53 protein-coding genes and 2 pseudogenes (2 of these 55 only partly in view) are annotated in these 57,671 nt (G+C 72.6%); 33 read left to right on the top strand and 22 right to left on the bottom strand.

Annotation, left to right across the window (positions count from 1 at the left end):
- The 4 genes in view from IEY20_RS02185 to IEY20_RS02170 are tightly spaced (at most 21 nt apart) and all read left to right on the top strand, a layout consistent with a single transcriptional unit that may run on beyond the window.
- Positions 1-928: the 3' portion of a dipeptide ABC transporter ATP-binding protein gene (locus tag IEY20_RS02185; RefSeq protein WP_175329284.1), read on the top strand. It extends 932 nt beyond the left edge of the window; only the last 928 of its 1,860 coding nucleotides appear in the window; its start codon lies beyond the left edge, outside the window; its stop codon occupies positions 926-928.
- A complete protein-coding gene (locus IEY20_RS02180) occupies positions 925-2,967 on the top strand; it encodes a CocE/NonD family hydrolase (protein ID WP_022904063.1) in 2,043 nt (680 codons plus the stop codon). Before IEY20_RS02185 ends, IEY20_RS02180 begins: the two co-directional genes overlap by 4 nt.
- Complete coding sequence (locus tag IEY20_RS02175; protein ID WP_229727814.1) at positions 2,964-3,689, top strand: TetR/AcrR family transcriptional regulator; 726 nt, start codon at positions 2,964-2,966, stop codon at positions 3,687-3,689. The genes IEY20_RS02180 and IEY20_RS02175 overlap by 4 nt, the downstream gene beginning before the upstream one ends.
- 21 nt (positions 3,690-3,710) lie before the next feature.
- Entirely contained in the window at positions 3,711-4,127 is a 417-nt protein-coding gene (locus tag IEY20_RS02170; protein ID WP_175329283.1) for an SIP domain-containing protein, read from the top strand.
- Between the two features lie 43 nt (positions 4,128-4,170).
- Here IEY20_RS02170 and IEY20_RS02165 read toward each other — a convergent pair whose 3' ends face one another.
- From IEY20_RS02165 to IEY20_RS02155, 3 genes are read right to left on the bottom strand one after another with little or no spacing between them, the layout of a single operon-like run.
- Positions 4,171-5,028: a glycosyltransferase family 2 protein gene (locus IEY20_RS02165; RefSeq protein WP_175329282.1), complete on the bottom strand. Its 858-nt coding sequence runs from the start codon at positions 5,026-5,028 to the stop codon at positions 4,171-4,173.
- On the bottom strand, positions 5,025-6,530 hold the full coding sequence (gene rfaE2 / locus IEY20_RS02160) for a D-glycero-beta-D-manno-heptose 1-phosphate adenylyltransferase (RefSeq protein WP_175329281.1): 1,506 nt from the start codon (positions 6,528-6,530) through the stop codon (positions 5,025-5,027). Before rfaE2 ends, IEY20_RS02165 begins: the two co-directional genes overlap by 4 nt.
- Positions 6,527-7,921 carry an aldehyde dehydrogenase family protein gene (locus IEY20_RS02155; RefSeq protein WP_175329280.1) on the bottom strand — a complete coding sequence of 465 codons (1,395 nt, stop codon included), beginning with the start codon at positions 7,919-7,921 and terminating at the stop codon, positions 6,527-6,529. The genes rfaE2 and IEY20_RS02155 overlap by 4 nt, the downstream gene beginning before the upstream one ends.
- Before the next feature lie 118 nt (positions 7,922-8,039).
- Between IEY20_RS02155 and IEY20_RS02150 the strand changes: the two genes are divergently transcribed.
- Positions 8,040-9,131 (top strand): glycosyltransferase family 9 protein, encoded by a 1,092-nt coding sequence (locus tag IEY20_RS02150; protein WP_229727813.1) that lies wholly within the window; start codon positions 8,040-8,042, stop codon positions 9,129-9,131.
- A gap of 440 nt (positions 9,132-9,571) precedes the next feature.
- Here IEY20_RS02150 and IEY20_RS02145 read toward each other — a convergent pair whose 3' ends face one another.
- The 7 genes from IEY20_RS02145 to IEY20_RS02115 form a co-directional block, all read right to left on the bottom strand.
- Positions 9,572-10,276 carry an SDR family oxidoreductase gene (locus IEY20_RS02145; RefSeq protein ID WP_175329278.1) on the bottom strand — a complete coding sequence of 235 codons (705 nt, stop codon included), beginning with the start codon at positions 10,274-10,276 and terminating at the stop codon, positions 9,572-9,574.
- A gap of 60 nt (positions 10,277-10,336) precedes the next feature.
- Positions 10,337-11,743 carry a PfkB family carbohydrate kinase gene (locus tag IEY20_RS02140; RefSeq protein ID WP_175329277.1) on the bottom strand — a complete coding sequence of 469 codons (1,407 nt, stop codon included), beginning with the start codon at positions 11,741-11,743 and terminating at the stop codon, positions 10,337-10,339.
- Entirely contained in the window at positions 11,740-12,381 is a 642-nt protein-coding gene (locus IEY20_RS02135) for a D-sedoheptulose-7-phosphate isomerase (RefSeq protein WP_217504422.1), read from the bottom strand. Before IEY20_RS02135 ends, IEY20_RS02140 begins: the two co-directional genes overlap by 4 nt.
- Positions 12,378-13,679 carry a glycosyltransferase gene (locus IEY20_RS02130; protein ID WP_175329276.1) on the bottom strand — a complete coding sequence of 434 codons (1,302 nt, stop codon included), beginning with the start codon at positions 13,677-13,679 and terminating at the stop codon, positions 12,378-12,380. The genes IEY20_RS02135 and IEY20_RS02130 overlap by 4 nt, the downstream gene beginning before the upstream one ends.
- A complete protein-coding gene (locus tag IEY20_RS02125) occupies positions 13,676-14,695 on the bottom strand; it encodes a glycosyltransferase (protein ID WP_175329275.1) in 1,020 nt (339 codons plus the stop codon). The genes IEY20_RS02130 and IEY20_RS02125 overlap by 4 nt, the downstream gene beginning before the upstream one ends.
- Positions 14,696-14,766: 71 nt before the next feature.
- Positions 14,767-15,897, bottom strand: coding sequence for a glycosyltransferase family 9 protein (locus IEY20_RS02120; RefSeq protein ID WP_175329274.1), 1,131 nt, complete (start codon positions 15,895-15,897; stop codon positions 14,767-14,769).
- Positions 15,894-16,445 carry a D-glycero-alpha-D-manno-heptose-1,7-bisphosphate 7-phosphatase gene (locus IEY20_RS02115; protein ID WP_175329273.1) on the bottom strand — a complete coding sequence of 184 codons (552 nt, stop codon included), beginning with the start codon at positions 16,443-16,445 and terminating at the stop codon, positions 15,894-15,896. The genes IEY20_RS02120 and IEY20_RS02115 overlap by 4 nt, the downstream gene beginning before the upstream one ends.
- A gap of 120 nt (positions 16,446-16,565) precedes the next feature.
- Here IEY20_RS02115 and IEY20_RS02110 point away from each other — a divergent pair.
- The 3 genes and pseudogenes from IEY20_RS02110 to IEY20_RS02100 form a co-directional block, all read left to right on the top strand.
- Positions 16,566-17,510, top strand: a pseudogene (locus IEY20_RS02110) (glycosyltransferase family 9 protein); the annotation flags it as partial.
- A gap of 192 nt (positions 17,511-17,702) precedes the next feature.
- Positions 17,703-18,059, top strand: coding sequence for a PRC-barrel domain-containing protein (locus IEY20_RS02105; protein WP_175329272.1), 357 nt, complete (start codon positions 17,703-17,705; stop codon positions 18,057-18,059).
- A 57-nt stretch (positions 18,060-18,116) separates the two neighbouring features.
- A complete protein-coding gene (locus tag IEY20_RS02100; protein ID WP_175329271.1) occupies positions 18,117-19,277 on the top strand; it encodes an SGNH/GDSL hydrolase family protein in 1,161 nt (386 codons plus the stop codon).
- Between the two features lie 8 nt (positions 19,278-19,285).
- Here the strand turns inward: IEY20_RS02100 and IEY20_RS02095 are convergent, their stop codons facing one another.
- Entirely contained in the window at positions 19,286-20,170 is an 885-nt protein-coding gene (locus IEY20_RS02095; protein ID WP_175329270.1) for a universal stress protein, read from the bottom strand.
- A 151-nt stretch (positions 20,171-20,321) separates the two neighbouring features.
- Between IEY20_RS02095 and IEY20_RS02090 the strand changes: the two genes are divergently transcribed.
- From IEY20_RS02090 to IEY20_RS02080, 3 genes are all read left to right on the top strand, one after another.
- Positions 20,322-20,789 carry an NUDIX hydrolase gene (locus IEY20_RS02090; protein WP_175329269.1) on the top strand — a complete coding sequence of 156 codons (468 nt, stop codon included), beginning with the start codon at positions 20,322-20,324 and terminating at the stop codon, positions 20,787-20,789.
- Positions 20,790-20,903: 114 nt separating this feature from the next.
- On the top strand, positions 20,904-22,943 hold the full coding sequence (locus tag IEY20_RS02085; protein ID WP_175329268.1) for a carboxypeptidase regulatory-like domain-containing protein: 2,040 nt from the start codon (positions 20,904-20,906) through the stop codon (positions 22,941-22,943).
- Positions 22,944-23,210: 267 nt separating this feature from the next.
- Positions 23,211-24,584, top strand: coding sequence for an MFS transporter (locus IEY20_RS02080; RefSeq protein WP_175329267.1), 1,374 nt, complete (start codon positions 23,211-23,213; stop codon positions 24,582-24,584).
- A gap of 61 nt (positions 24,585-24,645) precedes the next feature.
- Here the strand turns inward: IEY20_RS02080 and IEY20_RS02075 are convergent, their stop codons facing one another.
- Positions 24,646-25,344 carry a hypothetical protein gene (locus IEY20_RS02075; RefSeq protein ID WP_175329266.1) on the bottom strand — a complete coding sequence of 233 codons (699 nt, stop codon included), beginning with the start codon at positions 25,342-25,344 and terminating at the stop codon, positions 24,646-24,648.
- Positions 25,345-25,697: 353 nt separating this feature from the next.
- On the opposite strand from IEY20_RS02075, the gene IEY20_RS02070 reads away from it, so the two are divergent.
- Positions 25,698-25,916 carry a hypothetical protein gene (locus IEY20_RS02070; protein ID WP_022903669.1) on the top strand — a complete coding sequence of 73 codons (219 nt, stop codon included), beginning with the start codon at positions 25,698-25,700 and terminating at the stop codon, positions 25,914-25,916.
- An 18-nt stretch (positions 25,917-25,934) separates the two neighbouring features.
- Here IEY20_RS02070 and yidC read toward each other — a convergent pair whose 3' ends face one another.
- A complete protein-coding gene (gene yidC / locus IEY20_RS02065) occupies positions 25,935-26,663 on the bottom strand; it encodes a membrane protein insertase YidC (RefSeq protein WP_175329265.1) in 729 nt (242 codons plus the stop codon).
- A 56-nt stretch (positions 26,664-26,719) separates the two neighbouring features.
- On the bottom strand, positions 26,720-27,019 hold the full coding sequence (locus IEY20_RS02060) for a DUF6412 domain-containing protein (RefSeq protein ID WP_022903671.1): 300 nt from the start codon (positions 27,017-27,019) through the stop codon (positions 26,720-26,722).
- A gap of 66 nt (positions 27,020-27,085) precedes the next feature.
- Between IEY20_RS02060 and ybaK the strand changes: the two genes are divergently transcribed.
- The 17 genes and pseudogenes from ybaK to IEY20_RS01975 all read left to right on the top strand — a co-directional run bounded on the left by ybaK (position 27,086) and on the right by IEY20_RS01975 (position 45,705).
- Complete coding sequence (gene ybaK, locus IEY20_RS02055) at positions 27,086-27,571, top strand: Cys-tRNA(Pro) deacylase (RefSeq protein ID WP_022903672.1); 486 nt, start codon at positions 27,086-27,088, stop codon at positions 27,569-27,571.
- Positions 27,572-27,668: 97 nt separating this feature from the next.
- A pseudogene (locus tag IEY20_RS02050) lies at positions 27,669-30,274 on the top strand (ATP-dependent Clp protease ATP-binding subunit).
- A 606-nt stretch (positions 30,275-30,880) separates the two neighbouring features.
- Positions 30,881-31,111 (top strand): hypothetical protein, encoded by a 231-nt coding sequence (locus IEY20_RS02045; RefSeq protein WP_175329264.1) that lies wholly within the window; start codon positions 30,881-30,883, stop codon positions 31,109-31,111.
- A 222-nt stretch (positions 31,112-31,333) separates the two neighbouring features.
- Positions 31,334-31,876, top strand: coding sequence for an adenine phosphoribosyltransferase (locus IEY20_RS02040; protein ID WP_175329263.1), 543 nt, complete (start codon positions 31,334-31,336; stop codon positions 31,874-31,876).
- 177 nt (positions 31,877-32,053) lie between these two features.
- The gene (gene thrS / locus IEY20_RS02035; RefSeq protein WP_175329262.1) at positions 32,054-34,075 is read left to right on the top strand and encodes a threonine--tRNA ligase; all 2,022 of its coding nucleotides are present in this window, start codon (positions 32,054-32,056) and stop codon (positions 34,073-34,075) included.
- Positions 34,075-34,779, top strand: a complete 705-nt coding sequence (locus IEY20_RS02030) for an HIT family protein (RefSeq protein WP_175329261.1) — start codon at positions 34,075-34,077, stop codon at positions 34,777-34,779. Before thrS ends, IEY20_RS02030 begins: the two co-directional genes overlap by 1 nt.
- A 12-nt stretch (positions 34,780-34,791) precedes the next feature.
- Positions 34,792-35,712, top strand: coding sequence for a pyridoxal 5'-phosphate synthase lyase subunit PdxS (gene pdxS, locus IEY20_RS02025; protein ID WP_175329260.1), 921 nt, complete (start codon positions 34,792-34,794; stop codon positions 35,710-35,712).
- Complete coding sequence (gene pdxT, locus IEY20_RS02020) at positions 35,702-36,307, top strand: pyridoxal 5'-phosphate synthase glutaminase subunit PdxT (RefSeq protein WP_175329259.1); 606 nt, start codon at positions 35,702-35,704, stop codon at positions 36,305-36,307. The genes pdxS and pdxT overlap by 11 nt, the downstream gene beginning before the upstream one ends.
- Before the next feature lie 215 nt (positions 36,308-36,522).
- Positions 36,523-37,287: a YebC/PmpR family DNA-binding transcriptional regulator gene (locus tag IEY20_RS02015; RefSeq protein WP_175329258.1), complete on the top strand. Its 765-nt coding sequence runs from the start codon at positions 36,523-36,525 to the stop codon at positions 37,285-37,287.
- 4 nt (positions 37,288-37,291) lie between these two features.
- The gene (ruvC, locus tag IEY20_RS02010) at positions 37,292-37,957 is read left to right on the top strand and encodes a crossover junction endodeoxyribonuclease RuvC (protein ID WP_022903773.1); all 666 of its coding nucleotides are present in this window, start codon (positions 37,292-37,294) and stop codon (positions 37,955-37,957) included.
- Positions 37,954-38,574, top strand: a complete 621-nt coding sequence (ruvA, locus tag IEY20_RS02005) for a Holliday junction branch migration protein RuvA (protein ID WP_175329257.1) — start codon at positions 37,954-37,956, stop codon at positions 38,572-38,574. Before ruvC ends, ruvA begins: the two co-directional genes overlap by 4 nt.
- Positions 38,571-39,602 (top strand): Holliday junction branch migration DNA helicase RuvB, encoded by a 1,032-nt coding sequence (ruvB, locus tag IEY20_RS02000; protein WP_175329256.1) that lies wholly within the window; start codon positions 38,571-38,573, stop codon positions 39,600-39,602. Before ruvA ends, ruvB begins: the two co-directional genes overlap by 4 nt.
- A 115-nt stretch (positions 39,603-39,717) precedes the next feature.
- The gene (locus IEY20_RS01995) at positions 39,718-40,116 is read left to right on the top strand and encodes a preprotein translocase subunit YajC (protein WP_022903934.1); all 399 of its coding nucleotides are present in this window, start codon (positions 39,718-39,720) and stop codon (positions 40,114-40,116) included.
- A gap of 89 nt (positions 40,117-40,205) precedes the next feature.
- A complete protein-coding gene (gene secD, locus IEY20_RS01990) occupies positions 40,206-41,957 on the top strand; it encodes a protein translocase subunit SecD (protein ID WP_175329255.1) in 1,752 nt (583 codons plus the stop codon).
- Positions 41,957-42,958, top strand: a complete 1,002-nt coding sequence (gene secF / locus IEY20_RS01985; RefSeq protein WP_175329254.1) for a protein translocase subunit SecF — start codon at positions 41,957-41,959, stop codon at positions 42,956-42,958. The genes secD and secF overlap by 1 nt, the downstream gene beginning before the upstream one ends.
- Positions 42,958-43,305, top strand: a complete 348-nt coding sequence (locus IEY20_RS01980) for a rhodanese-like domain-containing protein (protein ID WP_175329253.1) — start codon at positions 42,958-42,960, stop codon at positions 43,303-43,305. Before secF ends, IEY20_RS01980 begins: the two co-directional genes overlap by 1 nt.
- A gap of 72 nt (positions 43,306-43,377) precedes the next feature.
- The gene (locus IEY20_RS01975) at positions 43,378-45,705 is read left to right on the top strand and encodes a RelA/SpoT family protein (RefSeq protein WP_229727804.1); all 2,328 of its coding nucleotides are present in this window, start codon (positions 43,378-43,380) and stop codon (positions 45,703-45,705) included.
- An 18-nt stretch (positions 45,706-45,723) separates the two neighbouring features.
- Here IEY20_RS01975 and IEY20_RS01970 read toward each other — a convergent pair whose 3' ends face one another.
- From IEY20_RS01970 to deoC, 3 genes are all read right to left on the bottom strand, one after another.
- Positions 45,724-46,290: a type IV toxin-antitoxin system AbiEi family antitoxin gene (locus IEY20_RS01970; protein ID WP_175329252.1), complete on the bottom strand. Its 567-nt coding sequence runs from the start codon at positions 46,288-46,290 to the stop codon at positions 45,724-45,726.
- 127 nt (positions 46,291-46,417) lie between these two features.
- Positions 46,418-47,371: an ROK family protein gene (locus IEY20_RS01965; protein WP_175329251.1), complete on the bottom strand. Its 954-nt coding sequence runs from the start codon at positions 47,369-47,371 to the stop codon at positions 46,418-46,420.
- 91 nt (positions 47,372-47,462) lie between these two features.
- Positions 47,463-48,209 (bottom strand): deoxyribose-phosphate aldolase, encoded by a 747-nt coding sequence (gene deoC / locus IEY20_RS01960; protein ID WP_307839800.1) that lies wholly within the window; start codon positions 48,207-48,209, stop codon positions 47,463-47,465.
- A 42-nt stretch (positions 48,210-48,251) separates the two neighbouring features.
- Between deoC and IEY20_RS01955 the strand changes: the two genes are divergently transcribed.
- The 4 genes from IEY20_RS01955 (at position 48,252) to IEY20_RS01940 (ending at position 52,540) form a co-directional block, all read left to right on the top strand.
- Complete coding sequence (locus IEY20_RS01955) at positions 48,252-49,784, top strand: SDR family oxidoreductase (RefSeq protein WP_175329250.1); 1,533 nt, start codon at positions 48,252-48,254, stop codon at positions 49,782-49,784.
- On the top strand, positions 49,781-50,365 hold the full coding sequence (locus IEY20_RS01950; RefSeq protein WP_175329249.1) for a GDSL-type esterase/lipase family protein: 585 nt from the start codon (positions 49,781-49,783) through the stop codon (positions 50,363-50,365). The genes IEY20_RS01955 and IEY20_RS01950 overlap by 4 nt, the downstream gene beginning before the upstream one ends.
- Positions 50,365-50,814, top strand: a complete 450-nt coding sequence (locus IEY20_RS17335; protein ID WP_175329248.1) for a DUF6804 family protein — start codon at positions 50,365-50,367, stop codon at positions 50,812-50,814. The genes IEY20_RS01950 and IEY20_RS17335 overlap by 1 nt, the downstream gene beginning before the upstream one ends.
- Before the next feature lie 172 nt (positions 50,815-50,986).
- Positions 50,987-52,540: a stealth family protein gene (locus IEY20_RS01940; RefSeq protein WP_175329247.1), complete on the top strand. Its 1,554-nt coding sequence runs from the start codon at positions 50,987-50,989 to the stop codon at positions 52,538-52,540.
- 150 nt (positions 52,541-52,690) lie between these two features.
- On the opposite strand, the gene IEY20_RS01935 is transcribed toward IEY20_RS01940, so the two are convergent.
- From IEY20_RS01935 to ctaE, 5 genes are all read right to left on the bottom strand, one after another.
- On the bottom strand, positions 52,691-53,650 hold the full coding sequence (locus IEY20_RS01935) for a phosphodiesterase (protein ID WP_175329246.1): 960 nt from the start codon (positions 53,648-53,650) through the stop codon (positions 52,691-52,693).
- A 171-nt stretch (positions 53,651-53,821) separates the two neighbouring features.
- Positions 53,822-55,510, bottom strand: a complete 1,689-nt coding sequence (qcrB, locus tag IEY20_RS01930; protein WP_175329245.1) for a cytochrome bc1 complex cytochrome b subunit — start codon at positions 55,508-55,510, stop codon at positions 53,822-53,824.
- Complete coding sequence (gene qcrA, locus IEY20_RS01925) at positions 55,510-56,586, bottom strand: cytochrome bc1 complex Rieske iron-sulfur subunit (RefSeq protein ID WP_175329244.1); 1,077 nt, start codon at positions 56,584-56,586, stop codon at positions 55,510-55,512. The genes qcrB and qcrA overlap by 1 nt, the downstream gene beginning before the upstream one ends.
- Positions 56,587-56,619: 33 nt before the next feature.
- Positions 56,620-57,429 (bottom strand): cytochrome bc1 complex diheme cytochrome c subunit, encoded by an 810-nt coding sequence (gene qcrC / locus IEY20_RS01920; protein ID WP_175329243.1) that lies wholly within the window; start codon positions 57,427-57,429, stop codon positions 56,620-56,622.
- Positions 57,430-57,450: 21 nt separating this feature from the next.
- On the bottom strand, positions 57,451-57,671 hold the 3' end of the coding sequence (gene ctaE / locus IEY20_RS01915; protein WP_175329242.1) for an aa3-type cytochrome oxidase subunit III. 418 nt of this gene lie beyond the right edge of the window; the window shows 221 of its 639 coding nt (coding positions 419-639); the start codon falls outside the window, past its right edge — the gene reads right to left on this strand; it ends in the stop codon at positions 57,451-57,453.

The raw sequence follows: 57,671 nt of genomic DNA, 5'->3' as shown, positions 1-57,671 counted from the left end.
GACGGTCCCGGTCGACGGCACGCACACCGGGCCTCCCGACGGCGTCCGTCCGATCGTGGCGGCCGACGACCTGGTGATCCGCCACGGACGTGGCCTGCCGGCCGCCGTGGACGGCGTCTCGTTCACGATCGCACCGCGGGAGACCCTCGCGGTCGTGGGCGAGTCCGGGAGCGGGAAGTCGACCCTCGCGACCGCGCTGGCGGGGCTCGTGCCCGCGGAGTCCGGCGTGTTCTCCTTCGATGACGGCACCGTCTCGGGCGACCTCGCGGCGCCGGTGGCCGAGCGCTCGCCCGAGCTCCGCCGCGCGGTGCAGCTCGTGTTCCAGAACGCGGACACGTCGCTCAACCCGCGACGCACGGTCGGCGCGGCGATCGGCCGGCCACTCCGGCTGTTCACCGGGGCGTCGTCGCGGGAGCGGGTCGGGGAGCTCCTCACCCTGGTCGGCCTCGGACCGGAGTTCGCCGACCGCCTGCCCGCGCAGCTGTCCGGCGGGCAACGGCAGCGTGTCGGGATCGCCCGGGCCCTCGCCGCCGAGCCGCGTCTGGTGATCGCCGACGAGATCACCACGGCACTCGACGTCCAGGTGCAGGCGGGCATCCTCGCGCTCCTGACGGACCTGCAGCGGGAGCGGGGTCTGAGCTGCCTCTTCATCAGTCACGACCTCGCGGTCGTCCGCGGGGTGTCGGACCGGGTCGCGGTGATGACCGGCGGCCGGATCGTCGAGGTCGGTCCGACCGAGGCGGTGTTCCGCGGCCCGAACCGCCCCTACACGGCGACGCTGCTGGCGGCGACGCTCGAGCCGGGCAGCACCGAGCTGCCCGACGTCGACGACGGCGTGCAGCGGTGGCGGCACGCCGACGGCTGGACCGGCCACGGCGACGGCCACCAGGTCCGGAACTGGACCACCACGGAAGGGGACGACGCGTGAGCGCGTGGTTCACGGCGATCGGCGACCCGTCGTCGCTGCCGGACGGGGTGACCGTCCGCGACGAGTGGATCCCGATGCCCGACGGGGTGCGACTGCACGCCCGGATCTGGTCGCCCACCGCGTCCTCGGGACCGCTGCCGGTGCTGCTCGAGTACCTGCCGTACCGGCTCGACGACTGGACGGCGCCACGGGACTCGGAGCGGCACCCCTGGTACGCCCAGCACGGGTACGTCTCGGTGCGGGTCGACATCCGCGGGACGGGGTCCTCGGACGGGTTCTTCGACGACGAGTACAGCGAGCAGGAGCTCCGTGACGGCGAGGCCGTGATCGCGTGGCTCGCCGGGCAGCCGTGGTCGACGGGCGCCGTCGGAATGTTCGGCATCTCGTGGGGCGGCTTCAACGCGCTGCAGCTCGCGGCCCGGGCACCGGCTGCCCTCAAGGCCATCGTGACCGTCTGCTCGACCGACGACCGGTACGACAACGACGTGCACTACGCCGGCGGGGCGGTGCTCGGCATCGACATGGCCGCGTGGGGCGCGACGATGTTCGCGTTCAACTCGCGTCCGCCGCGGCCGGAGGTGGTCGGCGCCGACTGGGTCGCGCGCTGGGCGGAACGGCTCGAGCGGAACCGTCCGATGACGCCCGTGTGGCTGTCCCACCAGGAGCGCGATGACTACTGGCGCCACGGCAGCGCCGCCGAGGAGTACGGGGACATCCGGGCCGCCGTCCTCGCGGTGGGCGGCTGGGCGGACCCGTACCGCGACGCCGTGCTGCGGCTCGTCGAGCACGTCGACGCGCCGGTCAAGGGGATCGTCGGCCCGTGGTCGCACCAGTACCCGGACCGTGGGCTCGCGCCGGGACCGTCGATCGGCTTCCTGCAGGAGACCCTGCGCTGGTGGGACCGCTGGCTCCGGGGCGTCGACACCGGGGTGGAGCAGGACCCGGCGCTGCGGGCGTGGATCAACGAGGGCGAAGCGCCCGCCACGTACTACGCGGAGCGGCGCGGCCGCTGGGTCGGCGCCGAGGCGTGGCCGTCGGCGGCGACCACCCCGCGGACGGTCGCACTGTCCTCGACCCGGGGCGGTGGCGACGGTCCGCTCGTCGCCCGCTCGCCCGAGCACACCGGCGTCGACGCGGGTCGGTTCTTCCCGTTCGGGAACGCCACCGACCTGCCGCCGGACCAGCGCGCCGAGGACGGCCGCTCGATGTGCTTCGACCTCCCCGTGGAGGAGGCCTTCGACCTGCTCGGCACGGTGACGGTCGACCTGGCCGTGACGAGCGACGCCACCCGGGCGAACGTCGTGGTGCGCCTGTGCGACGTCGCCCCGGACGGCGCCTCGACGCTCGTGACGCGCGGGGTGCTCAACGCCGCGCGTCGGCGCGGGATGGACCGCGCGGACGCGCTCGTCCCGGGGGAACCGACCGTGCTGCCGGTCCGGCTCGTCTCGACCGGACACCGGTTCGCCGTCGGGCACCGGGTCCGGATCGCGGTGTCGACGTCGTACTGGCCGTGGGTGTGGCCGCACGGGACCTCGCCGACGCTCACGATCGACCCGGCGTCCTCGGTCGTCCGCCTGCCGGTCTGGACGCGTGCGACCGACGACGACGTGCGGTTCGGGGAGCCGGAACGGTCGACCCCGCTCGCGATCGCACGGGTCGCCCCGGCGGAGGCCCTGCCGCAGCGGACCGTCACCCACGACGTCGAGACGGGGGAGTGGACGCTCGACGTCGACCCCGGGTACGGCGGCGGACGGGTCTACCCCGACGGGCTGGTGTTCACCGAGGATGCCCGGGAGACCTACCGCATCCGAACCGGGGACCCGACGAGCGCCCGGGCGTCGTCGCGGTGGTCGATCGGCCTCGCGACCACGACGTGGGGCGCACGGCTCGAGACCGCCTCGGAACTGACCGCCACGGCGGATGCGTTCCGGGTGGAGAACACGGTGCGGGCGTGGGCACGCGACGGTGACGAGGACACGCCGGAGGTGCTCGTCGCCGAGCACACGTTCGTGGACGACGTCCCGAGGACGTCCGCGTGAGCGGGGGGTCCGCCGCGCGGTCGTCCGGGTCGACCGGGGGCCCCGGGGGGTCCGACGCGCGGCCGCCCGCCGGGGTGTCCGGCTCCGTCCGTGCGCGGCAGCGCCCCGAGGTCCGACGGGCGATGATCGTGGCCGCCGCCCGCGAGGTGATCGTGCGCCGCGGCGTCGGGTCGACCGGGCTGCGGGACATCGCCGCCGAGGCCGGAGTCTCGGTCGGCACGGTCACGTACCACTTCGGCAGCGTCGCGGAGATCCTCAACGAGGTCGTCGTGCTCGAGACCGAGCGCTTCTACGGCGCGATCGTCGACGCCGTCGACGCCGAACCCGACCCCGTCAAGGCCGTGCGGATGCTCGTCGAACCCCTCTTCGCCGAACGCGAGGAGGTCCGGCAGCACTGGCGGATCTGGTCCGACTACTGGACCGCCGTCGTTCGTCGCCCCGAGGTCGCGGCCGAGTACGCCGAGCGGATCCGGGTGTGGGAGGCCTGCCTGGTCCGGGCGGTCCGCCGGGGCGTCGACGCCGGCGTGTTCACGCCGTCCGCGGAACCCGAGGTCGTCGCGCTCAAGCTCGCCGCGTACAGCGACGGCGTCGCGACGCAGATCCAGCAGGGCGTCCCCGGACTCACGAACGCGGTCGCCCTGGAGTGGATGTGGGGCTTCCTCGAGCACGAACTCGGGGAACCCCTGGCGGGTTCCGAGCCCGCTCCCCTTGTCCGGCGGTGATCGGTGCCCTACCGTTGCGCCATGGCACGGACCCGGCGGCAGCCCAGTGAGCGCGTCCTCGTCGCCGGCAGCGCCCGGGACCTCCCCGAGATCCGCCGGCAGCTCCTCGAGCTGCCGGACGACGCGTACGGCCAGGTGTTCGTCGAGGTCGCCGTCGACGAGGAGGTCCGCATCCTCCCCGCGCCGCCCGGCGTCGCCGTCACGTGGCTGGTCCGGAGCACCAGGGCGTCCCGCGTGGCGACGCTGGCGTTCGCCGACCACGGCGAGGTGCTCGCCGAGGCCGTGACCGCGTGGGCGGGCGAGTGGTGCGTCGTCGGGTGCGAGCCCTGCACGTCGGTGTGGATCGGCTGCGCCGAGAGCGCGTGGGTGGAGCGTGCCCGGTCGGTGGTGCAGCTCGAGCTCGACGACGCCGGGCAGCACGTCGAGATCGGCGGCTGACCACCCCACCCCGCCCCTCGAGCAGCGGGCCGACACGCCCGGCTCAGTGGAACACGACGTCCGGCGCGTCGACCCGGCGGTCCGTCACCGTGGTCGGCGACTCCAGGTGCACCGCGCCCGACGGGACGATGCCCGCGCCGCCGAAGCGTTCCATGACCCGCCACTGGGCGACGACGTCCTCGCCGGCGTGCTGCGGCGGGAGCTCGGGCCAGAAGCAGAACGCGCCCGCCGAGTCGAGTCGCTCCCGGTCGTAGAGCACGCAGGCGCCGACCCAGGCGACCCGGTAGGGCACCCAGCCGCCCTGCTCCACACCGAGGTCGGAGGCGACGTGCGCCAGGTTCGCGGCGTTGTGGAGCGACCACCGGTCGTGGGCCGGGGTCCCGCGACGCACGACCTCCGGTTCGACACCGTCCGCCCACGGCTCGAACACCGCTGTCTCGGCCGGACGTCGGTCGGCCAGGTACGACAGCCCCTGCACGGCCGACCCCACGAACCCGCAGTCGAGCGAGCGCAGGGCGTCGAGCATCCGGCGGACCGTGCCCGGCTCGAGCCAGACGTCGTCGTCGAGGAACAGCACCGCGGGTGCGGTGGCGTGGTCGAGCAGGAACTGCCGGTGCTCCGCGAGTCCCAGCCGACCCGGGTGCGTGAGGAGCGTGACGGGCCGGCCCTGCGCCTCCAGGACGCGGACCATCGCGGCGACCGCCGGCCGGGCGGCGGCGTCCCCGTCCACCGACTGGTCGCTCAGCACGAGGCGCAGGTCGACGTCCACCTGGGCCGCGAGCCCGGCGAGCGTCGTGGCGAGCTCGGCGGACCGACCGACGGTCGGCACGAGGACGTCGACCTCGGGCGCTGCCCCGTCGACCCGGGGCCGCGCCCAGTCGCCGGACCAGCGCGCGGTCACGACGACTCGCGGATGCGGCGCACCACGGCGGTGGTGGAGTGCTCCGCGACGTAGTCGACCATGACGACCTCACCGCCGTACTCGCGGACCACCGCGGTCTCGCTGAGCATCTCGGGGGAGTAGTCGCCGCCCTTGACGTAGACGTCCGGCCGGATGCGGCGGAGGAGCGGGATCGGGGTGTCGGTCGCGAAGACCGTGACGAGGTCGACGCAGGCGAGGGCGGCCAGCACCCCGGCGCGGTCCTCGGCGGTGTTGATCGGCCGCTCCGGTCCCTTCAGCCGCCGCACCGAGTCGTCGTCGTTCAGCGCGACGACGAGCAGGTCGCCGAGCTCGCTCGCCTGCCGCAGGTACGTGGTGTGCCCGCGGTGCACGACGTCGAAGCAGCCGTTGGTGAACACGATCCGACGTCCGACGGCGCGGGCGGCGGCCACTGCGTCGGCGAGTTCGTCGTGGTCGACGACGGTCTCGGCGGGTGCGGTGACCGACGCGACGAGGGCACTGGCGGAGCACACCGAGGTGCCGGCCTCGCGGACCACGACGTCGGCCGCCGCCTGGGCGAACGCGACCGCCTGACGACGGGGCGCACCGACGGCCAGCGCGACGGTCGCACCGGCGCAGAAGGTGTCACCGGCGCCGGACGCCTGCTGTTCGGCGGCCGGGGTCGCGCGGGTGCGGAACCCCTGGTCGCTGCCGGCCTCCAGCAGGACCGTCCCGTCGCGGTCCAGGGTGACCACGGCGGCGTGCGCCCCGGTCACGGCGAGGATCGCCTCCCGGGAGCCCACCACGGCGGCGACCCGGGCCGATCCCTGCCCGAGGTCGTGCGGCACGTGGCCCGCGGCGAGACCGTCCCGGTGGGCGCGGGCCAGCAGCGCCGCCGCCTCGCCGGCGTTCGGCGTCACGAGGTCCGGGTGCAGCGCCGCCCAGCGGGCGAGGTCGTGCGCGTCCACCACGACGGCGGCGGGCCGGTCGCGGTCGAGCATCGGGACGACGTTCTCCGGGTCGACGCCGAGGCCGTAGTCGCACACCACGGCGGCGTCCGCGCACCGGACGGCCCGGGCGACGGCCTCCGAGAACCGCGAGCGCGCGGCGGCGTCCGGGGGAGCGGCGATGTCGTCGACCCGCACCACCATCCGGTCGCCGCCGACGACGCGGTCCTTCGTGGTGGTCCGGGCGCCGGGCACCTCGACGAGGAAGGTCGTGTCGACACCTGCCGCGGCCAGGCGGTCGCGGAGCACCCGCCCGGACTCGTCGTCGCCGACGTAGCCGACCATGCGGACACGGGCGCCGAGCGCTCGGGCGTTCACGGCGGTGTTCGCGGCGCCGCCGGGCACCGCGATGCTCTCCGTGACGCGGACGACTGGCGCCGGGGACTCGCGCGAGACCCGTTCGGCCTCGCCGACCGTCCACCGGTCGAGGATGCCGTCGCCGATCACGACGACGAGGGGCTCGCGGTCGTCGATGCGCCCCACGAGCTCGCGGACGAGCCGCACGTCGGCGGTCACCGTGCACCGCCGGCGGGCTCGAGGTGGACGACCGTGGTGGTGGTCAGCTCGTCGAGGAGGTGCGGGCCGTAGCCGAACCCGGACCCGGAGGCACCACGGGGTTCGGCGCTGCCGCCCGGTGCGCCGCCGAAGACGGCGTTCACCTTGACGGTCCCGACGGGGAGCTCGGCCGCGGCACGGAGGGCGTTGCCGGTGTCCGCCGTCAGGACCGTCGCGGCGAGGCCGTACCGGTCCGCCGCCGCCAGTCGGAGACCCTCGTCGAACGAGTCCACGACCCGGACCGGTGCGACCGGACCGAACGTCTCCTCGGTCATCACGAGCATGTCGTCGGCCACGCCGGTGAGGACGGTCGCGGGGTACGCCGAGCCGGGGCCGTCCGGCACGACGCCCCCGGTGCGGAGGACGGCTCCGCGCTCGACGGCGTCGCGGACCTGGTGGTGCACGGCGTCCCGCATCCGCTCGTCGACCAGCGGGCCGTACTGGGCCGCGGGAGCGGCGGTCCGGGCGTCGGCCTCGACCACGAGTGCGGCGACGAAGGCGACGGCGACCGCACGGTGCACGTAGACGCGTTCGACGCTCGTGCAGATCTGGCCGGTGTTCGCGAAGGCACCGAGGGCGACCTGGGACGCGGCCCAGACCGGGTCGACGTCGGCGTCCACCACGACGGCGTCGTTGCCGCCGTTCTCCCGCACCACGTGCGCGCGGGTCCGGGCGGCGACCTCGCTCAGCCGGTCGCCGGTGGCGGTCGAGCCGACGTGCGCGTAGACGTCGATGCCGTCCTGCGCCAGCAGGGCCTCGCCGGTGGCCGCGTCGCCGTCGACGCCGACGAGGACGCCCTCCGGCAGCACCTCGGCGAGGAGCTCGTTGAGTCGGGCGATGGTCGCGGGGCAGCGCTCGGACCCCTTGTGCACGACGGTGTTGCCGGTGACGATCGCGGCCCCGAGGATCCCGCACGCCACCGCGACCGGGTCGTTCCACGGCGTCAGCGCGAGCACGACCCCGCGGGGGTGCGGCACCGTCCAGTCCGCGGCACCGTGCTGGCCGCGGAGGGCTTCGCCGCGGTGCACCGGCCCGAGCTCGGCGTACTGCAGCAGCGTCCCGACGCCCGCCTCGACACCGCCGAGCGCGTCACCGGGCACCTTGCCCGTCTCACGGGTGTTCAGCGTGGCGAGTTCGTCCGCGTGCTCCCGGAGGTGCTCGGCGGCGGCGCGGAGCAGGGCACCACGCTCGGCCGGAGCGGTCCGTCGCCAGCCCGGCGCGGCGGCACGGGCACGGGCGACTGCCTGCCGCACGTCCTCGTCGGACGAGCGCGGCGTCGTCGAGGCCACCGTGCCGTCGACGGGGTCGGTCACGACGAGGTGCGCAGTGGGGTCGGTCGGGGCGAGGGTCATGCGGGTCCTTCCGTGCGGGACTCGCACGTTCCTCCCCCTGCGCTGGACGCGGTCACGGGACCGCGCTTCTCGTCCATCCCCTCGCGGACGGTCGGGTCCGGTGCGTAGACACGGAGGGGTGCAGCTGATCGGCAACGGTGGTCCCCGGTTCGACGACGTCCGCGAGATCGCGGTCCTGCGGGGCGGCGGCCTCGGCGACCTGCTCTTCGCGGTCCCGGCGCTCGACGCCCTCGCCGCCGCCTACCCCGACGCACGGATCACGCTGCTCGGGACGCCCGTCGCCCCGGCCGTCCTGTCCGGTCGGACGGGCGCCGTGCACGCGTTCGAGGAACTGCCGGTCGTGCCGGGCGTCCGCGACGGCGGCGACGGTGCACCGAGCCGTGCGGACTTCGACGAGCGGACCCGCGGGCGGTTCGACCTCGCGGTGCAGCTGCACGGCGGCGGCCGGAACTCCAACCCGTTCCTGCTCGGCCTGGGCGCGCGGCACACGGTCGGCACGGCGACCGAGGACGCCGAGGTCCTCGAACGCTGGGTCCGGTACGTCTATTACCAGCACGAGGTCCTCCGCGCACTCGAGGTCGTGTCGCTCGCCGGCGCCGCGCCCGTGACGCTCGACCCGCGTGTCACCGTGGCCGAGCAGGAGCGGGCAGATGCGCGGGCACGCCTCGGTGTCACCGACCGTCTGGTCGCGATGCACCCGGGAGCGACCGACCCGCGCCGACGCTGGAGCCCGGACCGGTTCGCCGCGGTCGTCCGCGCTCGGCTCGCAGCGGGCGACGACGTCGTGCTCGTCGGCGACGCGTCGGACCGTGCGGCGGCGGACGCCATCTGTGCAGCGGTCGGCGACACCGACCGGCTCCACGACCTCGTCGGGACGCTGCCCCTCGCCGACCTGCCGGTGGTGCTGGCCGCGGCCGACGTGATGGTCGGCGACGACTCAGGCCCCCGGCACCTCGCGGTCGCGGTCGGCACACCCACCGTGGGCGTGTTCTGGTTCGGCAACGTCGTCAACGCCGGACCGGTCGACCGGGGACGGCACCGGGTCCACATGTCGTTCGTCACGCGCTGCCCGGTGTGCGGCATCGACGTCACCCAGGTCGGGTGGACGGCCGAGCGCTGCGAGCACGACCCGTCCTTCGTCGACGAGGTCACCCCCGAGGCGGTCCTGGCGGACGTGGCCGACCTGCTCGCCACGGCGACGCGTCGCTGAGGCGACCCCGGACGCGTCGTTGAGGCGACCCCGGACTCGGCGCTGACGCGACCCCGCACCGTGCGAGGACTCGTCCTGGCGCCACCCGCCCGGCTGCACCGTGCGAGGTTCCACACACGGTGCGAGGGTTCGGGCGTCGCACCGTGTGTGGAACCTCGCACCATGTGTGCGCGCCGTGCCGCGCCTGCGCCACACCGCACCGCCGCGCCGCTTCTGCACCACCTCGCACCGCACGTGCGCACCGCACCTGCGCACCGCACGTGCGCGCCGCACCGCACCTGCGCGCCGCGCCACGACCACGCGTCGCTGACGCGACCCCGGACGGACGGGAGGCGCGGTGCCGTCCGGCACCGTCCTCCCTCGCAGGCTCGGTCGGCGCGCCCCGCACAACGCTCCGCGTTGCCACTGAGCGGGGCGCGCCCGTCCGTCGTCGGGACCGCCTACGGCCAGCTCGGTTCCGTGGCCGGCATGATCGACAGCTCGCGGATCTCGCAGCCCGCGGGCTGCGCGAGCGCGAAGAGGATCGCGTTCGCGACGTACTCCGGCTCGATGAGCTGTGCGTCGGGACCGGGCTTGTACTGCTCCGTCCGGTCGGCGAAGAAGTTCGTCCGCATGCCCGCCGGGATCACGTTCGTCACGCCGATGCGACCGCCGGTCTCCGCCGCCAGGGCCTGCGAGAAACCACGGACGCCGAACTTCGACGCCGAGTAGGCGGTGCCGTCGCCGACGCCGCGCAGGGCGAGCGAGGACGAGATCGTCACGACCCGGCCGTGCGTCGCCTCGAGCGCCGGGAGCGCCGCCCGCACGACCGCGGCCGTGCCGAGCAGGTTCACCGCGACGATGCGCTCCCAGTCGCCGGAGGAGATGCCACCGATCGGCGCGGGCTTGTCGATGCCGGCGGCCGTGACGACCGCGTCGAGGCCGCCGTGGCGCTCCGCGGCGTCCCGGACCGCCTGCTCGGTCGCGGCGGTGTCGGTGACGTTGACCGTGACGGCGTCGACGCCCTCCGGCACGGCGTCGACGGCGAGGTCGAGCACGACGGGCGTGCCGCCGGCCTCGGCGACCGCGGCGACGACCGCGGCTCCGAGGCCCGAGGCGCCGCCGGTGACGAGGACACGGCCGATCGGTGTGGTGGGGACGGGCATGGGGTTCCTTTCGTGGAGGGTGGGCGCGGACGGACCCGTCGGGACGGACCCGTGCGCCGCTCAGCCGACGTGCGCGAGCGCGGCGGCGAGACGGGTGGTGGAGCGGCCCGGGTGGAAGGGCACGGTGACGACGCGCCCGCCCCACTCGGCGAGCGTGGCGGCCTCGGGCAGGTCGGCGGCGTCGTAGTCGCCGCCCTTCGCCCAGACGTCGGGCCGGAAGCGACGGAGCGCCTCGTCGGGCGTGTGCTCGTCGAACACGACGACGGCGTCGACGCAGTCGAGCGCGAGCAGGAGCTCGACGCGGTCGTCCTGGCTCATGATCGGCCGTTCGGGACCCTTGAGCGCCCGGACGGACGCGTCGGAGTTGAGGCACACCACGAGGCAGTCCCCGAGCGCGCGGGCCGCGGACAGCGTGCGGGCGTGCCCCGCGTGCAGGAGGTCGAAGCAGCCACCGGTGGCCACGACGGTGCCGCCGTCGGCCCGGACCCGTTGGACGAGCCGGAGCGCGTCCCGGTCGGTGCCGGGGACCGCCACGGGCTCGGCGCCGCGGTCGGCGAACAGCGCGCTGACCCCGCCGGCCGCGAGGTACGCGGAGGCGTCGGCGACCCCGGCGGCGACCGCGTCGGCGAGTCCGGCACCCTCGGCGAGGGCGACCGCGACCCCGGCGGCGAGCCGGTCGCCGGCACCGCACGGGTCACCCGCGGTCGTCGAGGGGGCGGGGACGAAGCGGCTGCCGGACGCCGAGGCGACGAGCGCGCCGCGGTCGCCCATCGTGACCGCCACGGCGTCCGTGCCCCACGCCTCGCGCAGGGCTCCGGCGGCGTCGGTGGCGAACGGGACGCCCTCGCCGCCGAGACCGCTGAAGGCCCGGGCCTCGGCGGTGTTCGGCGTCGCGACGGTCGTGCCCGGCACCGGCTGGGCGCCCTTGGGGTGCGGGTCCCAGACGACCGGGGTGTGCGCGGCGACCGCCTCGAGCGCGGCGCGCACTGCCGGGGCGGCCGCGACCCCGCGGCCGTAGTCGGCGACGATGACCGCGTCGGCTTCGGCGAGCGCGTCGGTCATCGCCGCGGTGACCTCGGGGACGGGCGGTGTGGCGCATCCCTCGTCGATCCGGACGAGGGCGTGGTCGACGACACGGACCCGGGTCTTCACGGGCGTCGGGGCGCCGGACGGCCCGGCGACGACGCGCACCCCGGGCAGGAGGTCGCGGATCTCGTCGCCGCGGCCGTCGTCGGACAGCACGGTCACGAGGGTGACGTCGTGGCCGTCCTTCGCGAGCATCGTCGCCACGAGGCCGGCACCGCCCGCGCGGCGGTCGTCGGTGCGGACGTCGACGACGGGCACCGGGGCGTCGGGGCTGAGCCGTTCGCTCGTGCCCGAGACGTCGACGTCGAGCAGGGTGTCCCCGACCACGACGATGCGACGGGCACCGGCGCGGGCCGCGCCGCCCGAGCGACCGCCGGTCACCGGCGTGCTCCGCGGCGCAGGGCCGGCTCCATCGCCCGGCAGAGGGCGTGGACGAGCACGAGCTGCGCCTCCTGCACGTTCGCGGAGGGGCCGTCGATGCAGATCGCGTCGTCGACGGCCGCGGCGAGGGGGTTCGGCTGCGAGCCGGTCATCGCGATCGCGAACGCGCCGACCGCCCGTGCGGCCTCGGCGGCACGGAGCAGGTTCGGGCTCTTGCCGCTGGTGCTCAGCAGGACGACGACGTCGCCGGCGCGGGCGTGCGCGCGGACCTGGCGGGCGAACACCTCGTCGTAGCCGTAGTCGTTGCCGATCGCGGTGACGGCCGAGGTCTCCGCGTGCAGCGAGATCGCGGAGTACGCGGGACGATCCCCGTCGAAGCGCCCGGTCAGCTCGGACGTGAGGTGCTGCGCCTCGGCCGCGGACCCGCCGTTGCCCGCGGCCAGGAGCCGCCGTCCGGCGACCAGGCGCGTCGCGATGTCGTCGGCCCAGGCGGCGATGTGGTCGCCGTGGTCCACGAGCGACGCGATGACGGGGACGGACGCGGCGACGTGGTCGCGCACGACACGGACGCTGTCCGACGTCGTGCCCGCCGGAGCGGCGCCGGTGGTCCCGGCGGTCTCGGTGGGGGAGATGGTCATCGAGCGGTCCTCTCGGTGGTCGCGGTGCGACGGGGGGAGCGACGAGCGCTGGGACGGGTGTCGGCGACCGCGCCGCCGCCGGCGATGAGCCGGTCGTACACGCGCTCGCTCTCGGCCGCGACCTTCTGCCACGTGTACCGGGCCACGGCGCGGTCGCGTCCGGCGGCTCCGAACGCCTCACGACGCTCGGGGTCCTCGAGGAGGGTGCCGATCGCGGTCGCGACGGCCTCCTCGTCGCGGGGCGGCACGTGCAGCCCCGTGGCGTCCTCGACGACGGTGTCGATCAGTCCGCCGACGCTCGACGCGATCACCGGGCGACCACACGCCATCGCCTCCAGCGGCACGATCCCGAACGGCTCGTACCAGGGCGCGCACACGACGACGTCGGCGCTCCGGTACACCGCGGGCATGTCGTGCTGACCGAGCTGGCCGCGGAAGTGCACGTGTTCGCGGATCCCGAGCGAGCGCGCGAGCGCGTCGAGGCGCTGGTACTCCGGGTCGTCGGGCAGGTCGGCGCCGGCGACGCCGGCCCCGCCGACGACGACGAGTTCGACGTCCCGGCCCTCGTGCACGAGTGCGGCGACGGCGGCGATCGTCGTGCCGACGCCCTTCCGCTGCACGAGTCGGGAGGCGGTGAGGACCCGGTGCGTGCGGCCCCGCTCCTCGACGGGTCCGTCCGGCCGGAAGGTCTCGACGTCGACGCCGCACGGCACGACCGAGATCCGCTGCAGCGGGACGCCGAGGGCCTTCAGCTCGAACGCCTCGTCCGAACAGGTGGCGACGACCTGGTCGACGCTCCGCCCGACGGCGGGCTCGACCCACTCGCGCTCGGCCGGGCTGGTGTCCGCGGAACCCTGGTGGCGGCGCTTCACGACGCCGAGCGCGTGGAAGGTCTGCGCGACGGGGATCCGCACGCCGCCGGTCCGCGCCTGGACCTGGGCGACGGCCTCGAGCGCGGCGTGGCCGGACATCCAGAAGTGCGCGTGCACGACGTCGGGACGGTCGACGAACCACTCAGCCGCGAGGACGGCGGCGAACGTCCCCATGTACGGGAACAGCTCGTCCTTCGGCACCGTCCGGGCCGGACCGGCGTCGACGTGGACGACCTCGACACCCGGTCGGAGCAGGACACGCACGGGCAGGTCTGCTGCGTCGCGTCGCGTGTACACCGTCACCTGGTGGCCGCGGTCCGCCAGGGCCCCGGACAGCTCGGCGACGTGGACGTTCTGGCCGCCGGCGTCGACGCCGCCGAGGGTCGCGAGCGGACTCGCGTGCTCGGACACCATCGCGATCTTCATCGGGCGCTCCCTTCCAGCGCGACCTCGGTCGCGCCGTCCCGTCGCGCAGCGCGCGCGGTCCGGTGGTGGTCGGTGACGGCCCGGTCGAGCAGGTCGTCCCAGTCAGCGGTGAAGCGTGCGAGCGAGTGGCGCTCCAGCGCGGCCTCCCGTGCGACCGCCCCGCGTCGCCGCGCCTCGTCCGGGTCCTCCAGCAGCAGCCTGGAGGCGCGAACCAGCTCCTCGACGTCGGTCGCGATCGCGCCGGCGTCCGCGGGCACGGTGCGCGGGGCGTCGGTCGTCGCCAGGACGAGGACGGGCATCGCCATGTGCATGGCCTCGATCAGCGAGAGCCCGAGCGACGTCCAGCGGTTCGGGTGGACGTACGCGCGGCGCTCGGCGAGCGCCCGGTGCATCGGGTCCGACGGGACGTCCCCGAGCGCCGTCACGCGGTCGCCGAACCCCAGCGCTCCGATGCGCTCCGTGCCGATGCCCCACAGGTCGACGGGGGCGACAGCCCCGAAGCGGGGGAGCAGGTCCGTCCCGACGACCCGGCCACGGCGGACCGGTTCGTTGATGACGGCGCCGAAGCGCTCCACGGCCCCGGTGTACAGCGGACCGGGGTCGACCACGCCGTGCTCGACGACGGTCGTGGCGGTCGTGCCGCAGTCCCACATGAGGGCGTTCCAGTGCGTGACGTGCGCGATGCGGAGGTCGTCCCGGTCCCGGAGCGGGTGCCGGCTGTCCGGGACGTCGACCCGCGGCGCGTTGTGCTCGACGAAGACGATCGGGACCGATCGGCCACGGAGCAGGCGCTCGGCTGCCTCGAGCTCCTCCGTGCGCTGGAGGACGACCACGTCGACCTCGGCGTCGGCGACGTCCTCCGGCGCGATCTCGACGACCGAGTCCGGCCAGTCCCGGCCGCCGCGCCCCAGGCCGTCGGCGTCGCGGGCCGCGGTCGTCGGCACGAGGTACCGGTGCTGGCCGCGGACGAACGCGTCCATCCAGCCGCCGTGGACGTGCCACACGAGGATGCGCATGCAGGCCTTCCGGGTCGAGGAGCAGGAGGAGAAGCAGAAGCAGTGGCGCACGCTACGCAGCGGTCACCGGGTCACGGCGCAGGAACGTCGTCGGTGATCCGGGAAGCGCGATCCAGCAGTCGCCGGTGCGCATCCAGCACATCCTGGACGGACACACGGGTGAGACAGGGGTGACCCGGGACCGGGCACTCGCGGGCACGGCTGAGCCGGCACGGAGCGCCCTGATCGCCCAGGAGCTCGACGAGCGGTGCGTACGGCGCCCACTTCACGGCCGGCACCACCGGCGAGAACAGGCTCACGATCGGCACGCCCACGGCGGCTGCCAGGTGCGCCGGTCCGGTGTTCCCGACCACGACGACCTCCGCGCCGGCGAGCACCGCGGCGAGTTCCGCGGGGCTCGTGGCACCGCCGAGGTCGATCCCGGCGTCGCCGGCGACGAGGGCGGTCAGGTCGCGTTCGCCGGGTGAACCGGTGACGACCACGCGGATGCCCGCAGCCGCGTAGGCGGACACCAGCTCCCGGTGCTGCTCGGCGGGCCACGCGCGTGCCGGGACGCTCGCACCCGGGTGGACGACCACGTACCTGCCCAGGCCGGCCACGCTGTCCGGCGGGTCGACGTCGTGACGCACCGCGAGCCTCCCGGCATCGTCGGCGGGCAGCGCGAAGCCCGCCGCCCGCGCGATGCGGAGGGCGCGCTCGGGTTCGGCGAGGTCCTCGGGGAGGTCCTCGCCGGGGCGGAGCCGGACGTCGAGGAGCGACCCGGGGTGGTCGACGGACGCGCCGCTCACCCGTGGCACGCCCGCGAGCCGCAGGAGCAGGGCGAGGGGGAGCGGGGACTGGTGGAACGAGGTGAGGACGACCGCCTCGTCCGGACGCTCCTCCGCCACGAGAGTCCGGAACTCGTCGACGACGGCGTCGTCGATCGGCCGGGCGGTCTCGGTGACCCACGGCGCCGCCCAGGTCCGGACCACGTCGACGCCGGGGAGGAGCCGTCCCGCCGGCGCCCCTTGGGGACCGCAGAGCAGCGTGACGTGCGCGGCGCCCGCCGCGACCGCCCGGACGGCGGGGCCGGCGACGAGGACGTCGCCGAACGAGTCGAGCCGGGCGACGAGGACCCGCGGGCGGCCGCCGCGTGCGTGCCCGCGGACGGGACCGGCGGCGGGCGCAGCGTGCTCGTCGCCGAGCGCGGCGTGCCCGCTCACGCGACCGGCGCCGAGCGCTGCGCGAGCACGAGGCTCACCGCGTCGTCGAGGGTCGCCGCGACGGTCTCGGCGGCGTCGACCTCCTCCTGCCGGGTGCGCGGGGTCGGCACGAGGATGCCCTGCGCGCCCGCCGCCCGTGCCGCCGCGACGTCCGCCCCGATGTCCCCGACGACCACCAGCTCGGCCGCCGGGACGCCCAGGACCTCGGCGGCGCGGAGCACCATGCCCGGCCGCGGCTTGCGGCAGTCGCAGCCGTCGGCGGCGTCGTGCGGACAGACGCACCAGAGGTCGAACGGACCGACGAGCTCGTCGACGCGGGCGTTCGTCGCGTCGACCTGCGCGCGGGTCGCGAGGCCCTTCGCGATCGCGGACTGGTTGGTGACGACACCGAGGCGCAGGCCCGCGGCCCGAGCACGCTCGACGGCGCGGTGCGCTCCGGGCACCGGCACGACGAGGTGCGGGTCCGCGTTGTACGGGACGTCGACGACGAGGGTGTCGTCGCGGTCGAAGAGCACGCCGCCGACGGGGCGGTCCGGAGCGAGGGCCATGGACCGAGCAGTACCGGTGCGTCGCCGCGCGCGGGTCCAGGAAGAGCCGATGTGCGCAGTGCTGACCGTGCCCGCAGGAGGCACCGCCTAGCGTCCGCGACCGTGACCGCCCTGCCGACCATGCCCCCGTCCGACGGCCGCCCGGAGCTCGTCGTGCTCCGCGCCATCAAGCTCGGGGACCTGCTCGTCGCCGTCCCGGCGCTGACCGCGCTCCGTCGTGCCTTCCCGGGACACCGGATCACCCTCGCCACGACCGCCTGGCTCGCCCCCGTGGTCGAGCTGGTGGCGGCGGTGGACGTCCACCTCGCCCAGCACGGGCTCGACCACGCGATCGCCGCGCCGACCGGGTCCGTGGACGTCGCCGTGAACCTGCACGGCGTCGGTCCCGAGTCGTCCGACCTGATCGAGGCCCTCGGTCCCCGTCGTGTGATCGGACACCGTGACCCCGCCCACGGACACGACGGGCCCGAGTGGCCGGAGGGGCTGAACGAGCGGGAGCGCTGGGCGCGCCTGCTCAGCTGGCACGGGATCGACGCCGACCCCGACGAGGTCGCCGTCGACCGTCCGGCGGCGCCGTCGGTCGCACCCGGGGCGGCGGTCGTGCACGTCGGTGCGTTCCACGGAGCCCGGCACTGGCCGACCGATCGCTTCGCCGCCGTGGTGCGGGGTCTCCGCGAGCGCGGACACGACGTGGTCCTGACGGGAGGCTCGGACGACGTCGTCCGTGCACGTGCGGTCGCGGAGGCGGCCGGGCTGGCGCCGGAGGCGGTGCTGGCCCGTGTCCTCGACCTGTAGCCGTTCGCGGCCGTCGTCGCGGAGGCCGCGGTCGTCGTCACCGTGGACACGGGCGCGGCGCACCTCGCCTCCGCCTACGGGATCCCCTCGGTCGTCCTGTTCGGACCGGCGCCGCCCGAAGCCTGGGGCCCGCCGGCCTCCGGGCCGCACGTCGTCCTCACCGATGCGTCGCAGCGACGGGGCGACGTGTTCTCCGAGGAACCGGACCCGGCGCTGCTCGCCGTGGGTCCCGACGACGTGCTCGCCGCGGTGGACGGCCTCGGCGTCACGCCGCGCGGTCCGGCCCGTGTCGTGCCCGGCGGTCCGGCCCGCGTCGTGCCCGGCGGTGCGGCCCGCGTCGTGCCCGGCGGTGCGGCCCGCGTCGTGCCCGGCGGTGCGGCCCGCGTCGTGCCCGGCTCAGGAACCCACCAGTAGGTTCGGAGCCGGACCGCCGGAGGGACCGGTGGCCGGGAGGGAACCATCGTGTTCGAAGCCGCCAACATCCGGGACTGGATCGGGCTGCCGGTCGTCGACCCGTCGGAGGACAAGGTCGGGAACCTCGAGAGCATCTACTACGACACCGCCACCTCGGAGCCGGCCTTCGGCGCCGTGACGACGGGGCTCGTCGGGTTCCAGAAGCTCGTCTTCGTGCCGCTCGCCGGTGCCACCGTCGCGCCGAAGCACCTCATCGTCGCGTTCCCGAAGAAGCTCGTCAAGGACGCTCCGTCGATCGCGACCGACGGCGAGCTCGACGCGACGCTCGAGCCCGGACTGTACGAGCACTACGGCCTCGTCTACCAGACGGGCAGCAACGGCGAGCGCCGACTCGGCCGACGCTGAGGTCGGGCGGCTCGCCTCGGCGACCGTCCGCTGTGCCGCCCGCGGTGCCCGACCGCGGTGCCCGACCGCTGTTCCCGCCCGCTGTTCCCGCCCGCTCTGCCCGCCCGCTCTGCCCGTCCGTCGGAGGTCCCGCTGCCCCGCCCGCCCCGTCCGCTCCGGCCACGGCTGCTCGCCGCCGCAGCGCTCGTCGCCGTCGTCGGTGGCCTGCTGCCGGTCGCCGTGGCACCCGCAGGGCCGGGCGGGAGCCCGGCGAGCGCCGCGCCGTCGTGGCCGCAGCCGCAGCCGTTCCCGGTGACGTCCGACCCACCCGACCGGCTCGCCGACGTGCCGCCCGGCAGCGAGTACGTCGCACTCGGTGACTCGTACTCGGCGGGGTACGGCCTCGCCGACCCGACGCACCTCCCGACGAACGTGTGCGGGCAGTCCGCACGCGACTACCCGCACCGGATCGCCCAGCGGTTCGGTCTGGCGCTGACCGACGTCACCTGCGCCGGTGCGACGAGCGACGACGTGACGTCCGGCTCCCAGTTCGCCGGCGTCCCGCCGCAGATCGAGGCGCTGTCGTCCGCCACGCGGCTCGTGACGCTGACGATCGGTGGGAACGACGCCGACCTGTTCGGCACGGCGGCCTCGTGCCTGGCGCTGTCGGCGAACGGTCCGGTGTTCTCCGGACGGGACGCCGCGTCCTGCGAGAGCACGCTCGTGCGGGACGGCGAGGACGAGCTCGGCACGAAGATCGCTTCCCGGGTGGCACTCGGCGTCGCGGACACGCTCGCACGGGTCACGGCAGCGGCGCCGAACGCCGTGGTCGTGTTCCTGGGGTACCCGGCGATCTTCCCCGATGCCGAGCACACCCCCGCGAAGGGCTGCTTCCGGTCCGCGGTCGACCTCGGATCGCTCGCCGGGTCGTTCCCGACGAACTCGTACCCGTTCACCGACACGGACGTCGCGTACCTGCACGGTGTCCAGGAGCAGCTGAACGCGGTGTCCGCCGCGGCCGCGCGTGCCGCCGACGTCCGGTTCGTCGACGTGTTCTCCCGTACCCAGGCCCGGTCGGCGTGTGCCACGAAGCGGCCGTACGTGTCGGGCGTCTCCCTCGACGGGACCGGCAACCTGCAGCGCATCGACCTCGAGCCGGGGGCGCTGCACCCGAACGAGCGCGGGGTCGCGTACCTCACCGACCAGGTGGCCGACGCCGTGGAGGACCTCGCCGGTTGACCCGGTCGTCAGCCCGTCGCCTCCCGGTCCGCGAGCCCGGCCTCGGCGTCCGCCGCCGCGGTGCGGTCCTTCGCCGCCTCGACCGGGGCGGTGGCCCCGTGCGCGGTCGGCGGGACGACGCACACCGGTGAGACCGACTCGCGCAGGACGTCGTGGAGCACCGACCCCGAGAGCGCGTGCACGTGCCCGCGCCCGAGCACGACGAGCGACGCCGTGCGCGAGTGGGCGGCGATCGCGTGCCCGGGGTGGCCCTCGACGAGCAGCGGGTGGATCCGCAGGGCCGGGTGCCGGCGACGCAGCTCCGCCGTGACCCGCTCGAGCAGCTCCGCGTTCCGGGTGCGCCACCGCATCGGGTCCTCGGCGAAGTCGGTCAGGCCGGTCCGGGTGAGGACGGGCATCTCCCACGCACGGAGGACGGTCAGCCGTCGGTGGCGCCGCTCCGCCTCGTCGACGGCGATCGCGACGGCCCGCTCGTCGAGCGGTTCCTCCACGGCGAGCACCACGTCGCCGTCGATCGGGTGCGGCCCGTCGGGCACGACCACCGTGGGCACGGCGGCACGTTCGGCGACGCGCGCCGGTCCGTTCCCCAGCGTGCTCCCGCGTCGACTGCGCCACGACCCGACCACGAGCAGGTCGCCGGCGTCCGACTCCGCGACGAGCGCGTTCGCGAACGACCCGGCGTGCCTGGCGATCTCGACCTCCACGTCCGGCAGGGCCGTGCGGGCAGCCTCGGCCACCGCGTCCGCGACCCGTCGCCCGTCCGGGCCGACGCGGCCCTCGAGCGCCGGGTCGACCCCGATGACCCGGAGCCGTTCGATGCCGGACCCCGCATGGTCGGCGATCCACCGGAGCGCCTGCTCGTGGGGCTTCGCCGCGTCTGCTGCCAACGTCACCGTCGACCACCGTTCGTCCATCCCGATCGACCTCCTCGTGCCGGTACCGGGGCGTCGTGGGGCGCTCCTGGCCGCGGATCGTACTCCCGCGGGCGGTCCGCCACCTGCACGCTGCCTGCGGTTCCGTGCGGCGGCTGCGTAGCCTCTGGTCGTGCGTACGAGTGCCGGGCTCCTCCTCCACCGCGCCGGGGAGACCGGCACCGAGGTCTTCGTCGCGCACATGGGCGGCCCGTTCTGGCGGAGCCGCGCGCGGGCGTGGTCGATCCCGAAGGGCGAGCCGTTCCCGGGGGAGCGCCCGTTCGACACCGCGCGACGGGAGTTCACGGAGGAGATCGGGGTGCCGGCACCCGAGGGATCGGTCGTCGACCTGGGCGAGCACCGGCAGTCGTCGAAGGTCGTCCGGGTGTTCGCGGTGCACGCGCCCGGGTTCACGGTGGACACCGTGACGAGCAACACCGTCCGGCTGGAACTGCCGCGCGGGTCGGGTCGCTTCGTCGAGGTCCCGGAGGTCGACGACGCCCGGTGGATGCCGCTGGACGAGGCGCGCGAGCTGCTCGTGCTCGGCCAGGTGGCCGCGCTCGACGCCCTCGCGAGTGCGCTGTCCGGATCGACTGGGTGACAGGGACCCACGAAGTGCCCGGAGTCCGCGCTCCGTGGATAGCCTGTACGAACGTCGAGGTGACGTCTGGTGCAGGGGCCAGGTCAGCACGAACAGGGGAGCACCATGCGGCGCTTGCGCACCGTCACGGCGGGTCTGACCGCCCTCGTCCTCGGAGGTGGTCTCGCGCTCGTCGGCGCGACCTCGGCCTCCGCCGTCCCGGCCGGGCACTGGGGGACCTTCACCCTCACCGGCCAGAGCCGGGAGTACACCGGCACCATGCCCCTCCCGGGGTTCCCGGAGACGACCTTCGAGTCGAACTCGCGGCAGTCGACCGTCGTCAGCGGGGCGTCGACCTGGCAGGGGCCGAGCACCGGACCCGGCGCGGTCTACGGGTCGAGCCGGGGGAACACCTACCTGAACCAGCGTCCGCTCGCCGACACGTCGGGCCCTCGGTCGGCATCGGTCACGACCTACACCTTCGCGGAGCCGACACCGGGGGCGAGCAGCTGGTCGTTCGTCCTCGGTGACATCGACGCCGATCGGGCGACGATCTCTGCTGTCCGACAGGGCGGTGCCGCTGCCAGCGCCGAGGACCTCGGGTTCCAGGGCACGGACGGCCGCGGCTACAACTCCTGCTCGGTGTCCTCGCCGGGCGGGTGGAGCTGCTCGGCCGACCCCGACGGCACGACGGGGCGGGACGTCCCGACGTGGGACCCGGCCACGCTGACCCTCACCGGCAACGCCGGCGCCGTGGACACCGCGGGCGCGACCGCGTGGTTCACCCCGACCGTCCCGCTCACGAGCCTGACGATCACGTACGAGCGTCGCAGCGGATTCCCCGTGTACCAGACCTGGTTCGCCAACAGCACCGCCGCGCTCACCGGTACGGCGACCCTCGACGGCGCACCGGTCCCGGGCGCCCGGGTGACGGTGACCGCTCCGCGCGGCACGGTCTACACGACCACGACGGCGGCCGACGGCACGTACGCGTTCCCGCAGCTCCCGCAGATCCCCGGGTACACGGTCACGATCACGCCGGTGCCGGGTGCTGAGATCCAGCCGGAGCTCGCGACCCAGACGGTGTCGCTCGACGGCACGAACGGGACGGCGGACTTCCCGTTCACGGCCCCGTCCGGCACCGTGTCGATCATCGGACAGGTCACGGACCCCGGTGGCAACCCGGCCGCGGACGTCCCGGTCGTCATCACCGACCCGGCCGACCCCGCGAACCCCATCGAGACCGTCACGAACGACGACGGCTACTACACCGGGTCGGGCTTGTCCCCGGAGACGGACGTCACGGTGGCGGTGGACGGCGCCGCTCCAGAGACGGTGAGGACGGGCGCGGTCCCACCCGCAGCGCCCACGGTGGTCGACCCGATCGAGACCACGGCGGTCGGGAGCGTCGGCGGCGCGGTGGTCCTCGACGGCGCGTCGCAGGCCGGCGTGACCGTGCAACTGCTCGACGGCACCACGGTGGTGGCCAGCGCCGTGACGGACGCCGACGGCAAGTACTCCTTCTCGACGATCCCGGGCAGGTACACCGTGGCCGTGCAGCAGCCGCGCGCCGACGCCGAACTCGTGAGCCCGGACGGAGGACCGGTCACGGTCACCGGTGGCTCGGCCGCGGACCGGAGCTTCGCGTACCGCACACCCACGGCACCGGAGGCCGTCACCACGACCGCCACCGGTCGGGTCGTCGACACGACCGGGGCCCCCGCGGCCGGTCGGACCGTCACGGCGACGCCCGACGCCGCCGACTCCGGCGCGTCGCCGGTGACCGCCGCCACCGGCACCGACGGCGGGTACACGCTCGAGGGCCTCGACCCGGCCACCGACTACACGGTCTCCGTGAGCGGCAGCGACAGCACCGTGGGGTTCACCTCGGGTCCGGACGCCACCGTCGTGGTGACCGTCGTCGACCTCGTGGTCGCCGCGCCGGCGTCGCCCAGCCCTACGCCGACAGCGACGCCCACCGCCACAGCCACGCCGACGCCGACCACGGTTCCGGTCGTGTCGTCCGGGTCGGGTCCGGCGACCGGTGAGCTGGCGTACACGGGCGCCGAGGTGGGGCCGGCGGCACTCGCGGCGGCCGTGCTCGTCCTGCTCGGGGCCGGGGTCCTGACGTACCGCTCGGCGCGGCACCGCCGTCGGGTACGCGCGGACGACTGACACCTGTCGTCGAACGGGGTGGGACCGGTCGGTCCCACCCCGTTCTGCGTTCCGGGAACAATGCCCGCCACCGCGCCGTTGGAGCGCTCCGAGGAAGTTCTCAGCGGCACCCCCTCGCGGTCGCCCGACAGGGCGTGCAACACTGGAGGGGCGCACTCGCCGTGGAGTCGTACCCACCACACACATCCACAGCTCGAGCGCGCAGCTCCTCGTCGTACCCACGTCGTCGCCGTGCGCCCGGACGTCCCCAGCGAGGAGGTCAGCCCCGTGTCCACCACCACCCGAACCTCGGCCGTGCCCACGCACACGCGGCCGATCACCGTCACGACCGGATCGATCGTCGGCATCGCCGTGCTCGGTCTCGCCACGTTCTTCGCGATCACCACCGAGCTCATGCCCGTCGGGCTGCTCGGCACCATGAGTCGAGACCTCGGGGTGTCCGAGTCGACGATGGGTGTCGTCGTCACCGTGTACGCCGCGGCCGTCGCGCTGCTCGCACTGCCCCTGACGTCGTTCACCGCCCGACTGCCCCGCAAGACCGTGCTCGTCGCGACCCTCGTCGGGTACGCCGTGTCGAACGTGATGGTCGCGCTCGCGCCGTCGTTCGCCGTGGTGTGCGCCGGCCGGGTCGTCGGTGGCGTCGCCCACGCGCTGTTCTTCTCGGTCGCCTCGGCCTACGCGACCCGCATCGTGCCGCCGCGGCTCGCCGGCCGTGCGATCGCGTTCGTGTACTCGGGCAGCTCGCTCGGGTTCGTGCTCGGCGTCCCGATCGCCACCTGGGTCGCCCAGACGATCGGGTGGCGGCCGGCCGTCGGCGCGGTCGCGGTCGCGTCGGCGATCCTCGCCGGTGTCGCCCTCGCGTTCCTGCCGTCCGTCCGTGGTGCCTCGTCCCCGCACATCGGTTCGCCGCGCGCCTGGGCCCGTACCGGGCTCCTCTCGGTCGTGGTCGCCGACCTGCTCCTCTTCGCCGGCCACTACGTCGTCTACACCTACATCGGCCCGTACGCGATCGACGCGGGCCTCGACGCCGCGCTCGTCTCCGGTGCCCTCCTCGTCCTCGGGGCGACCGGTGTGATCGGCCTCTGGCTCGCCGGACTCTTCGTCGACCGGGCCCCGCGCCAGACCCTCATCGCGGCCGTCGCGGTGATGGCGGCGGCGTTCGCGGTCCTGCCGTTCGTGCACGGCTCGCTGCTCGGCACGATGGTCGTCGCCGGCGTCTGGATGGCCGCGAACGGCACCACGGGCACGCTCTTCATGGCCGCCGCGATCCGCACCGGCGGGGTCTCGCCCGACATCGCCGGCGCCCTCGTCAACGGAGCGTCGAACATCGGCATCGCCGGTGGGGCCGCACTCGGCGGGCAGGCCCTCAGCGCCGTCGGGCTGCAGTGGCTGCCCTTCGCCGGCGGCGCGGTCCTGCTCGCCTCGCTGGGCGTGGTCGTCGCCGCCCGGAAGGGCTTCCCCGTGCACACGCACGCGCAGGAGCACCTGTCGACGTCCTCGCTCGAGGCGATCACCTCGTCGCTCGCCGTGGTCACCACGTCGGTCCCGACGATCAGCCGCGCGATCCAGACGGTCACCGGCTCGGTCGCGGTCGTCACCGGCGCGGTCCGGACGCGGCGCTCCGGCGAGCCGACGACCTAGCCCGGGCCGGCGAACGCGAGCGGCGGGCCGCGCAGCACCCCGACGTCCGCCGGCAACGCGCTCAGTACGAGTCCGTCACCGTCCCCTGGACGCCTCCGCCGCGCAGCCACAACGTCAACGTCCCGCTCCGGGACTGCGCGGACAGCGACACGCTGCCGTGCAGGGCGTCCTCCCGCGGGTAGCACGCCGTCGAGCTCTCGATCCGGTCGGCCGTCGCCACGAGGCAGATCGTCGATCGGTCCGTCCCGACGCCGGCCCACACGTTCCACGGTGTCTCGAGGTCGCCGCCGTCGAGCGCGCGGTTCGTGAAGACGAGGCGTGTGCTGTGCAGGCTGACCGGTGCCTCGACCGGTCCGGGGAGCTGGTCGGCGTACGTCTGCGGGACGTCGAGCAGCTGCTCGAGCGTCACCGCCCCCGCGGTGGGGGTGATGCTCGGCGCCGCCGGCACCGCCGGGCCGGCGGTCCCGACGACGGTGCCGGCCGCGAACGCCACGCTGACGGCCGCCGCGGCACCCATTGCGATCCAGACGCGTGGCCGTCGCGTCCACAGGAGCGCGTGCACGCGGTCGCGCCACCCCGTCGGGAGGCCCGGGGCACTCCCGTCCTGATCCGCTGCGTCCGCCTCGTGGTCCGGCCGCATCCCGTCGGTCGCCGCCGCCGTCCCGGTCGCGTCGGCCGGATCGCCCTCGACGCTCTCCCAACGGTCGTGCCCGACGGGGTCGGTCGCGCGCGGCACACCGCCCACGGGGCTGCTCGGCACCTCCGGACCGTGGACCGGAACCGGGGCCGGACCGACCGACGGCGAGCCCGCTGTCGAGGGTGTCCGGCGGAGGTCCCTCGTCGGTGCCGGGCCGCCAGGGGACCCGCCCCGTCGTGGTCGTCGCCCGCTCCGGAGGTCCTCCAGCCGGATGCGGGCCCGGGCCGCCTCGGCGGGGGACGCGTCCGCGCCCCACGCCAGCGCCTCGAGCCGTGCTCGCTCCGCAGCCACGTCGTCGTCGGCCATGCCTACTCCCGTTCCGGGTCCTGCTGCCCGCTCCATGCTCGCACCCAGACACCGATCGTGTCCGCCCGGTGCGCTGTGTCCACCCAGTCCGCACGGAGTATCACGGGTCCATGAGCACCCCGGCGAACGACCAGCCCCGACCGGCCGACGGCGAGACCCTCGAGCCCCTCAGCCACGACACCCAGTCCGGTGAGGCGGACTACGTCGCGACGAGCCCCGGCGGGACCGGCACCGAGCGGCACGTGCCCACGGCCGACGAGGAGCAGGGCCGCGGCACCGAGTACGACCCCGTCGACCAGGGTCCGCAGCAGGAGGGCCAGGGCGGCTGACCCCGACCGGCCGCGCGGTCAGCGCACCAGACGACGCAGGACCGCCCGCTCGCCCAGGGTCCAGCAGGCACTCGTCACCACGTACACCGCCGCGGCGAGCGGCGCGATCGCCGCGAACAGCACCGACACGAAGGGTGCGACCCTGGCGATCCGCGCCGGCGCGGCTGCCAGAGGATCGGCCTCGGGTACGGCGTTCCAGTGCCGGTCTGCCCGGCGACCTGCCTCGACCACGACGACGAGGACCGCGAGGAGGACGAGCACGACCCACGCGTGCGTCCACAGCGGCGAAGCGAGCACGGCGACGAGCGAGTGCCCGAGGGGGACCCCGACGAGCGTGCCCTCGAGGAGCGTGTTCGTCGCCCCGCCGATCGTCGCGTGCGTGAAGAGCGTGTACACGAGCGACACCACCGGCGCCTGGGCCAGCGCCGGCAGGCACCCGGCGAGCGGTGAGACCCGCTCCGAGGTGTACAGCTGCTGGACGGCGCGCTGGAACCGTTCCCGGTCGCCGCGGTGGCGACGGCGCAGGCGTGCGAGTTCCGGTGCCAGCCGTCGGCGGTCCCGTTCCGCACGGACCTGCAGGACGGCCAGCGGGACGAGCAGGGCGCGGACGGCGACGGTGACGACGACGACCGCGAGGGCCGCCGCGAATCCGTCGGCGACGGGGGTGAGTGTGGTGGTCAGGGTGGCGATCACGTCGGCGCCGGCGTGCAGGAGCGCGCCGACGACGGGCAGGGTGGAGATGTCCATGGTGGTCCGATCGGTCGAAGTGGCAGGGTCGTGGGACGGCCCGACCAGCGACGCGGTCAGACCGTGACGACACCGCCCGGCGCCCGCGGGCGCGCGTGCCCGTCGGCATCGGGGTGCGACGACGCGATGCGGGTCCGGAGGCGCGACCACTCCCGGTGTCCTGCCGGCACCGCTCGCGCCGACGGCAGGAGGAGTGCGGCGACGACGACGCTCAACACCAGGACCGCGGCGGCCGTCGCGCATCCCAGAGCGGCGAGGGCGGCCACCGGCAGCAGGTGCCCGGGTGTGCCGACCGCAGCGGGGTCGACGAGTCCCAGCGCGGTGACGATGCGCAGCAGGATCTCGACGACGGCCATGGTGGGTTCAGGCTACCGCCCGCGCGCCGCGGGGTCCGAGGCGGCTCGGGACGGCAGGATGCGGGCATGACCGCTGCATCGCCGAGCACCCCCGCGACGGTGGCCCTGGACCGCGCCGGCGTGCCGTACACGCCGCACGTGTACGAGCACCACGAGACCGCCACCAACTTCGGGGAGGAAGCCGCTGCCGCCCTCGGCCTCCGCGAGGAGCAGGTGTTCAAGACCCTCGTGGTGTCCGTCGACGACACCCTCGCGGTCGCGATCGTCCCCGTCGCGAACCGACTCGACCTCAAGGCCATCGCCGCGGCCGTCGGCGGGAAGAAGGCGACGCTCGCCGACCCCGCCCTCGCGGAGAAGCGCACCGGGTACGTCGTCGGCGGTATCAGCCCTGTCGGCCAGAAGACCGCGCTCCGCACCGTCCTCGACGAATCAGCACTCGCCTACGACAGCATCTTCGTGTCCGGCGGCCGTCGCGGCTTCGACATCGAGCTCACGCCCGCGGACCTCGTGCGGGTCACGGACGCGGTCGCGAAGCCCATCGCTCGGACTTGAGTCGAGCCACCGCAAGTTCTTCCGTGGAACGGGAATGACTCCGGCCCTCCTGCGTTGCATTGAGTCGAAGGCACTCAAGTCCAACCAGGAGGTCCACTTGCCAGAGACGTTCGGCTCCGCCGGCAGCGACTCGTTCGACGAGTTCCTCGCCCGCCTGATCGCCGCCCAGCAGAGCGAGCAGCAGTGGGCGCGGCAGCAGCGTCCCGTGCCGTTCGGGCGCCCCGTCGACATCACGCGACTGCTCAGCCGTCGCACCCACCAGCTGCTCCAGCGCACCGCTGAGTACGCGACCGAGCAGGGCCAGCACGAGATCGACGCCCTGCACGTCCTGCACGTGCTCGTCCGCACCGACCCGTTCACCGCGGTCGTCCGCCAGGCCGGCGTCGACCCCGAGCGCCTCGCCGACGAGATCGAGCAGCGCCTGCCCGCGCCCGCCGACGACGCGGTCGCCACCGACGGCCGCCCGGCCCTCACCGGGACCGCGCAGCGCATCCTGCTCGAGGCGACCCAGGCCGCCAAGGGCTTCGGCAGCACCTACACCGACCCCGAGCACGTGTTCTTCGCGCTCGTGATGGACCAGGACACCGTGACCGGGCAGCTGCTCGCGAGCGCCGGCGTCACTCCGCAGGTGATGCAGGAGTACGCGCAGCAGGCCGCGGCGGCCGCACGAGAGGGACGCCCCATGCCCGGAACCACCGAAGCAGCGCAGCAGCAGCAGTCGGAGACCCCGACGCTCGACCAGTACGGCACCGACCTCACGGCCCGCGCGCGCGAGGGTCGGATCGACCCGGTGATCGGTCGCGCGGACGAGATCGAGCAGGCCGTCGAGATCCTCCTCCGCCGTACGAAGAACAACCCCGTCCTCATCGGCGAGCCCGGCGTCGGCAAGACGGCGATCGTCGAGGGGCTCGCGCAGCGGATCGTGGACGGCGACGTGCCGGCGCTCCTCCAGGGCAAGCGCGTCGTCGCGATCGACCTGCCCGGCATGCTCGCCGGCGCCAAGTACCGCGGTGACTTCGAGGAGCGCCTGACGAAGGTCGTCGACGAGATCGCCGAGCACGCCGAGGACCTCATCGTGTTCGTCGACGAGCTGCACACGCTCGTCGGCGCCGGTGGAGGTGGCGAGGGCGGCTCGATGGACGCCGGCAACATCCTCAAGCCGCGCCTGGCCCGCGGTGACCTGCACATGGTCGGCGCGACCACGCTGAACGAGTACCGCCGCATCGAGAAGGACGCCGCGCTCGAGCGACGCTTCCAGCCGGTGACGGTGGGGGAGCCGAGCGTCGAGGACGCCGTCGCGATCCTCACCGGTCTCGCCCCCGCTACGAGGAGCACCACGACGTCAGCTACACGCCGGAGGCCCTCCGCGCCGCCGTCGAGCTGTCCCACCGCTACGTGACCGACCGGCACCTGCCGGACAAGGCCATCGACCTCATCGACCAGGCCGGTGCCCGGCGACGTCTCGCCCTCTCGGGCGACGTCGACGTCGCAGCGATCCGCGCCCGGGTCGCGGCGCTCGTCGCGTCCAAGGACGCGGCGGTCGCCGAGGAGCACTACGAGGAGGCGTCGCGCCTGCGCGACGAGATCGACGGCCTGGAGGCTCGGATCACCGCCGCCTCCGAGGCGGACGCGAGCCGCGCCTCCCGTCCGGTGCCAGGTGACCGGATCATCTCGGAGGCCGACATCGCGACCGTGGTGTCCCGCGCCACCGGGATCCCCGCGACGCGCCTGAGCCAGGGCGACCGTTCGCGGCTCGCCGTCCTCGAGGACGAGCTGCACGAGCGCGTCGTCGGCCAGGACGACGCCGTGCAGGCGATCGCCCGCGCGGTGCGCCGCAGCCGGACCGGCATGGGCGACCCGCGTCGTCCGGTCGGGAGCTTCCTGTTCCTCGGTCCGACCGGCGTCGGCAAGACCGAGCTCGCGAAGGCGCTCGCGTCCTCGCTGTTCGGGGACGAGACCGCGATGCTCCGCTTCGACATGAGCGAGTTCGGCGAGCGGCACACCGTCTCGCGGCTCGTCGGTGCCCCTCCGGGGTACGTCGGCTACGACGAGGCCGGGCAGCTCACCGAGCGCGTCCGCCGGAACCCGTACTCGGTGATCCTGCTCGACGAGGTCGAGAAGGCGCACCCGGACGTGTTCAACCTGCTCCTGCAGGTGCTCGACGACGGCCGGCTCACCGACGGGCAGGGTCGGACGGTGGACTTCCGGAACACGGTGGTCATCATGACCTCGAACATCGGGTCCGAGTTCCTCGCGTCCCGGTCCGGTGCGCTCGGGTTCGCTCCCGTGGGCTCCGCTGACGGGTTCGCCGAGGACGACCTGCGTGCACGGGTCACGGCGAAGCTCCGTGAGGCCATGCGGCCCGAGTTCATCAACCGCATCGACGAGATCGTGCTGTTCCGGAAGCTGACGTCGTCGCAGATCACGTCGATCGTGACGCTGTTGCTCGAGGACACCGCGCTCCGGGTGCTCGGCCAGGGGATGACCCTGTCGGTGTCCGACGAGGCCGTCGCCTGGCTCGCCGAGCACGGCTACGAGCCGGAGTACGGCGCCCGGCCGCTCCGTCGCCTCATCCAGCGCGAGGTCGACGACCGCATCGCGAGCCTCGTGGTCGCCGAGTCGGTCCGGGACGGCGACACCGTCCGGGTCGACGTGGTGGACGGAGCCCTGCGCGTCCGAGCGGCGCAGCCGGCGGAGATCTGATCCGGCGTCCCGGACCGCCGACGAACGGCCCGGTGTCCTCGTGACACCGGGCCGTTCGTCGTCGTCGGGAACAATTCCGATCAATTTCTGCGAAAGATGCTTGCGCAGGCATTCCCGGTGTGGATAGTGTTCTCGAGCACACCGTCAGTACGAGACCGAAAGGGGGCGAACACCCATGATGATCACCGCCATCACGACGCACGGCACCACGCCGTTCCGTGGGATCACCGGGCTCTTCGGCACTCCTTTCCGAGTCCGCTGACCGGAAGCGTCCGCTCCACGACACCACTGCGCACCCAGCGCCGCTGAGCCTGAGCTCGCGACCGCTGTCCGCGACGTCCGCCGTGCCCGAACCGCCTCGTGCGATCGGGTACGGCGGCGCCGAGGAATGCGCACGGCATGTCCGTGGTCGGCGACGCTCACCTCATAGGACTGCATTCCGAGAATGCACCCGCGTGCATTCTCGTCGTTGCCGATCCGCCATTCTCGCGTGCGCGCCGTCGCGTTCTTCGGCTCGCACCGCTTTCGTTCCGTCGGCCCGCACCCCGGGTCGGTTCGTCGTGCCCGGGGACCGCCCGGGCGACCATCCAGCAGGGGATCCACACCATGTCCACGAAGACCACCACCCGTCCTCCCGATACCCGCGCGGTGCGCCGGGTTTCGCTGCCCGACCGCATCGCACTCCGCATCGGCCTCTGGCTGATCCTGTGGAGCCGGCGCACCACGCCCGTGCCGATGACCGTCGACTTCGCGACCCGGCAGCGGATCGAGCGCGAGCGCCGTGAGCAGCAGCTGCGGGTCCTGCTGCGGAGCGGGACGATGCACCTCTGGCGCTGAGTGGCGCTGGGCGTCCGGCACCGTGGCGTGCGAGGTTCCGGGCGCCCGCCATCGGCGCGCTCGTTCGGTGCGAGGTTTCGCGCATCGTGCGACGCTTCCCGCCTCGCACCCTGTGCGGAACCTCGCACGCTGCCGCAGCACCCTCGCACCGTGCGAGTGACCCGCCGGCATCTCGCTCCGTGCGCGTCGATCCGAGCGCCCGGACTGCCGTACCGTTGTGCGGTGACCGAAACCGCTGCTGCCCTCGTCGACCGACTCACCGCGATCGTGCAGGACTTCCCGAAGCCGGGCATCCTCTTCCGCGACGTGACGCCCGTGTTCTCGGACCCGGTGGCGTTCGGCCGGGTGTGCGAGGCCCTCGCGGCACCGTTCGCCGTGGGGGAGGGGTTCCAGGCCGTCGCCGGCATCGAGGCCCGTGGGTTCGCCCTCGCCGGTGGCATCGCCGCCCAGCACCAGGTCGGCGTCCTGACCGTCCGCAAGGCCGGCAAGCTCCCGGGCGAGGTCCTCAGCGAGCAGTACGCGCTCGAGTACGGCGAGGCCGAGCTCGAGCTCCGCCCGGGCCAGCTCCCGCAGGGCACGCGGGTGCTCGTCGTCGACGACGTCCTCGCGACCGGCGGGACCGCGGCCGCGACCATCACGCTGCTCGAGCGCGCGGGCTACGAGGCGATCGGGTTCGCCGCACTGCTCGAGCTCGACGGCCTCGCCGGTCGGGAGCGCGTCGAGGCCCGCGTCCCGGTGACGACCCTCGGGGCCGTCCCGGCCTGACGGACCGCGCCGTCCCGGCCTGACGGACCGCGCCGCGACTGACGGAGCCGCACCGCGCCTCCCTGCCGTTCCTGCACACCCGCGCCACCGCCGGACCCGCTCCACAGGCGAGCCGCACCGGGGCCGCCGCGCACTAGTCTTGACCCACCCCTGATCGAACCGAGGAGCACCACGATCGTGACCGACGCAGTCGCACCAGAGCCCGCAGACCTTCCCCAGGCACCCGAGCCCCGCACCGCGACGACCGCCACGACGGGCACCGAACTCTTCGACGGCGAGCGCGGCGTCGTCGCCATCCGGGTCGACGGCGTCCTCAAGGACCTCGCCGCGGACGTCCAGGCGGGCGAGACCGCCGAGGCCGTGACGCTGCAGGAGCAGGACGGGCTGGACATCCTCCGCCACTCCGCGGCACACGTGCTCGCGCAGGCCGTCCAGCAGATCAACCCCGACGCCAAGCTCGGCATCGGCCCGCCCGTCACCGACGGCTACTACTACGACTTCGACGTCGCCGAGCCGTTCACGCCCGAGGACCTCAAGGCGATCGAGAAGGGCATGGACCGCATCGTCAAGCAGGCCCAGCGCTTCCGTCGCGTGGTCGTCACCGACGCCGAAGCCCGCGAACGCATGGCGGGGGAGCCGTTCAAGCAGGAGCTCATCGGCCTGAAGGGCGCCGCGGAGTCCGGCGACTCGGGCGAGAGCGTCGAGGTCGGCGCCGGCGAACTCACGGTGTACGAGAACGTCGACCCGAAGACGGGCGAGGTGCTCTGGCAGGACCTCTGTCGCGGTCCGCACGTCCCGCACACCCGCTGGATCGGCAACGCGTCGAAGCTCATGCGCGTCGCGGCGGCCTACTGGCGCGGTTCGGAGAAGAACCCGCAGCTGCAGCGCGTCTACGGCACCGCCTGGCCCGACAAGGACCAGCTGAAGGCGTACCTCGTCCGCCTCGAAGAAGCCGCCAAGCGCGACCACCGCAAGCTCGGCGCCGAGCTCGACCTGTTCTCGTTCCCGGACGAGATCGGCTCGGGCCTGGCGATCTTCCACCCGAAGGGCGGCATCATCCGCCGCGAGATGGAGGACTACTCGCGCCGCCGGCACGAGCAGGAGGGCTACTCCTTCGTCTACACGCCGCACATCACCAAGGGCGACCTGTTCGAGCAGTCCGGGCACCTCGGCTGGTACAAGGACGGCATGTTCCCGGCCATGCACATGGACGAGGCCCGCGACGAGGACGGCAACGTCACGCGGCAGGGGGCGGACTACTACCTCAAGCCGATGAACTGCCCGATGCACATCCTGGCCTACCGTTCGCAGGCCCGCTCCTACCGCGACCTGCCCCTGCGGATGTTCGAGTTCGGCACGGTCTACCGCAACGAGAAGTCCGGCGTGATCCACGGGCTCACCCGTGTCCGCGGCATGACCCAGGACGACGCCCACATCTTCACCACACAGGAGAAGATGAAGGAGGAGCTCACCACGACCCTCGAGTTCGTGCTGTCCCTCCTGCGCGACTACGGTCTCGACGACTTCTACCTCGAGCTCTCCACGAAGGACCCGGAGAAGTACGTCGGCGACGACGAGGTCTGGGAGGTCGCGACGAACACCCTGCGCGAGGTCGCGGAGGAGTCCGGGCTCGAACTCGTGCCCGACCCCGCCGGCGCGGCGTTCTACGGCCCGAAGATCTCGGTCCAGGCCCGCGACGCCATCGGCCGCACCTGGCAGATGTCGACCGTCCAGCTCGACTTCAACCTGCCCGAGCGCTTCGAGCTCGAGTACACGGCGCCGGACGGCACCCGGCAGCGCCCCGTGATGATCCACCGGGCCCTGTTCGGCTCGATCGAGCGGTTCTTCGGCGTCCTCACCGAGCACTACGCGGGCGCCTTCCCGGCCTGGCTCGCACCGGTGCAGGTCGTCGGCATCCCGGTCGCTGCCGAGTACGGCGACTACCTCGACGAGGTCGTCGCGAAGCTCCGGTCGCACGGCGTCCGCGCCGAGGTCGACCACTCGGACGACCGCATGCAGAAGAAGATCCGCACGCACACCAAGGCGAAGGTGCCGTTCCAGCTCATCGCCGGCGGCGACGACCGCGACGCCGGAGCGGTGTCCTTCCGCTTCCGCGACGGTCGCCAGGACAACGCGGTGCCGGTCGACGAGGCCGTGGAGCGCATCCTCACCGCGATCCGCGAGCGCGCGCAGGTCTGATGCCCCAGCCAGGAGGCCCCGATCAGGTCCCCGGGACCGGTCACGTCGACGGCGTGGTCGGCTCCCGGGCCGCTGGTCGGTCGGATGGTGCGTCGGAAGCGTCCGGTGCGTCGGAAGCGGCTGCTGCGTCTGCTGTCCCCGGTGCCGACGATCCGCTGGTCATCCGCGACGCGGCGACCGGCGCGGCCGTCCCCGATGCCTTCCAGCGACTCTGGAACCCGCACCGGATGGCGTACATCGACGCCGGCCGCGAAGGACGGGGTCGCGGCCACGAGGACGACTGCCCGTTCTGCGAGGCGCCGCACAAGTCCGACGAGGACGCCCTCATCGTCGCCCGCGGGGAGCACGCCTACGTGCTCCTCAACCTCTTCCCGTACAACAACGGGCACCTGCTCGTGTGCCCGTACCGGCACGTCCCCCTCTACGACGAGGCGACGCCGGACGAACTCCGCGAGATGGGCGAGCTGACGCAGACCGCGATGCGGGTCCTGCGTGCGGTCTCGCACTGCGACGGGTTCAACATCGGGATGAACCAGGGCGAGGTCGCCGGTGCCGGGGTCGCGGGGCACCTGCACCAGCACGTCGTGCCGCGGTGGCAGTCCGACTCGAACTTCTTCCCGATCATCGCCCGAACGAAGTCGATGTCCCAGCTGCTCGGGGAGACCCGCCGACTCGTCGCGGAAGGCTGGCCGACGGACCACTAGACTGTCGGCATCATGAGCGACAGCAGCAGCACCCCGAGCACCCCCGGCACCTCGATCACCGGCTCCGACCGCGTCAAGCGCGGCCTCGCGGAGATGCTCAAGGGCGGCGTCATCATGGACGTCGTCGACGCCGAGCAGGCGCGCATCGCGGAGGAAGCCGGCGCGACCGCCGTCATGGCGCTCGAGCGCGTCCCCGCGGACATCCGTGCACAGGGCGGCGTCGCCCGCATGTCCGACCCGTCGATGATCGAGGAGATCATCGCCTCGGTGTCGATCCCCGTGATGGCGAAGGCCCGCATCGGCCACTTCGTCGAGGCGCAGGTGCTGCAGGAGCTCGGCGTCGACTACATCGACGAGTCCGAGGTGCTCTCGCCCGCCGACTACGTCAACCACATCGACAAGTGGAACTTCACCACGCCCTTCGTCTGCGGTGCGACCAACCTGGGTGAAGCGCTCCGTCGCATCACCGAGGGTGCGGCCATGATCCGCTCCAAGGGTGAAGCGGGCACCGGTGACGTGTCCGAGGCCACCAAGCACATCCGCACGATCAACAAGGAGATCGCTGCCCTCCGGTACCTCAAGGAGGACGAGCTCTACGTCGCCGCGAAGGAGCTCCAGGCCCCCTTCGACGTCGTCAAGGAGGTCGCGCAGACCGGCAAGCTCCCCGTGGTGCTCTTCACCGCGGGCGGTGTCGCCACCCCGGCCGACGCCGCGATGATGATGCAGCTCGGCGCGGACGGTGTGTTCGTCGGCTCCGGCATCTTCAAGTCGGGCGACCCGGCCAAGCGCGCCGCGGCGATCGTCAAGGCCGTGACCTTCCACGACGACCCGAAGGTGATCGCCGAGGTCTCCCGCGGGCTCGGTGAGGCCATGGTCGGCATCAACGTCGCCGACGTCCCGGCCCCGCACCGCCTGGCCGAGCGTGGCTGGTAGTCCGACCGCGCACCCCCGCATCGGCGTCCTCGCCCTCCAGGGCGACTTCCGCGAGCACATCGCCTCGCTGACGGAGCTCGGCGCCGACGTCGTGCCGCTCCGTCGTCCGGAGGAGATCGCGTCGCTCGACGGCGTGGTCGTCCCCGGCGGTGAGTCGAGCGTCATGGACAAGCTGTCCCGGGCGTTCGGCGTCGCGGAACCACTGGCGGAGGCAATCCGCGGCGGGCTCCCGACGTACGGCACCTGCGCGGGCATGATCATGCTGTCCTCCCGGATCGCCGCGGGCATCCCGGGCCAGCAGACGCTCGACGTCCTCGACACGACCGTGCGGCGGAACGCGTTCGGCAGCCAGAACGACTCGTTCGAGATCGACATCCCGATGCCGGAGCTCGGCGAGGCGCCCGTGCACGCGGTGTTCATCCGGGCGCCCGTGGTGGAGGAGCACGGTCCGGGCGTCGAGGTCCTCGGGGCGCTGCCCGACGGCCAGGTCGTGGCGGTGCAGCAGGGCAACGTCATCGCCAGCGCGTTCCACCCCGAGGTCGCGGGGGAGGACCGGTTCCACCGGCGCTTCCTCGATCTCGTGCACGCCTCCTGACGCGGAGCGCGGTCGCGCCCCGCGCGGCGGTGCCGCGAGACTCGCCGTGGGCGACAGTCCTCGCGCCGCCAAGCCCGAGAACTGTCGCTCACCGCGAGACTCGCCCACAGGCGGGCGGGGGACCGCCTGCGTGAGGAGGCCAGCGCGCCGGAACCGCACCGTGCCTCCCGGCCCGGTACACTGACCAGGATTTTCCGCAAGACGCAAGGAGCACCGTGTCCGGGCATTCCAAGTGGGCAACGACCAAGCACAAGAAGGCGGTCATCGACCAGCGCCGTGCGAAGTCGTTCGCGAAGCTGATCAAGAACATCGAGGTCGCCGCGAAGATGGGCGGCGCCGACCTGTCGGGCAACCCGACCCTGGTCGACGCCGTGCAGAAGGCGAAGAAGACCTCGGTGCCGAACGACAACATCGACCGCGCCATCAAGCGCGGCGCCGGTCTGACCGGTGAGTCGATCGAGTACACGACGATCATGTACGAGGGCTACGGCCCGAACGGCGTCGCCATGCTCATCGAGTGCCTCACGGACAACAAGAACCGTGCCGCGGCCGAGGTGCGCACGGCGATGAGCCGCAACGGCGGCACCATGGCCGACCCGGGCAGCGTCGCCTACAACTTCTCCCGCAAGGGCGTCATCTCGGTCACGAAGACGGACGGCCTCGATGAGGACACCGTCATGGGTGCCGTCCTCGACGCCGGCGTCGAGGACGTCATCGACCAGGGCGGCGGCTTCGAGGTCATCACCGAGGCGTCCGACCTCGTCGCGGCACGCACCGCGCTGCAGGACGCCGGCATCGACTACGACTCGGCCGACGCCGAGTTCGTCCCGGGCCTCAAGGTCCCGATCGACGCCGACACCGCGCGCAAGGTGTTCAAGCTCATCGACGCGCTCGATGACTCCGACGACGTGCAGAACGTCTACGCGAACTTCGACATCCCCGCGGACGTCCAGGCCGAGCTCGACGAGGACGAGGACTAGTCCGATGCTCCGGGTGCTCGGGGTCGACCCCGGGCTGACCCGGTGCGGCGTCGGCGTGGTCGAGGTCGCACCGAACCGGCGTGCCCGGCTCGTGCACGTGACCGTCGTCCGGACACCGGCGGACATGGCGCTCGAGCAACGGCTGCTGCGGATCGCCGACGGCATCGCCGCGGAGATCGACGAGCACCGCCCGCAGGCCGTCGCGGTCGAGCGCGTCTTCGCGCAGGCGAACGTCCGGACCGTCATGGGCACCGCCCAGGCGGCCGGGCTGGCCCTGCACGCCGCCGCGGCGCGCGGCCTGCCCGTCGGGCTCCACACGCCCTCCGAGGTCAAGGCGGCGATCACGGGCTACGGCAACGCCGACAAGCGACAGGTCCAGGCGATGATCGCCGCGGTCCTCGGGCTCGCTGAGGCCCCCAAGCCAGCGGACGCCGCCGACGCGTTGGCCCTGGCCGTCTGTCATGCCTGGAGGCTCGGATCACCCGACCAGGTCGGGTCCGGCCCGTCGACGCTCACGCCGGCCCAACGCGCGTGGCGGGACGCCCAGCAGGGGACGGGCGCGGATTCGCCCCTCGCGCGGGCAGCGGCGGCCGCGGCGCGCGGCGGCGCACGGGGCGTCGCGCGTGGTGCTGGGGCATCGTCGGTGGGCGGCCCTAGGCTCGGAGCATGATCGCGAGTCTCCGGGGCACCTGCATCGACGTCGCCGGGTCGAGCGTGGTGATCGAGGTCGGTGGTGTCGGGTACGCCGTCACCGTCACACCCGCTCACGCCCTCACGATGCGGCACGGCGCCGAGGTCTTCGTGCGCACCGCCATGATCGTGCGTGAGGACGAGCACCTCCTCTTCGGGTTCGAGACCACCGACGCGCTCCGCGTCTTCGACCTCCTCCGCAGCGTCTCTGGCGTCGGACCGAAGTCCGCGCTCGGCGTCCTGGCACACATGGACCCCGGCCAGATCGCGACCGCCGTCGCGCACGAGGACGACGCCGCCTTCCGCAAGGTGTCCGGCATCGGCCCGAAGACCGCGAAGCTCATCACGGTCGCCCTCGCCGGCAAGCTCGCCGCGTTCGAGCAACCGGCCGCTGTGACACCCGGCTCGGCGACGGGCGCGCACCCGGCATCGGACGACGTCGTGATCGCCCTGGTCGGTCTCGGCTGGCGCGAGGACGCCGCCCGTTCCGCGGTCGACGCCGTGGTCACCGAGGACCCGGCCGCCGCGACGTTCGGCACGCAGGCACTGCTCCGTGCCGCACTCGGGGCCCTGCGTCCCGCCGGTGCCGGCCGGTGAGCGGCATCACGGCAGCGGGCGCCGAGTCGCAGGAGGAACTCGCGTTCGAAGGAGCGCTGCGTCCGCGGTCGCTCGACGAGTTCGTCGGACAGCGCAAGGTCCGGGGGCAGCTCGACCTCCTGCTGAAGGCCGCCGCGATGCAGGAGCGCACCCCCGACCACATCCTGATGGCCGGGCCGCCCGGGCTCGGCAAGACCACGCTCGCGATGATCGTGGCGCACGAGTCGGGCAGGCCCCTGCGGATGTCCAGCGGGCCGGCGATCCAGCACGCCGGTGACCTCGCCGCCGTGCTCTCGTCACTCGTCCCCGGCGAGGTCCTCTTCATCGACGAGATCCACCGGATGGCGCGTTCGGCGGAGGAGATGCTCTACCTCGCGATGGAGGACTTCCGGATCGACGTCATGGTGGGCAAGGGCGCCGGGGCGACGAGCATCCCGCTCGACCTCGCGCCGTTCACCCTGGTCGGCGCCACGACCCGCTCCGGGCTCCTGCCGAACCCGCTCCGTGACCGCTTCGGCTTCACCGCGCACCTCGAGTTCTACGAGAAGGACGAGCTCGAGCAGGTGCTCATCCGCGCCGCCCACCTCCTCGAGCTCGACATCGACCGGACCGCCCTGCGTGAGATCGCCGGACGGAGTCGGGGGACCCCGCGCATCGCGAACCGGCTCCTGCGCCGCGTCCGCGACTTCACGCTCGTGCACCGACCGCGCGACGGCATGGCCGCGGTGCAGGGAGCGCTCGAGCTGTACGACGTCGACGAGCTCGGACTCGACCGGCTCGACCGGGCGGTGGTCGAGACGATGCTGACCCGGTTCGACGGAGGACCGGTGGGGCTCAACACGCTCGCCGTGGCCGTCGGGGAAGAATCCGAGACCATCGAGTCCGTGGTGGAGCCGTTCCTCGTCCGGGTCGGTCTCGTGACACGGACGCCACGCGGTCGGATCGCCACACCCCAGGCCTGGCGGCACTTCGGCCTGGCGCCGGGGCAGACGTCGGGCGGCCCCGCGCTGTTCGACGACGCGGACTGAGCCGACCGCACCCCTCCGCACAGACTGTGCACGAGCCGGGTGGACAGGTTCCCGTCCGGCGCGTGCCCTAGACTGCTACGGCCCGAAACCGAGCAACCAGAGAAGGCATCGCATCATGGGTCAAGAAGTCGTCCTCATCGTCATCGTCGTGGCGTTCGCGGCCTTCATGTTCTACAACAGCCGCAAGCGCAAGAAGCAGCAGGCCGACCTCGCCACCAAGATGGTGCCGGGCGCGCAGGTCATGCTCTCGTTCGGCCTCTACGGCAAGCTCCTGTCGGTCGACGACGAGAAGGTCACCGCCGAGGTCGAGATCGCCCCGGGCACGATCGTGACCGTGCACCGTCAGACGCTCTCGCGCGTGGTCGACGAGACCGCGGACGACGTCGACACCGCCGTCGCGCCGGAGGACGAGCCGAAGCGCGTCACCGAGCTCAACGGTCAGCCGGTCATCGACGACCAGGCCCCGACCTACGGTGAGCGCACCGACGAGACGAACCGCAAGAACGACCACTGACAACCTGGGCTGCCGGGTCGTGAGGCCCGGCGGCACCGCTCCTGCCGTCGGCTCCCGTCGTCGGTCCTGACAGAAAGACGAGACGACCGGTGGCACGATCGACACCCGTCAAGAAGGCGCTCCGCTCGCTCACCTGGTTGGTGATCCTGATGGCGGTCCTCGCGGGGCTCAACACCGCCGCGTCGATCCTGGCGAGCACCACCAAGGACGACACCGGGAAGTGGTTCGCCGGCGCGAGCTGGGTGCCGGAGCTGGCACTGGACCTCCAGGGCGGCACGCAGCTGACCCTGGCGGCGCAGAACACGGAGGGTGACTCGGTCACGAGCCAGCAGCTCAACCAGGCCGTCAACATCATCCGCCAGCGCATCAACGCGACGGGTGTGTCGGAGTCGCAGATCAACACCCAGGGGACGAACAACATCGTCGTCTCCATCCCGGGCAAGCCCGACAAGGCGACGATCGACCGGATCGAGGCCGCGGCGAAGCTGACGTTCCGCCCGGTGCTCTACACCGAGGCCGCGACGAACGCCGCGGTCGGCGGCAGCGGCTCCACCGCCTCACCCACGCCGTACACGCCGCCCGCGTCGCTCCAGGCGACGCCGAGCACGAAGCCGACGAACGGCAGCGACCTGTCGCAGGTGACCCCGGCGCTGCAGGCCCTGTACGACAACTACAACTGCAAGGCGCCGGACGACGTCACGACCGCCCCGGACGACGAGCCGCTCGTCACGTGCGACCAGGACGGCACCGCGAAGTACATCCTCGGTCCGGTCGAGGTCTCGGGCTCCGGCATCAGCAACGCCACCTCGGGCCTGGCCACCGACTCGCAGGGCGCCTCGACCGGTCAGTGGGCCGTCAACCTGACCTTCTCGGGCAAGAGCTCGGACGACTTCCGTGACGTCACGAGCCGCCTGGTCAAGCTGCAGGCGCCGCAGAACCAGTTCGCGATCGTCCTGGACGGCACGATCATCACGGCCCCCGCCGCCAACGCCGCGATCACGAACGGCAAGGCGCAGATCTCCGGCAACTTCACCGCGGAGTCCGCGAAGACGCTCGCCGACCAGCTCAAGTACGGCGCGCTGCCGATCAACTTCCAGGTGCAGTCGAACGAGAACATCTCGGCGACGCTCGGTACGGCGCAGCTCGTCGGCGGACTCGTCGCGGGCCTGATCGGCCTCATCCTGGTGATCATCTACTCGGTCATCCAGTACCGGGCACTCGCGTTCGTCACCGTCCTCTCGCTGGCGGTCGCCGCGGCCCTGACCTACCTCGTCATCGCGATCATGTCGTGGCGCGTCGACTACCGGCTCTCGCTCGCGGGCGTCGCCGGTCTGATCGTGGCGATCGGCATCACGGCGGACTCGTTCATCGTGTACTTCGAACGCATCCGCGACGAGCTGCGCGACGGACGCGGTCTCGAAGGCGCGGTCGAGGCCGGTTGGCGCCGAGCCCTCCGCACGATCCTCGCGTCCGACTCGATCAACTTCCTCGCCGCGGTCGTGCTCTACATCCTCGCGGTGAGCGACGTGAAGGGCTTCGCGTTCACGCTGCTCCTCACGACCCTGATCGACGTCGTCGTGGTGGTGCTCTTCACGCACCCGATGATGCAGCTCATCGCCCGCAGCCGGTTCTTCGGCGAGGGGCACCGGTTCAGCGGGCTCGACCCGTCGGCCCTCGGCGCGGTCTACCGCGGACGCGCGCAGTTCCGCGCACCGGTGGTCGACGGCAAGCGCCAGCGACGCAGCGCCGGTGAGGCGCAGCGCCGCCAGACCATCGCCGAGCGCAAGGCCCGCGAAGCCGCGGGCGACACCGGCAGCACGCCGGACGGGAAGGACGACTGATGGCCAGCTTCAGCCAGTTCGGCAGCGACCTCTACACGGGGAAGCGGTCGTACGACATCGTCGGCCGGCGCCGCGCGTGGTACCTCGTCGCGATCATCGCGATCGTGCTCTCGCTCGGGGTGCCGTGGCTCCGGGGAGGGTACCAGCTCGGGATCGAGTTCACCGGCGGTTCGGAGTTCACGATCTCCGACGTCAAGACCACCGACCAGACGATCGCGACCGACACCGTCGAGTCGATCGTCCCGGAGGGCATCCCGCGCGTCTCCCAGCTCGGCCAGCACGGTATCCGCGTGCAGACCGGCCAGCTGACCGACCGAGAGACCACCGAGGTCCAGGACGCCCTCGCGAAGGCGTACGGCGTGCCGGACAGCCAGGTCGCCGCGACCTTCATCGGTGCGACCTGGGGTGCGGACGTCCTCGCGCAGGCGATCCGGGGCCTGGTGATCTTCCTCGCCCTCGCCGCCGTGGTCATGGCGCTCTACTTCCGTACCTGGAAGATGTCGGTCTCGGCGATGGTGGCGCTGCTGCACGACCTGCTGATCACGGCGGGCGTCTACGGCATCGTCGGCCTCGAGGTCACGCCCGCCGCGGTGATCGGCTTCCTGACGATCCTCGGCTACTCCCTGTACGACACGGTCGTGGTCTTCGACAAGGTCCGGGAGAACACCTCCCAGGAGAGCTCGCGGACGTTCACGCAGTCGGTCAACCTCGCCGTGAACCAGACGCTCGTCCGGTCGATCAACACCTCGGTCGTCGCCCTGCTGCCCGTCGCGGCGATCCTCTTCATCGGGTCCTACGTCCTCGGCGCCGGCACACTCCGCGACATCTCCCTCGCCCTGTTCATCGGCATCATCGTCGGCACCTACTCGACGATCTTCATCGCGTCGCCGATGTACGCCCACCTGCGCGAGAACGAGCCGAAGATCCGCCAGGCCGATGCCAAGAAGGTGCAGGCGGCGGCGAAGCGGCAGCAGCAGGTCGACGCGACGGCCGACGTCTGATGGCGGTCGAGATCACCGACATCGACGTCGCCGAAGCCCGTCGTCGTCTCGCTGCGGGCGCGAAGCTCTTCGACGTGCGCGAGCAGTCCGAGTGGGACGAGGTGCACGCCCCCGAGGCGACGCTCGTCCCGATGTCGGAGCTCGTCGCCCGGTGGCAGGAGATCGACGGCGGGGACACCCCGGCGATGGTCATCTGCCACTCGGGTGGCCGCTCGGCCCGGGTCGTCGCGGCCCTCGAACAGTCCGGCGTCCCGGCGGTGAACGTCGTCGGCGGGATGACCGCGTGGGAGCAGTCGGGCGCCGAGGTCGTCCGCGGTGCTCAGAGCGAACCGCGTCACGAGCACTGACCGGACGCGCGTAGTCTTGTCGGATCGAACGCGGAGCGAATCCGCTCCGGACGAGGTCTCGGGAGGCGCATCATGACCGACACGCGCGAATCCACGCCGTCGGACGCCGCGAGCCGCCCGGCCTCGCCCGCCCGCCCGACGAGCCCCATCGGTCCGAACACGACCGGCAACATCGGGTCGCTCCGGTCGTTGCTGCCGCGCCTGTTCTCCCGCGCACAGCCCGCCGGCGCCGTGGACACGCTGATCCGCACGGTCCGCTCGCACCACCCGAAGGCCGACGTCACGCTCATCGAGCGGGCGTACTCGACCGCCGAGCAGGCCCACGACGGCCAGAAGCGCAAGTCCGGCGAGCCGTACATCACGCACCCGGTGGCGGTCGCGCAGATCCTCGCCGACCTCGGCATCGGGACGATCACCATCGCCGCGGCGCTCCTGCACGACACGGTCGAGGACACCGACTACCAGCTCGATCAGCTCCGTGCCGACTTCGGCGACGAGATCGCGATGCTGGTCGACGGTGTCACGAAGCTCGACAAGGTCAAGTACGGCGACAGCGCGCAGGCCGAGACGGTCCGCAAGATGGTCATCGCGATGTCGAAGGACATCCGCGTGCTCGTCATCAAGCTCGCCGACCGCCTCCACAACGCCCGCACGTGGGGCTTCGTGGAGTCAGCGTCCGCGACGCGCAAGGCCAAGGAGACGCTCGAGATCTACGCGCCGCTGGCGCACCGGCTCGGCATCCAGATGATCAAGCTGGAGCTCGAGGACCTCTCGTTCGCGGTGCTCCACCCGAAGCTCTACGTCGAGATCGACAGCCTCGTCAAGGAGCGGCAGCCGAAGCGCGAGCAGTTCGTGCAGAACGTCATCGGCACCTTGAAGAAGGACCTCAAGGCCGCGAAGATCCGTGGCGACGTGATGGGGCGCCCGAAGCAGTACTACTCGATCTACCAGAAGATGATCGTGCGCGGGCGCGAGTTCGACGAGATCTACGACCTCGTGGGCATCCGGGTGCTCGTCCCGACCGTCCGCGACTGCTACGCGATGCTCGGGTCCGTCCACGCCCGGTGGACGCCGCTGCCGGGTCGCTTCAAGGACTACATCGCGACGCCGAAGTTCAACCTCTACCAGTCGCTGCACACCACGGTCCTCGGGCCGCAGGGGCGGGCGGTCGAGATCCAGATCCGCACGCACGAGATGCACCAGCGCGCCGAGTTCGGTGTCGCCGCGCACTGGAAGTACAAGCAGCGGGTCACCGGTCGCGACGTCGACACCTCGAGCCAGGACGACCAGGACATGGCCTGGCTCGCCCACATCACGGACTGGCAGGCCGAGACCAGCGACCCGGGCGAGTTCCTCGACTCCCTCCGCTACGAGATCGGCGCGAAGGAGACCTACGTCTTCACCCCGCAGGGCAAGGTCATCGGCCTGCCCTCCGGCGCGACCCCGGTCGACTTCGCGTACGCCGTGCACACCGAGATCGGGCACCGCACCATGGGCGCCAAGGTCAACGGCCGGCTCGTCCCGCTCGAGAGCGCGCTGTCGAGCGGCGACGTCGTGGAGATCTTCACCTCGAAGAACCCCGACTCCGGCCCGAGCCAGGACTGGCTGCAGTTCGTGCGGAGCCCCCGCGCCCGGAACAAGGTCAAGCAGTGGTTCACGAAGGAGCGCCGCGAGGAGGCGATCGAGCAGGGCCGCGACGCCATCGCACGCGCGATGCGGAAGCAGAACCTGCCGTTGCAGCGCATCCTCAGCCAGGACACCATCGCCGAGGTCGCCTCGTCAATGCGCTACGAGGACGTGTCCGCGCTCTACGCCGCGATCGGCGAGGGTCACGTGTCGACCCAGTCCGTGATCGAGAAGGTGCTCGGGAGCGTCCAGACCGAGACCGAGACGGACGAGCCGGAGCTCGCGTTCCCGCGACAGATCACCAGCCGGCAGCTGCGTAACAGCGACTCGGGCGTGCTCGTTCGCGGCGCCCCGGACATCCTCGTGAAGCTCGCGAAGTGCTGCACCCCGGTGCCGGGCGACCAGATCGTCGGCTTCATCACCCGCGGGCAGGGCGTGTCGGTGCACCAGGCGGCGTGTTCGAACGTCAAGTCGCTGATGAACGAGCCCGACCGGATGATCGAGGTCGAGTGGGCGCCGTCGTCGAAGTCGGTCTTCCTCGTGCAGATCCAGATCGAGGCGCTGGACCGTTCAGGCCTGCTCAGCGACGTCACACGGGTGCTGACCGACCACCACGTCAACATCCTCTCGGCGACGGTCTCGACGTCCTCCGACCGCCTGGCGCTCAGCCGGTTCGTGTTCGAGATGGGTGACACCACCCACCTCGACCGCGTGCTGAACGCCGTACGCCGGATCGACGCCGTGTACGACGTCTACCGCGTCAGCGCCGGCTGACGCAGCCCCGCGCCGGGCTCACGCACCGGGCGCACAGAACACGGTGGCCATCCGCCGCTCCGCCTGGCGGGCCATCGGGACAACGCCGAGCCGTTCGAGGGCGTGCCGGAGGTCGTCGAGCGGTACGAGCCCGGTGACGACCAGGCCCCGCACGGCGTCCTCGTCCGCCCGGTGCATGCGACCCGCGGACGGCCCCGGGGCCCGCAGCAGGTCGACGGCCGTGCGCAACGGGACCGTGAGGCGGAGCCCCGCCAGTTCCGTGACGTCCTCCGGAGCGAGTCCGACGTCACGGACCCGGACGGTCGGGTCGTCGACCCGCAACCGGACTCGTCCGGGCAGCACGCACTCGTGGGGGAGCGGCGACCGCGAGAGCGCTCCCCACACCCAGGCTGCGGTGCGGGTCGCGGCGACGAGCCGCCGGTCCGGCAGCGACCAGGCGGCGGCCGCGGCGCGCAGCGCCGCGTCCTGCGGCTCGGCAGGGGACGCCCAGCACTCGCCGACGGCGACGAGTTCGCCGGCCAGGACGGCCGCGCGGAGTTCTGCCTCCGGCCAGTCGTCGGTCGTCAGCAGGCGCGGTCGGGGCACCTCGTCATCCTGCCCGACGCGCGTGCTCCAGCCGGTCGCCTGTGGACAGGACGGGCGTGCCGGAGGGCTGCCGTGCCTCCCGGCCGCAGCGCGTCAGCGCCCGACGACGCCGCACGATCGCTCCCGGTCAGCGCAGCACGTCGGCGCGGTGCACGAGCGCCGCAGCGCCGATGAGCGGTCCGTCCTGCGACAGACCGGTCGGGACGATCCGCACCTTCGTGACGAAGGGGAACTCGGCCCGCTCCGCGACCGCCTGCCGCGCGTACTCGAAGAGGTCGGGGGAGACGTGCGAGAAGCCGCCGCCGATCGCGACGACCTCGAGGTCGACCAGGCTCGTGGCGGCGGCGATCGCCTGCCCGAGCGCGCGACCGCTGCGCTGGACGGCGGCCACCGCGACCTCGTCACCCGCGGCGTACGCGGCCGCGAGCTCCTCGCCGGTCGTGCCGGTGAACCCCTGACGCTGCGCCCACGCGACCGTCTTGGGGCCGCTGGCAACGGCCTCGAGGCAGCCGGTCCCGCCGCAGGCGCACGGGTCGTCGAAGCCACCGCACTCGACGTGCCCGATGTGCCCGGCGTTGCCGGTGGGGCCGCTCACGGTCCGGCCGTGCAGGATCAGCCCGCCGCCGACGCCCGTCGAGACGATCATGCCCATGACGTGGTCGGACCCCTGCGCGGCACCGACCCAGTGCTCCGCGAGCGTGATGGCGAGGCCGTCCATCCGGAGCGTCACCGGCACGCCGGCGGGGACGTGCTGCGCGACGCGGTCACGGAGCGGGTAGTCGCGCCAGACCGGCATGTTGAGCGGCGACACGAGACCGTTGACCTCGTCCACGGGGCCGGCCGACCCGATCCCGACACCGATGAGCGTCGCGTCCGCGGGCAGGGTCGCCAGCGTCGCGGTGACGACCTCGTCGACGGCGGCCTGCAGCTCGTCGGAGGTCCGGCCGGGGCCGGTCGGGCTGCGGTGCCGCGTCCCCGGCAGGACGACGCCCTGGTCGGTGACCAGGGCCGCCTCGACCTTGGTGCCGCCGAGGTCGACCGCCAGGGCGAGGGACGGGGACTGGGTGGTGCTGTCGGTCATGATCGCTCCGGTGCGACGGCCTGGAGGCTCACAGCACGTCCGGTGCGCACGCTGGCGCCCGGCGGGTGCTCGCCCCCGGGGGGGGTGAGGGTCAGTAGGACGAGGTGTCGTCGCCGAGCGACGACGCGGCACCGGTCTCGGTGCGGTGCGCGAGCTCGTCGAGGATGCGGGCGGAGGCGCTCGTGCCGATGCGGTCCGCGCCGGCTGCGACCATCTCGAGCAGGGTGTCGAGCCCGCGGACGCCGCCGGAGGCCTTCACGCCCGTGTCCGGCCCGACGGTCTCGCGCATGAGGCGGATGTGCTCGGCGGTCGCCCCGCCACCGGCGAACCCGGTGGAGGTCTTGACGAAGGCGGCGCCGGCGCGCTGTGCGGCGCGGGAGGCGGCGACGATCTCGTCGTCGGTGAGGAACGCGGTCTCGAGGATGACCTTCACGACGGTGTCGCCCGCGGCGTCGACCACGGCGCGGACGTCCTGCTCGACGCGCTCCCAGTCGCCGGACTTCGCGGCGCCGACGTTCTGCACCATGTCGAGCTCGAAGGCGCCGTCGGCGAGGGCCTGCAGCGACTCGGCGACCTTGGTCGCGGTGGTGGTCGTGCCGTGGGGGAAGCCGATCACGGTCCCGACGCCGACCCCGGTGCCGGTCAGCCGCTCGACCGCGTGCGCGACGTCGCTCGGTCGGACGCACACGCTGAACACCCGGTACGCCGCTGCCTCGTCGAGCTGGGCGTCGACGTCCGTGCGGGTGAGCTCGGGCTTCAGGATCGCGTGGTCGATGAGGGCCCGGACCGCGTCGGCGGTGACGGCGTCGGGGGCGCTGGGGATCGCTGCGTTGTCCACCCGGCAAGCCTACCCGGAGGCGACGCGCGTACCGTGCCCAGCATGCACGTCCTCGTCACCGGCGCCACCGGGTACATCGGCGGTCGTCTCGTCCCACGGCTCCTCGAAGCCGGCCACACGGTCCGTGTCTACGCGCGGACCCCGCGGAAGCTGCAGGACGTCCCCTGGCACGACGACGTCGAGATCGCCGAGGGCGACCTGATGGACGCCCGAGCGGTCCGCGCAGCCGTCGAGGGGATCGACGCGGTCTACTACCTCGCGCACGCGATGGGTGCCGACGGCGACTTCGAACGCGCCGAGACGCAGGCGGCCGGGACGATGGGCCACGAGGCACGCGTCGCCGGGGTCCGGCGCTTCGTCTACCTCGGCGGCCTGCACCCGGACGGCGAGCTGTCGAAGCACCTGCGGAGCCGCAAGGAGGTCGGGGACGTCCTGCTGCGGTCCGGAGTCCCGACGATCGCGTACCAGGCCGGCGTCGTCATCGGTTCCGGGAGCACCTCGTTCGAGATGATCCGCCACGTCACCGACGTCCTGCCGTGGATGCCGGCGCCGAAGTGGGTGCGCAACCACATCCAGCCGATCGCCATCCGCGACGTCCTCTACTACCTCGTGCAGGCCCTCGAGATCCCGGCCGACGTGAACCGCACGTTCGACATCGGCGGCCCGGACGTCCTCCGGTACGGGCAGATGCTCAACGGGTACGCGGTCGAGGCGAAGCTGCCGCAGCGCGGTATCGCGTCGCTGCCGGTGCTGACGCCCGGACTCGCCGCCCACTGGTTCAACATCGTCACCCCCATCCCGCGGAAGCTCGCGCGGCCCATCATCGAGTCGCTGCAGTTCGAGTGCGTGCAGCGTGAACACGACATCGACCAGTACGTCCCCGCGCCCCCAGGGGGCCTCACACCGTACCGGCGCGCGGTCCGCCTGGCGCTCGCGCGCATGCGGACGGGCCAGGTCGAGACGAGCTGGCGCAACGCGACGCTCGCGGCGACGCCCGCGGACCCGCTGCCGAGCGACCCGGACTGGGCGGGGCACACCGTCTACGTCGACGACCGCAAGCGGCACACCGACGCGTCCGCGGCCGACGTCTGGCGCGTCGTCGAGTCGATCGGCGGCGACAACGGCTGGTACTCGTTCCCGCTCGCCTGGGTGGCGCGGGGCTGGATGGACAAGATCGCCGGCGGCGTCGGGCTCAGCCGTGGCCGACGTGACCCGCAGCGTCTGGAACAGGGCGACGCACTCGACTGGTGGCGCGTGGAGCGGCTCGACCGCGGGCGCTACCTGCGCCTCCGGGCCGAGTTCAAGTCGCCGGGCCGCGCGTGGCTCGAGATGACGGTGACGCCGTCCGTGGACGGCGGGAGCGACTACCACCAGCGGGCGATCTACTTCCCGCAGGGGCTGTCCGGACGCCTCTACTGGTACTCGATCCTGCCCTTCCACGGCGTGATCTTCCCGGGCATGGTGGAGCGCATCACGGCAGCCGCCGAGCGGGAGTCGCACAACACCGACTCGACCTCCCGCAACCGGACCCAGCACAATGGGTCCGCGGAGACGTCGCACGAGGAGGCAGCATGACCGAGGACCGACCCACCGTCCTGTTCCTGGGGGACAGCATCACCGAGGCAGGGGACTGGGAGAACCGGCTGCCGGGGGAGCGCACCGCCAACCACGGCGTCGGCGGTGACACCACCGACGGGGTGCTCGCCCGACTGGACGCCGTCGTGGCCGCGGAGCCCGAGGTGATCGTCCTGCTCATCGGCACGAACGACTTCGGCAACCACCGGGCGAGCGTCGAGCACGTCGTCCGCAACGTCGAGACGATCCTCGTGACCCTGCGTCGCGAGCTCCCGGGTGTGCGGCTCCTGCTCGTGTCGGTGCTTCCCCGGCAGGCCGAGTTCCGGGCGAAGATCGAGGAGGCGAACCGCCACCTCCGGCAGTTCGTCGCCACCTGCCACGCGCAGTACCTCGACGCCTGGCCCGCGCTGGCTGACGGCGACCACCTCGCCGACCGCTTCACCGACGACGGGCTGCACCTCAACGACGAGGGGTACCGCGCCTACCTCGACGAACTCGAGCCGGCGCTCGAGCGGGTGCGCGGCCTCCCGCCGATGTCGCGGCCGTTCCGCGCGATCGACCTCGACGGCGCCTCCGCCTGATGGCGGCACGGAAAGGACGACCCACCATCGGGTCGTCCCAGCAGGGCGTGCCTGCGCGTCCCGCTCCCCGCACGCCGGCTCGTCCGGCCCCCCGCAGCTCGGGCAGCGACAGGGAACTCCCGCCGTACACGCGGCCGGCGCTCGCACCGTCGCTGCTCGCGGCCGTGGTCCTCCTCGCGTGCGTGGCACTCGTCGACTCGTCGGCCTTCGTGTTCGCACGGTGGGGCGTCACCGTGCTCGCCCTCATCGTCCTGGTCTTCGCCGTCCGCGGTCGGACCTGGTGGGCCGGACTCATCATGGTCGCCGTGGCGGTGTGCTGGAACCCGCTCGTCGTCGTCCCGGTCCCCGGCGAGGCGTGGGCTGCGCTCCAGGTGGTCGCCGCGGCGCTGTTCATCGCCGTCGGGCTCGCGGTGAAGGTGCCACGGGAGACCGACCCGACCCGGCCCTGAGCGGCCGCTGCGTCGCCGACGGGAGGGCCGTGACGGGCGCGACCCGCGCCTCCCGTCCGACGGTGACGGACGTGCCCCGACCGCCCACCTGCCGCGCGCACCCGCGGTCTGTCCGGACGGTAGGATCAGTCCGTCGGGTGCAGGACCCGGCCGATCGACCCGAAGGGCATGGATGAGCGACGAGACCGAGCCGGTGACCGAGAGTCCACTGCTGAACCCTCGACCGTCGTCCGGCGGTCTCGACCGGCCCGACGTCGTGGTGCGCAAGGGTCGGCTGACGCTCATCAACGGCCACCTGACGCCGCAGCAGTCCATGATCGAGGACCTGCTGTTCCTCGACGACGCCCTCACCGCCGGTGACGTCGACCACCTCCTCATCCGCGGCAACGACCAGCGCCCCGTCATCGCCGTGGACGAGCGGGACCGCCAGCGTGCCGAGAGCGCCGTGATGGCGGCGGCCGCGAACGAGCCCTTCTACGCCAAGCCCCCGAAGCGCCCGGCCGTCCTGGTGCTCGACGACGGCTTCGGCGCTCCCGACGAGCCCGTGCTCCGCCTCTTCCGTCCGCGGCTCGAACCCCTCGGACGCCTCCGCTACGGAGCCGAGACGAGCGTGCAACTCGAGTTCTGGCGCGTCACGGACATCGAGGTGCTCGCGCCCGTCGAGAACGCCCTCATGCGCCGCAGTCTCCCCATCGACGAGTTCGTGGTGGCGGACATCGAGCGGTACGGGCGGACCTGGCGCACGGTCGAGCACATGTTCGACGACCACGTCTCCGACATCCGTTTCCCGATCGACATCGTGTTCTCGTGGGTCGACGGCAACGCGATCGAGTACCAGCGCGCCCGCCAGGCCGCGCAGGCGACCGCCGTCCTTGGGGAGGGCGACGACGCCCCCGCCCGCTTCCGGCAGATCGACGAGCTGAAGTACGCCCTGCGTTCGGTGCACACCTTCGCGCCGTGGATCCGGCAGATCTACATCGCGACGGACTCGCCGGCGCCCAAGTGGCTCGCCGACCACCCGAAGGTCCGGATCGTCCGCAGCGAGGAGTTCTTCGCCGACCCGTCCGTCCTGCCGACGCACAACTCGCAGGCGGTGGAATCGCAGCTCCACCACATCCCGGGCATCAGCGAGCACTTCATCTACTCGAACGACGACATGTTCTTCGGGCGGCTCGCTGACCCGTCGGTGTTCTTCAGCCCGGGCTCGGTGACGAAGTTCATCGTCGCCGACACCCGCATCGGCCTCGGGTCGAACAACCCGGCGCGCAGCGGCTTCGAGAACTCGGCCCGGGTGAACCGGCGGCTCCTGCAGCAGCGGTTCGGCGCCGTCACGACGCGACACCTCGAGCACGCACCGACTCCGCTGCGCGCGTCGATCATGACCGAGATGGAGCACGAGTTCGCGGACGAGTTCCGTTCGACGGCGGCGTCACGGTTCCGTGCGGCGGACAACATCTCGGTGACGAACTCGCTGTACCACTACTACGCGCTGCTCACCGGCCGGGCGATCATCCAGGAGAACTCGTCGGTCCGCTACGTCGACACGACCATGCAGTCCGGGCTGAAGACCCTCGACGACCTGTTGAAGAAGCGCAACGTCGACTTCTTCTGCCTCAACGACGGCAGCTTCCCCGAGGTGAGCGACGAGGAGCGTACGGAGCGTGTGACGGACTTCCTCGAGAAGTACTTCCCGTTCCCGGCGCCGTGGGAGCGGCCCGGCGCGTAGGACGCGCGAGCGTCCGCCCGGGCCTGGGCCTGAGTCTGGGTCTGGGCCTGGGCTGGCCGTGGGTGTGGTCGCGAGACGCGCGCGCTCCGACGTTGCACCCGTCGATCGACCGGTGTTCCGTCGGAGCGCGCGCGTTGCCTCGGGCGACGACTACGGGTGGACGGGGGAGAGCGGTACCGAGTCCAGGGTGAAGACCGGGATGCTCGACGTCACCGGAGCCGGCTCGACGGCCGGGGGGATCCGGACGCCGGCAGCCGCGAGCCGCGCCTCGGTCTCGACGGCCGACACCGGTTCACCCACGGTCGCGTAGTGCCCGATCGGCACGACGGAGTGGACGACGTGGCGGCCGTACACGTGGACGAGGTTGAACGACTGGGCTCCGTCGCGACCCCGGGTCCCGGCTTGGAACTCCATGAGGTCCTGCGTGTAGCAGGTGGCGCTCGCGACCGACACCGGGATGCCCGCGAACACGGCGCTCGTCGAGTAGTGCAGGTGCCCGGCGATGATGCCGATCACGTCGCTGCCCTCGACGACCTCGGCGAGGCTCGCCTGGTCGCGCAGTTCGACGAGCACGGCGAGGTCTTGCACGCTCGGGACGGGCGGGTGGTGCATCGCGAGGATCGTGCCGTGCGGAGCCGCCTCCGACAGGACCTCGGCGAGCCAGTCGAGCTGCTCGGGGGAGACCTCGCCGTGGTGCGCGCCCGGCACGCTCGTGTCGAGGGTGATGACCCGGAGGCCGTTCACGTCGTAGACGAAGTCCACCGGGCGATCGGTGGGGTGCAGGCCGAAGAGCTCCTGGCGGAACGCGCCACGCTCGTCGTGGTTGCCCATCGCCCAGATGACCTGTGCGCCGATGCGGGCCGCGGCCGGCTCCAGGAGGTCGCGCACCCGCGCGTAGGCTCCCGGCTCACCCTTGTCGGCAACGTCGCCTGTCACGACGATCGCTTCGGGGCGTGCCCCGGAGGCTTCGATGTCGGCGATGATCTCGGCCAGTCGCGCGGCCGGGTCGACGTCTCCGTAGAGGGGCCCGTCACCGCTGACGAGGTGGGTGTCGCTGAGGTGGAGGAGGAAGTGGTTCGGCCTGGGGTGTTCGGCCGTCCGGCTGTCCATCGGTTTCTCGTTCCGTTGGCGGATGCGTTGCACAACACGCTGCCACAGGAATCTGAATCGTTGATGAACTGCAGGGGGTGTTTCGGGACGACCGAAACGGCGAACCCCCCGACCACGACGTGGCCGAGGGGTTCGCTGTGCTTCGCGCGGGGGTGAGACCGCTTCCGACCGTCAGTGGTTGCCGGCGCCCACAGCGGCAGCGGGGTGCTCACCCTCGGTCAGCTCGGGCCCGTGGTGCGCGGCGTGCGCAGCCTCGAGCTCGGCCTTCGTGACCGGGGCGATGCGGTCCTCGAAGAAGAACCGGGACACATTCGCGCGGGCCTTCTGGAGACCGGTGATCCGACCCCGAGCATCCGGACGGACCATGAGCGGCTTGTACTCGTTGAACTGCAGCAGGCGCCAGCGCTCGTACTCGTCGAGGGGCTCGTGAACCTCGATGTACTCGCCGTGGGGGAGTCGGACGATGCGGCCCGACTCGTAGCCGTGCAGCACGATCTCGCGGTCCTTCTTCTGGAGGGCCAGGCACACGCGCTTCGTGATCCAGAAGGCGACGAACGGGCCGAGGACCGTCGTGGCCTGGATCACGTGGATCACGTGGTCGATCGACACCATGAAGTGCGTCGCGATGATGTCCGACGAGGCCGCTGCCCAGAGGCTCGCGTAGAGCGTGATGCCGGCGGCACCGAGGCCCGTGCGGGTCGGGGCGTTGCGCGGACGGTCGAGGATGTGGTGCTCGCGCTTGTCGCCCGTGGCCCAGGCCTCGACGAACGGGTAGATGAACATCGCCACGATGAGGCCCAAGAGGACCGCGATCGGCACGAGGATGTTGAACGACACCGTGTAGCCGAACCAGACGACCTCCCAGTGCGGGGGCACCAGTCGGAGCGCGCCGTCGGCGAAGCCGATGTACCAGTCGGGCTGCGTACCGGCCGACACCGGGGAGGGGTCGTACGGTCCGTAGTTCCAGATCGGGTTGATCGTGAACAGCGACGCGATGAGGGCGAGGATGCCCGCGACGATGAAGAAGAACCCACCGGCCTTCGCGGCGAACGCCGGGAGGATCGGGACGCCCACGACGTTGTCGTTGGTCTTGCCCGGACCGGCGAACTGCGTGTGCTTGTTGATGACGACGAGGACGAGGTGGACGCCGAGCACCGCGACGAGGATCGCCGGCAGCAGCAGGATGTGCAGCGTGTAGAGGCGACCGACGATGTCCGTGCCCGGGAACTCGCCACCGAAGAGCAGGTAGGCGATCCAGACACCGATCACCGGGACGCCCTCGATCATGCCGACGATGATCCGGAGACCGTTGCCGGACAGCAGGTCGTCGGGGAGCGAGTAGCCGGTGAAGCCCTCGGCCATGGCGAGCACCCAGAGGACGAAGCCGAAGACCCAGTTGAGCTCACGCGGCTTGCGGAACGCGCCGGTGAAGAAGACGCGGGCCATGTGCAGCATCACCGAGGCGATGAAGAGCAGGGCGGCCCAGTGGTGGATCTGTCGGACGAACAGGCCACCGCGGATGTCGAACGAGATGTTCAGCGTCGACTGCAGCGCGGTCGACATCTCGACGCCCTTCAGCGGGACGTACGCGCCCTGGTACACGACCTCGGCCATCGACGCCTGGAAGAAGAACGTCAGGAACGTGCCCGACAGCAGGATGACGACGAAGCTGTACAGCGCGACCTCGCCGAGCATGAAGCTCCAGTGGTCGGGGAAGATCTTGCGACCGACCTCCTTCACCAGGCCCGAGATGCTCGTGCGCTCGTCGATGTAGTTGGCAGCGGCCCCGATGATGCGGGAGCCGCGTTCGGGCGCCGGCTTCGTGGCCGACGTCGTCGCGGGACGGGTGGTTGTGCTCATCAGCGCTCACGCTCCCAGAAGGACGGTCCGACCGGCTCGTGGAAGTCGCTCTGCGCAACCAGGTAGCCGTCGTCGTCGATCGCGATCGGAAGTTGGGGGAGGGGACGTGCGGCCGGTCCGAAGATGACCTCGCAGTTGTTCGAGACATCGAACGTCGACTGGTGGCACGGGCAGAGCAGGTGGTGCGTCTGCTGTTCGTACAGGGCGACCGGGCACCCGACGTGGGTGCAGATCTTCGAGTACGCGACGATGCCGTCGTACCCCCAGTTCTCCTGCCCCTTGGCGGGGTGGAGGTCCTGCGGGTCGAGGCGCATGAGGAGGACGGCGGCCTTGGCCTTCTCCTCCAGCATGTCCTCCTTGTCGAGCATGCCGTCCGGGATGACGTGGAACACCGAACCGATGGTCACGTCGGACGCCTTGATCGGCAGACCCGTCGGGTCCTTCGTCAGGCGTGTGCCCTTCGCCCACATGGTGTGGCGGAGGAGTTCGTTCGGGTCGGCCGCGGGCGCGAGGTCGCGCACGAGGACGATCCCGGGGAGCGGGAACGCCGCCAGGGCACCGATCATCGAGTTGCGGATCAGCTTGCGACGGCTGAACCCGGACTCCTTGTCGGCGAGCTGGAAGGCCTCGACGGCCTTGGCACGGGTCGCGTCGGTCCCGCGGGTGCCGTGGCGCATCTCGGTGATCTCGCGGTCGACCACGAGGGACTTCGACCAGTAGACGGCACCGAGGCCGAGTGCGAGGAGCGCGAGCGTGATCGACAGCCCGAGCCAGAGGTTCGCGAGCCGGACCGTGCCGAAGTCGTCTTCCTTGATCGGGAAGGCGACGTACGCGGCGATGGCCAGCACGCTGCCGACGATCGACAGGTAGAAGAACGTCGCGACCTGGCGCTCGGCCAGCCGCTGCTTCTTCGGGTCGACGTCGGTGCGGCGCGCGCGGTGCGGCGGCTCGCCCGGGTTCTCGAACGGGTCCGCGGGCACGACCGCGGTGCCGACCGAGGCGGTGGTGCCGTGCGTCGTGCCGTGCTTCTCGACAGCCGAGGACGAGTTCAGTGCCTCGTCGTCGTGCTCTGCCATGGTGTTCCCTTCAGTGTCGTTCGACACGGACGATCAGTTGGACTTCGCGGTCAGCCAGACGGTCATCGCGACGACCGCGCCGAGTCCGAAGATCCAGATGAACAGACCCTCTGCCACCGGCCCGATGGAGCCGAGGGCGAATCCGCCGGGCGACTTGTTGTCCTGCACGTACTTGAGGTACGAGATGACGTCGGCCTTCTGCTGCGGGGTCAGGTTCAGGTCGTTGAAGACCGGCATGTTCTGCGGGCCGGTGAGCATGGCCTCGTAGATGTGCTTGCCGGAGACCTTCTGCAGGTTCGGGGCGTACTTGCCCTCGGTCAGGGCACCGCCGGCGCCGGCCACGTTGTGGCACATCGCGCAGTTGATGCGGAACAGCTCGGCGCCCTCGGCCGCGTCGCCCTTGCCGTCGGTGAGGTCCGACGACGGGACCGCGGGTCCGGGGGCGAGCGACGCGACGTACTGCGCGAGCGCGTCGACCTGCTCGTCGGTGAACTGCGCGGGCTTCTCCTCGGCCTGGGGGCCCGAAGCGGCCATCGGCATGCGACCGGTGCCGACCTGGAAGTCGACCGAAGCGGCGCCGACGCCGATGAGCGACGGGCCCTCACCCGTGCCCTGGGCGTTCAGCCCGTGGCAGGTGGCGCAGTTCGAGGCGAAGAGCTTCTCGCCCTCGTTGACCTTCGACTGCGTCGACGCGGCGGACACCGAGCTGGTGCTGCTGTCGGCGTTCGCCGAGGAGCTGAACAGCGCGTACGCACCGCCGGTGGTCATCAGACCGACGACGATGAGCGAGACGGTCGCCAGTGGTGACCGGCGGCCCTTCTTGGACTTGGTTCTGTTGAACATGCTGTGGGGGCTATCCAGTTCCTACTTGAGAAGGTAGATGACGGCGAAGAGGCCGATCCAGACGACGTCGACGAAGTGCCAGTAGTACGACACGACGATGGCGGTGGTCGCTTCCTTGTGACCGAAGTTCTTGGCGGCGAACCCGCGACCGAGGGTCAGCAGGAACGCGATGAGGCCACCCGTGACGTGGAGGCCGTGGAAGCCGGTCGTCATGTAGAAGGCCGAGCCGTAGGCGCTGGAGG

This window comes from Curtobacterium luteum, assembly GCF_014646995.1.
Classification (GTDB): domain Bacteria; phylum Actinomycetota; class Actinomycetes; order Actinomycetales; family Microbacteriaceae; genus Curtobacterium; species Curtobacterium luteum.
Note: the sequence above shows the minus strand (reverse complement) of the source record. Positions and strands in the feature narration are given on the sequence as shown.

Coding starts and splice junctions, on each gene's coding strand:
- IEY20_RS02170 (WP_175329283.1), top strand. CDS start 3,711: ATGGCACGGACCCGGCGGCAGCCCAGTGAGCGCGTCCTCGTCGCCGGC.
- IEY20_RS02155 (WP_175329280.1), bottom strand. CDS start 7,921: ATGACCCTCGCCCCGACCGACCCCACTGCGCACCTCGTCGTGACCGAC.
- IEY20_RS02145 (WP_175329278.1), bottom strand. CDS start 10,276: ATGCCCGTCCCCACCACACCGATCGGCCGTGTCCTCGTCACCGGCGGC.
- IEY20_RS02135 (WP_217504422.1), bottom strand. CDS start 12,381: ATGACCATCTCCCCCACCGAGACCGCCGGGACCACCGGCGCCGCTCCG.
- IEY20_RS02130 (WP_175329276.1), bottom strand. CDS start 13,679: ATGAAGATCGCGATGGTGTCCGAGCACGCGAGTCCGCTCGCGACCCTC.
- IEY20_RS02125 (WP_175329275.1), bottom strand. CDS start 14,695: ATGCGCATCCTCGTGTGGCACGTCCACGGCGGCTGGATGGACGCGTTC.
- IEY20_RS02115 (WP_175329273.1), bottom strand. CDS start 16,445: ATGGCCCTCGCTCCGGACCGCCCCGTCGGCGGCGTGCTCTTCGACCGC.
- IEY20_RS02070 (WP_022903669.1), top strand. CDS start 25,698: ATGAGCACCCCGGCGAACGACCAGCCCCGACCGGCCGACGGCGAGACC.
- yidC (WP_175329265.1), bottom strand. CDS start 26,663: ATGGACATCTCCACCCTGCCCGTCGTCGGCGCGCTCCTGCACGCCGGC.
- IEY20_RS02060 (WP_022903671.1), bottom strand. CDS start 27,019: ATGGCCGTCGTCGAGATCCTGCTGCGCATCGTCACCGCGCTGGGACTC.
- ybaK (WP_022903672.1), top strand. CDS start 27,086: ATGACCGCTGCATCGCCGAGCACCCCCGCGACGGTGGCCCTGGACCGC.
- IEY20_RS02045 (WP_175329264.1), top strand. CDS start 30,881: ATGTCCACGAAGACCACCACCCGTCCTCCCGATACCCGCGCGGTGCGC.
- IEY20_RS02030 (WP_175329261.1), top strand. CDS start 34,075: ATGCCCCAGCCAGGAGGCCCCGATCAGGTCCCCGGGACCGGTCACGTC.
- pdxS (WP_175329260.1), top strand. CDS start 34,792: ATGAGCGACAGCAGCAGCACCCCGAGCACCCCCGGCACCTCGATCACC.
- ruvC (WP_022903773.1), top strand. CDS start 37,292: ATGCTCCGGGTGCTCGGGGTCGACCCCGGGCTGACCCGGTGCGGCGTC.
- ruvA (WP_175329257.1), top strand. CDS start 37,954: ATGATCGCGAGTCTCCGGGGCACCTGCATCGACGTCGCCGGGTCGAGC.
- IEY20_RS01995 (WP_022903934.1), top strand. CDS start 39,718: ATGGGTCAAGAAGTCGTCCTCATCGTCATCGTCGTGGCGTTCGCGGCC.
- secF (WP_175329254.1), top strand. CDS start 41,957: ATGGCCAGCTTCAGCCAGTTCGGCAGCGACCTCTACACGGGGAAGCGG.
- IEY20_RS01980 (WP_175329253.1), top strand. CDS start 42,958: ATGGCGGTCGAGATCACCGACATCGACGTCGCCGAAGCCCGTCGTCGT.
- IEY20_RS01975 (WP_229727804.1), top strand. CDS start 43,378: ATGACCGACACGCGCGAATCCACGCCGTCGGACGCCGCGAGCCGCCCG.
- IEY20_RS01965 (WP_175329251.1), bottom strand. CDS start 47,371: ATGACCGACAGCACCACCCAGTCCCCGTCCCTCGCCCTGGCGGTCGAC.
- IEY20_RS01955 (WP_175329250.1), top strand. CDS start 48,252: ATGCACGTCCTCGTCACCGGCGCCACCGGGTACATCGGCGGTCGTCTC.
- IEY20_RS01950 (WP_175329249.1), top strand. CDS start 49,781: ATGACCGAGGACCGACCCACCGTCCTGTTCCTGGGGGACAGCATCACC.
- IEY20_RS17335 (WP_175329248.1), top strand. CDS start 50,365: ATGGCGGCACGGAAAGGACGACCCACCATCGGGTCGTCCCAGCAGGGC.
- IEY20_RS01940 (WP_175329247.1), top strand. CDS start 50,987: ATGAGCGACGAGACCGAGCCGGTGACCGAGAGTCCACTGCTGAACCCT.
- IEY20_RS01935 (WP_175329246.1), bottom strand. CDS start 53,650: ATGGACAGCCGGACGGCCGAACACCCCAGGCCGAACCACTTCCTCCTC.
- qcrB (WP_175329245.1), bottom strand. CDS start 55,510: ATGAGCACAACCACCCGTCCCGCGACGACGTCGGCCACGAAGCCGGCG.
- qcrA (WP_175329244.1), bottom strand. CDS start 56,586: ATGGCAGAGCACGACGACGAGGCACTGAACTCGTCCTCGGCTGTCGAG.
- qcrC (WP_175329243.1), bottom strand. CDS start 57,429: ATGTTCAACAGAACCAAGTCCAAGAAGGGCCGCCGGTCACCACTGGCG.